This is a genomic window from Mangrovihabitans endophyticus, assembly GCF_014646155.1.
GTDB lineage: Bacteria > Actinomycetota > Actinomycetes > Mycobacteriales > Micromonosporaceae > Actinoplanes > Actinoplanes endophyticus.
The window spans coordinates 1-55,893 of the sequence record NZ_BMMX01000035.1 but is presented as its reverse complement, the minus strand read 5'-3'; the positions used below and the strand labels follow the sequence as shown (position 1 = coordinate 55,893).

Genomic DNA, 55,893 nt, shown 5'->3' with positions numbered 1-55,893 from the left:
CCGGATCCCTCGTGCGGTCGCTCGAAGCTCTCGGCGTGGAGGTGGCGTTCGGCATCCCCGGCGGGGCCATTCTGCCCGCGTACGACCCGCTCTACGACTCCAAGGTGCGGCACATCCTGGTGCGTCATGAGCAGGGCGCGGGGCACGCCGCGACCGGGTACGCGCAGGCGACCGGCAAGGTGGGCGTCTGCATCGCGACCTCCGGTCCGGGCGCGACGAACCTGGTCACGCCGATCGCCGACGCGTACATGGACTCGGTGCCGATGGTCGCGATCACCGGGCAGGTGGCCCGGCCGTCGATCGGCACGGACGCCTTCCAGGAGGCGGACATCCAGGGCATCACGCTGCCGATCACCAAGCACAACTTCCTGGTGCAGCACGCCGAGGAGATCCCGCAGGTGCTCGCCCAGGCCTTCCACCTGGCGTCCACCGGCCGACCCGGCCCGGTGCTGGTGGACATTCCCAAGGACGTGTTGCAGGCCCAGACCATCTTCACCTGGCCGACCGACCTGGACCTGCCCGGCTACCGGCCCACCCTGCACCCGCACGGCAAGCAGATCCGCGAGGCCGCCCGGCTGATCGCGCAGAGCAAGCGGCCGGTGCTGTACGTGGGCGGCGGCGTGCTCAAGGCGGGCGCCACCGACGGGCTGCGCCGGCTCGCCGAGCAGACCGGCATCCCGGTGGTCACCACCCTGATGGCCCTGGGCGCCTTCCCCGATTCGCATCCCCAGCATCTGGGCATGCCGGGCATGCACGGCACGGTTCCCGCGGTGTACGCGCTGCAGAAGGCGGATCTGCTGGTCACCCTCGGCGCCCGGTTCGACGACCGGGTCACCGGGAGGCTCGACTCGTTCGCCCCGGACGCCAAGGTGGTGCACGCGGACATCGACCCGGCCGAGATCGGCAAGAACCGGCACGCCGACGTGCCGATCGTCGGCGACGCGCGGCACGTCATCGACGAGCTGATCGCGGCGGTGTCCGGTGGCTCCGGCGGCACCGGCGCGTACGCCGCCTGGTGGGGGCAGCTTGACGATCTGCGCGAGCGCTACCCGCTGGGCTACGACGAGCCCACCGACGGAACCCTTGCCCCGCAGTACGTGATCGAGCGGATCGGCAAGCTGGCCGGGCCGGAGGCGATCTACGTGGCCGGAGTGGGCCAGCACCAGATGTGGGCGTCCCAGTTCATCTCGTACGAGAAGCCGGGCACCTGGCTCAACTCCGGTGGCGCCGGGACCATGGGCTACGCGGTGCCCGCCGCGATGGGCGCCAAGGTCGGCAAGCCGGACACCACGGTGTGGGCCATCGATGGCGACGGGTGCTTCCAGATGACCAACCAGGAGTTGGCGACCTGCGCCCTGGAAGGCATCCCGGTCAAGATCGCCGTGATCAACAACGGCAACCTGGGCATGGTGCGGCAGTGGCAGACCCTGTTCTACGAGGGTCGGTACTCGAACACCGAACTGGGCACGCACAAGCACCGGATCCCGGACTTCGTGAAGCTGGCCGAGGCGCTCGGGTGCGTGGGCCTGCGCTGCGAGACGGCGGCCGACGTGGACAAGACGATCCAGGCTGCCATGGAGATCAACGACGCGCCCGTGGTGATCGACTTCACGGTCGGCAAGGACGCCATGGTGTGGCCCATGGTGGCGGCCGGCACCAGCAACGACGAGATCATGTTCGCCCGGGACGTGCGGCCGAACTTCGACGAAGACGAACTCTGAGAAGGGGAGCCCGATGACCATGCACACGCTGTCGGTGCTGGTGGAGAACAAGCCCGGCGTCCTGGCCCGGGTGTCCGGCCTGTTCTCCCGGCGCAGCTTCAACATCGATTCGCTCGCCGTGGGCGAGACGGAGAACCCGGACGTCTCCCGCATCACGATCGTGGTCAACGCCGACTCCTCCCCGCTGGAGCAGGTGACCAAGCAGCTCAACAAGCTGGTGAACGTGCTGAAGATCGTGGAGCTGGACCCGGTGCAATCGGTCCAGCGGGAACTCCTGTTGGTCAAGGTGCGCGCCGATCGGGTGCAGCGCAGCCAGGTGATGGAGACGGTGGAGCTGTTCCGCGCCAAGGTGATCGACGTCGCTCCGGACACCCTCACCATCGAGGCCACCGGCAACCCCGACAAGCTGGACGCGTTGCTGCGCGACCTGGAGCCGTACGGGATCAAGGAAATGGTCCAGTCCGGCCTGGTGGCGATCGGTCGCGGTTCGCGGTCGATCACCACCGGACCCGCGCTGCGCGCGGCTTAGACAGCCCAAATAGCGACACCGGAAGGAAAGTCATGACCGCGGAAACGTTCTACGACGACGACGCCGACCTGTCCGTGATTCAGGGGCGCAAGGTCGCCGTCATCGGGTATGGCAGTCAGGGCCACGCCCACTCGCTGTCGCTGCGCGACTCGGGCGTCGACGTCGTGATCGGCCTGAAGGAGGGCTCGAAGAGCCGGGCCAAGGCGCAGGAGCAGGGCCTGCGCGTGCTCACGCCGGCCGAGGCGTCGGCCTGGGCCGATGTGATCATGGTGCTGGCGCCGGACACCGCGCAGCGCAAGATCTACACCGAGTCGATCGAGCCGCACCTGAGCGGCGGCAAGGCGCTGTTCTTCGGGCACGGCCTGAACATCCGCTTCGAGCTGATCAAGCCGCCGGCGGACGTCGACGTGGCGATGGTCGCTCCGAAGGGGCCCGGCCACCTGGTGCGCCGTCAGTACGTGGACGGCAAGGGCGTGCCGGCGCTGGTGGCCGTGGAGCAGGACGCCTCCGGCACCGCGCTGGCACTGGCCTTGTCGTACGCGAAGGCGATCGGCGGGACCCGCGCGGGCGTCATCCGGACCACCTTCAAGGAGGAGACCGAGACCGACCTGTTCGGCGAGCAGGCGGTGCTCTGCGGTGGCACGGCGGCGCTGGTGCAGACCGGCTTCGAGGTGCTCACCGAGGCCGGGTACGCCCCCGAGATCGCGTACTTCGAGTGCCTGCACGAGCTCAAGCTCATCGTGGACCTGATGTATGAGGGCGGCATCTCCCGGATGCGGTACAGCGTGTCCGACACCGCGGAGTTCGGCGACTACACCCGCGGCCCGCGGGTGATCGACGGGCGGGTCAAGGAGGAGATGAAGAAGATCCTCTCGGAGATCCAGTCGGGCGAGTTCACCCGCGAGTTGATCGCCGACGACGAGGCGGGCGGACCGGCCCTCGCGCAGTACCGCAAAGAAGGCGCCGAACACCCCGTCGAGGTAACCGGGAAAAAGCTGCGCGGCATGATGTCGTGGGTCGATCGGCCAATTACCGAGACGGCCTGAGTGGCGCTCCCGAAGGCACTTAGGCGGTGACCGTTTAGGGTCACTGCGGACGCCGATGGGATCCGCTGATCGTCAAACGCGATGCGCCCGGTCAACGCCCTGACCGGGCGCATCGCGTCACCGAACGATTACCTGAAACGTGCTTGTTACGTCCTGCTTACCTGTTCAACGCCGTAATCGAATTGTCGACTGATTGGGGTCTTGTCGACGGACTTCGGCAGGTAGCCTCGCCGCATGCGACTGGCTGATTCTTTCCGGAGTGAGCGCTTCGGCGCGGTCCGGATTCATGAGCTCCAGAGAGTGATCGAGCTTGACTCTGGTGCCGGGGACCACGCCGGCCTGCTGCCCGTGTCCTCGGCGGGCAGCCGTGTCGTGCCGCCCGAAGCCCTGCGGGCGGTCGAGAACGAAATGGTGATCGTCGTCCCGTGCATGAACGAGACGCGCAGCGTCATCGAGGGGGTGCTGTCCGGCGTCCCGCACGATTGTCTGATCGTTCTGGTCTCCAACAGCGATCGCCTGCCGGTCGACCGGTACGAGATCGAGGCGCAGACGGTGGAACAGTTCTGCCGCCTCGCGGGCCGGTCCGCGGTCACCGTGCATCAGAAGGACCCCGGCCTGGCCGCGGCCTTCAAGGCGGCCGGGATGGCCGAGCTGATCGCCGACGACGGCCTGGTTCGCAACGGCAAGGGCGAGGCGATGCTGATCGGCATGGCGCTGGCCGCGATGACCGGTCGCAAATATCTGGGATATGTCGACGCGGACAACTACGTGCCGGGCGCCGTGCACGAGTACTGCAAGGCGTACGCGGCCGGTCTCCATCTGGCCAACAGCCCGTTCTCGATGGTGCGCATCTCCTGGCACTCCAAGCCGAAGCTCAAGGACGGCCGCCTCTTCTTCAGCCGCAAGGGACGCAGCTCGGCGATCACCAATGATTGGCTGAACCGGTTCCTCGCCGAATACTCGGGCTTCGGCACCGAGGTGATCGCCACCGGTAACGCCGGCGAGCACGCGATGAGCATGGAACTCGGGCTCAAGCTGCGGCTGGCGGGCGGTTTCGCGGTCGAGCCGTTCGAATACATGGACCTGTTCGAGCAGTTTGGCGGCCTGTTGGAGAACCCCAACCCGGATGTCATGGCGGCGTCGGTGCCGGTTCTGCAGATCGAGACTCGCAACCCGCACTTCCACGACAACAAGGGCGAGGAACACGTCCAGGGCATGCGGATGCAGGCGCTCAACGTGCTGTATCACTCGGCGGTGACGTTGCCTTCCGTGCGGCAGGCGATCATCGAATTCATGGTCGCTCAGGGTGCGCTGGAGACCGGACAGGAACCACCCCGCGAGCGGGTCTATCCGCCGGTCGGCACCCTCGCGCTCGACCTGCTCTACGACGCCCTGGACGCGGAGGCGCAGTCGTTCCGGGAGTTCGACGGGCGCTCGATGGCCGGCCTGCCGCAGGCGCCGCCGATCGAGCGCGGCCGGATACCGGGCATGGAGGCGCCCCGCGCCGCTTGACCGATGCGTCACGAAATGTAAACGGGCGATTACCATTCTGTGACGGTGGTCACCGCGGACGGTATCCCGCGGGGCCGCCCTCCGTGCTTACGATCGCGGCAGGTCGACCAGCGCCGGTCGAAACCGCCGCGACCGGAGGGAGAGCCGATGGCTCCCGTCGTACTGATCGCCGAGGACCTCGCGCCGGCTGCCATCGACGTGCTGGCCTACGACTTCGACGTCCGTCACGTCGACGGCACCGACCGGGGCGCGCTGCTCGCCGCCGTGGCGGACGCGGAAGCGCTCGTCGTGCGCAGCGCCACCCAGGTGGATACCGCGGTGATCGCGGCGGGCGCGAGCCTGCGGGTGATCGCCCGTGCCGGGGTGGGACTGGACAACATCGACGTCGCCGGGGCCACCGGGCGGGGCGTCATGGTGGTGAACGCGCCCACCAGCAACATCGTCTCGGCCGCCGAACAGGCGGTCGCGCTGCTTCTCGCGGTCTCCCGCAACACCGCCAGCGCGTGTGCGGCGCTGAAACGCGGCGAGTGGCGCCGTTCCGCGTACACCGGGGTGGAAGTGCAGGGCAAGACCGTCGGGATCGTCGGGCTGGGCCGGATCGGGGTGCTGTTCGCCCAGCGGATGGCGGCCTTCGGCACCCGGCTGATCGCCTACGACCCGTACGTGCAACCCGCCCGCGCCGCCCAGCTCGGCATCCGGCTGGTGGGGCTGGAGGAGCTCATGCGGGAGAGCGACTTCATCTCGGTGCATCTACCGCGCACGCCGGAGACCATGGGTCTGATCGGCGAGAAGGAGCTGGCCGACGTCAAGCCTGGCGTCCGGATCGTCAACGCGGCGCGCGGCGGCTTGATCGACGAGCGGGCTCTCGCCGACGCGCTGGACCGCGGCCAGGTGGGCGGTGCCGGCATCGACGTGTTCGCCAGCGAGCCGGTCACCTCCTCACCGCTGTTCCGATTCGACAACGTGGTGGTCACTCCGCACCTGGGCGCCTCCACGGCGGAGGCGCAGGACAAGGCCGGCCTGGCCGTGGCGCGCAGCGTGAAACTGGCCCTGGAGGGCGAGTTCGTGCCCGATGCGGTAAACGTGCAGGCCGGCGGTGTGGTCGAGGAGGAGGTTCGGCCGCTGCTGGCGCTCACCGAACGGCTCGGCAAGGTGTTCACCGGCGTGGCGGGCGGCATCGCCGCCGGGGTGACCGTGGAGGTCCGCGGTGCGGTGGTCGCGCACGAACTGGGCGTGCTGAAACTCGCCGCCACCAAGGGGCTGTTCACCCCGGTGGTGGACGAACGGGTCACCTACGTCAACGCGCCGCAGCTCGCGGCGGATCGCGGCGTCGAGGTGGAGCTTGCGGTCGGCGACGAGACCACCGAACACCACAACCTGGTCACCGTCCGCGGCGCTCTGCCGGACGGCCGCGCGGTGAGCGTGGCCGGTACGGTCACCGGGGTCCGCGAGATCCGCCGGCTGACCGAGGTGGACGGTTTCACCCTGGAACTCGCCGCGGAGGGAGTGCTGCTCTTCTTCCGGTACGTGGACCGGCCGGGCGTGGTCGGCGCGATCGGCTCGATCCTGGGCGAGGCGGGCGTGAACATCGCGGCGATGCAGGTGGGCCGCCGGTCGGCGGGCGGGGAGGCGCTGATGGCGTTGACCGTGGACTCCTCCATCGACGCGGATCTGCTGGCGCGGGTGGCGGCGGCGATCGGTTCGTCCCGGGGCAGCGTGGTGGACCTGCGCGAGGGATAGTCGCGATTGCGGGTGCGGTGCGTCCTCAGCGTGCCCGCACCGGCGGCGGGTAGACCGTGCCGTCCTGCAGATCCAGCAGGTCGAGCTGCAGTTCGGCGGCGAGCCGTTCGATGGTTTCCAGCACCACGTCCGGGCAGCCCTCGTCGAGCCGCATCGTGATGTGGTCCGCGGCCGCGTGCAACGGCGCGCTGGCCCACGGCGATCCGGGCGCGGCCGCACGCGGGCCCCGATCCGGATAGTCGGCGGTCAGGGCGTCATAGAAGGCGACGACACGGGGATCGGCGGAACGCTGCGGGTGCTCGCCGCGCACGCATCGCGCGTTGGCCGCCCGCACCGAGTCCGGCGCGTCCGTCCTGTCCATCGCCCACACCACGAGGTCGAAACTCACCGGCGCATGGTGCCATACCCACGGCCACCGGAGGCGGTTCATGCTCCGACACGCGGAGATGCGTCTTGCGCGACATTAGTCCGCATCGCTAGCGTTGTCGGTGCCGCACGTGAGCGGCGGGCTCGTCTTCGGGTGACGCGTCCGTCGGCTGCGCGGGCGGCAGCACCCCCGGCGGGCGCGAGCCACGCGTTTTCGTCGCAACAGCCCCCGTGACCGTTGCCGCGGTCCGGGGGCTGTTCGCGTCCCGGGAAAGTTGCCGCTCGGGCGCCGGGCGCGGGGCCAGTCGTGCGGTGCATGCGCTTAATGCCCATTAAGTGAGACCGGCGTACCGGAGGGCGGGACGGGCGGCTAGGCTCGTGCGGGTTGCGAGCTGACAAGGGAGTTGAGCGACGTGAGCGTGGCCCGAATCGCGGTCGTGGCCGGTGACGGCATCGGCACCGAGGTGACCGCCGAGGCTCGCAAGGTGATTGAGGCCGTGCTCCCCGGCGCCGCTTATACCGAATACGACCTGGGTGCCCGTCTCTATCGCCGCACCGGCGAGGTGCTGCCCCCCTCCGTGCAGGAGGAGTTGGCCGGTCACGACGCCATTCTTCTCGGTGCCATCGGCGACCCCAGCGTGCCGCCCGGTGTGCTGGAGCGCGGCCTGCTGCTCAAGCTCCGCTTCGCCTTCGATCAGTACGTGAACCTTCGTCCCTCGAAGCTGTGGCCGGGCACCACGAGCCCGCTCGCCGGTGTGAAGCCCGGTGAAATCGACATGGTCGTGGTGCGCGAGGGCACCGAGGGTCTCTACGTCGGCGCCGGTGGCGTCCTGCACCAGGACACTCCCGCGGAGATCGCCACCGAGGAGAGCCTCAACACGCGGCACGGCGTCGAGCGCGTCGTCCGGGATGCGTTCGCCCGCGCCCAGCGCCGCGAGCGGCGTCACCTCACGCTGGTGCACAAGACCAATGTCCTGACCAAGGCCGGCAGCCTGTGGGCGCGCACCTTCGCCGCGGTGGCTGCCGAGTTCCCCGAGGTCACGACGGAATATCAGCACGTCGACGCGGCAAGCATGTTCATGGTGAGCAACCCGCAACGGTACGACGTGGTGGTGACCGACAATCTCTTCGGTGACATCCTCACCGACATCGCCGCTGCCGTGACCGGCGGCATCGGCATGGCGGCCAGCGGTTCGGTGAACCCGGAACGCGCCTACCCGTCGACGTTCGAGCCGGTGCACGGCTCGGCGCCGGACATCGCCGGCCAGGGCATCGCCGATCCGGCGGCGGCCATCCTCTCCGCGTCGTTGCTGCTCGAACACCTCGGGCGTGACGATGAGGCGCGCCGAGTATCCGAGGCGGTCGCCGCCGAGGTCGCCTCCCGCACACCGGGAACGCCGCTGCGTACCGCCGACGTCGGTGACCGTGTCGCCGGCGCGGCGGCCTGACCGGCAGAGCCGAACCCCAGGCAGAGCCGACAATCCGCGGAGGGCGAGCCCTCCTCCCGGGATCAACCCGACGACCGGGTGCGCCGGGCAGGCGCGCCCGATGCCGCGTACGCCGAACAGACGCTCGATCCGCCGTGGCCGCACCCACCACGGCGGTGCCGCACACGCCGCGAACGACATTGAACGCTCGTTCGGGGTAAATTCAAGCCCACTCCAGTCTTCGAAGAAAGCAGGTCACGTGCCATGAGCGGTGGTGACAAGATCGATTTCGAGATCCGTCCGAGCGCGGCGCCCGTGAGTGCGGCCGAACGCGCCGCGATGGTCGCCAACCCCGGATTCGGGCGCATCTTCACGGATCACATGGCCATCGTGCGATATGCCGAGGGCAAGGGGTGGTACGACGCTCGCGTCGAGGCGCGCGCGCCGTTGCCGATGGACCCCGCATCCGCGGTGTTGCATTACGCCCAGGAGATCTTCGAGGGGTTGAAGGCGTACCCCACGCCGGACGGTGGCGTGGCGATGTTCCGCCCGGACGCCAACGCGGCCCGGTTCGCTCAGTCGGCGGCGCGCATGGCCATGCCGGTGGTGCCGACGGAGCTCTTCCTGGCCTCGCTACGGGAGATCATCACGATCGACCGGGAGTGGATGCCGGACAGCGAGGACGGCAGCCTCTACCTGCGGCCGTTCGCCTTCGCCAGCGAGGTCTTCCTCGGCGTGCGCCCCGCGATGGAATACCTCTACCTGGTGATCGCCTCGCCGGTCGGCCCCTACTTCGCCGGTGGCGTGCAGCCGGTCAGCGTGTGGGTCAGCCCGGACTTCACCCGTGCCGCGCCGGGCGGAACCGGGGCCGCCAAGTGCGGCGGCAACTACGCCGCGGGCCTGTCCGCGCAGGCCGAGGCCATCGCCCACGACTGCGAACAGGTGGTCTATCTGGACGCGGTGCAACGGACGTACGTCGATGAGCTGGGCGGCATGAACGTGATGTTCGTGATGGACGACGGCTCGCTTGTCACGCCGCCGCTGAGCGGAACGATCCTGCCGGGCATCACACGGGACTCGGTGCTGCGGCTCGCCGAACGCTCCGGGCGCGCGGTGCAGGAGCGCCCGGTGGGCTTCGACGAGTGGCGCACCGGGGCCGCCTCCGGCCGCATCCGCGAGGTCTTCGCCTGCGGCACCGCCGCGGTGATCACCCCGATCGGCACGGTGCGGCACCCGGGCGGCGAGTTCACCGTCGCCGACGGCGGACCCGGCGAGGTCACCATGGGCCTGCGCCAAGAGCTGGTGGACATCCAGCGCGGACGCGCCGACGACCCCTTCGGCTGGGTCCACCGGGTGCGGTAAGGGCCGGAAACAACCGCCGGTCAGTCCGTGGGGCCGGTGAGCATGGTCGCGCGCATGGTCTGCACCTGCTCACCGGTCAGCCCGATCCGCCGCACGTACGACTCCACCGAGCCGTGCTCGGATCGCAGGTCGTCCAGGAACAGCCGCATCGCCGCGGGCGGGCACTCGAAGCGGTGCTCCACACCCTCGACGGCGGCCGGGTTGTTGTCCCGCAAGTAGGCCATCAGCGACGTCATCGGCGCCTCGGTCAGGGCGTAGTCGGCCGCGATGTCCTCGTCCGCCACGCCGAGTAGGGCGAGCGCCAGCGCGCACACCACGCCGGTGCGATCCTTGCCCGCCATGCAGTGCACGACGACCGGGGCCGCGTCCGGGTCGGCGATGACGCTCAGCGCCGTGGCGATGCCGTCGCCGCCGTCCGCGGTGAAGTTGAGGTAGCGATCAGCCAGCCAGCGTGCGCGCACCTCGTCGGCGGAATAGGGGACCTCGTCCCAGTCCACGTGCTCCACCACGGCGTTCAGGTAGGTGAGCCCGTCCGCCGGGCGTACCCGGCCGTGCTTTTCGACCTCGAAAGCGCGGCGCAGATCCACCACCGTGCGCACGCCCAGGTCGCGGAAGGCGGCCCAGCCGGCGTCGTCCAGGCGGTGCAGCGAGTCGGTGCGGAACAACCGTCGCCAGGCCACCGTGCGGCCGTCGAGTCCGGAGTATCCGCCCAGGTCGCGGAAGTTGTATGCGGTCGAGAAGGTCAGGCTCCGGGAGTACGTCACGGCTCCCACCGTAGTCCCGAAAGGTGGAACATCCCTTCCGGCGACGGCGGTAAGTGGCATGCTTCATCCCGTGACCCCGTACGTCCTCATTATTGAGATGTAGCGCGCTGGCCCGTACTTGCCGACGCGCAGACCTCCCGCGACCGCGGGGGGTCTTTTTGTTGGGTCCGCCTCCTCCCGGAAAGGAATCCCGATGGACTACCAGGTCTTCGACACCACGCTCCGCGACGGCGGCCAGCGCGAGGGCATCAGCTACTCGGTCGTCGACAAGCTCGCCGTGGCGCGGCTTCTGGACGAGTTCGGCGTGGGCTTCATCGAGGGCGGTTGGCCCGGCGCGATGCCCAAGGACACCGAATTCTTCGAACGCGCGAAGACCGAGCTGGAGCTGACGAACGCGGTGCTGGTGGCCTTCGGCGCCACCCGCCGGGCGGGCCTGGACGTCGCCGAGGATCCGCAGGTACGCGCGTTGCTGGAGGCCGGCACGCCGGTGGTCTGCGTGGTGGCAAAGTCGGACATCCGGCACGTCGAGCGGGCATTGCGTACCACCGCCGAGGAGAACCTGGCCATGGTCCGGGACACGGTGACGCACCTGGCGGGGCACGGCCGCCGCGTGTTCGTGGACTGCGAACACTTCTTCGACGGGTTCCGGCATGACCCGGACTACACCGCGTCGGTGGCGAAGGCCGCGTTCGACGCCGGCGCCGAGCGGGTCGTCATGTGCGACACGAACGGTGGCATGCTGCCTTCGATGATCACCGAGGCGGTGCGGGACGTGGTGCGCCGCACCGGCGTGAGCGTCGACCGCTTCGGCATCCACTGCCAGAACGACACCGCGTGCGCGGTGGCGAACACGGTGGCCGCCGTGGAGGCGGGCGTGAAGCACTTCCAGTGCACGGCCAACGGGTACGGCGAGCGGCCGGGCAACGCGGACCTGTTCGCCACCGTCAGCAATCTGCAGCTCAAGCTCGGGCTGAACGTCCTACCGGACGGATGCCTGGAGAACGCGACGCGGGTGTCCACCGCGCTCGCCGAGATCGCCAACATCGCCCCCGACACCCACCAGGCCTACGTCGGGGCCGCCGCCTTCGCCCACAAGGCGGGGCTGCACGCGAGCGCGATCAAGGTGGATCCGTTGCTCTACAACCACGTCGATCCGGCGGTGGTGGGCAATGACATGCGGATCCTGGTGACCGAGATGGCCGGCCGGGCCAGCATCGAGCTGAAGAGCCGCGAGCTCGGCATCGACCTGGCCGGCCACCCGGAAACGCTGTCCGCGGTCACCCGCCGGGTGAAGGACCTGGAGGCCGGAGGCTGGTCCTTCGAGGCGGCCGACGCGTCGTTCGAGTTGCTGGTGCGGCGGGAGCTGCCCGGCGGCGGTTTCGCGCCGCCGTTCGCCCTGGAGTCCTACCGGGTGCAGGTCGAGCATCGCGAGGACGGCGCGGTGATCTCGGAGGCGACCGTCAAGGTCCGGGCACGTGGTGAGCGCGTGATCGCCACCGCGGAGGGCAACGGGCCGGTCAACGCCCTGGACGAGGCGCTGCGCAAGGCGTTGTTGCCGCACTTCCCGCAGTTGAAGTCCTTCGAGCTGGCGGACTACAAGGTGCGCATCCTGGAGGGGTCACACGGCTCCGGCGCGGTCACCCGGGTGCTGCTGGAGACCTCCGACGGCGAGCGGGACTGGACCACCGTGGGCGTGCACGAGAACGTCGTCGAGGCGAGCTGGCACGCGCTGGTGGACGCGCTCACCTACGGGCTCGCGCGGGCGACCAGCCCGGCCTGAGCTCCGCGCCGGGAGGTCAGGCGCGGGGCAGCACCAGGGATGCGAGCACCGCGCGATGGTCGCTGCCGGGCAGCCCGTGCACCCGCAGATCGCGGACGCCGATCCGGCGATCCACCAGGATGTGGTCGATGGTGACCGGGGGGATCGGGTGGCCGCCGTAAGGTCCCCAGGTGCCGGCCAGCCCTTGGCCCACGGCGTCCGCGGCGTCGCGGTAACCATGCGAGATGAGCGCCCGCAGCGGCGCGTGGTCCACTGTGGAATTGAAGTCGCCGAGCAGGATGCGCGCCGGGCCGTCCGGATCGGCGCGCGGCTCGCTCGACAGGTCGGCCCGCCAGTCCGCCAGGACGCCCACCGCGTACGGGGCGACGGGATGGGCGGACTCGACCGCGAGCGGCGCGGTGCCGGGCGGTCGGACCGTCGCGTACGCCTGCAGGAAGCCGCCACCGCCGCGGTGCGAGCCCGGCGCGCTGACCGGGAAACGGGAATAGAGCGCCGATCCGGTGGTGCCCACCTCCGGTGCCTGCGAGCCGTAGGGGAGCAACGCGTCCAGCCCGGCCGCGGACAGCCGGGCGCGCGCCTGCGGCGTGTACTCCTGCAGGGCGAGCACCGCAACGTCGTGCTGCCGGATCAGGCGCACGATGGTGGCCGCGTCCGCGCCACCGGCGAGCATGTTGGCGGTCATCACGTGCAGCGGCACCCCGGCCTGCGGGCCACGGTCGCCGTCGGCCACCGCCCGCGGCAGCACACAGGCGGCCAGCGTGGCGGCCACCACCAGGCCCACCGCGGCGGTTGCCCAGCGGCGCACGAGCAGCGCCACCAGCACGGGAAGCCACGCCGCCGCGGCCGCGTACGGCGTGAAGGCGAGCACCTGCACCACCGGCCCGCGCTCCACGCCGGCCAACCGGATCGCCGCCCAGACGAGGCTGGGCAGGACGAGCAACCACACCGCTGCGGTGCCGACCGCGCGGCGTGCGGGCCGGGTCGGGGCCGGTGCGCTGGTGATCGTCATGCGGTGACGCTATCCGGTGGGAGCTCGTGCCCGGCCGGCAACGCGGTTCACGTCACAGTGCTGATCACCGGTCGTCGACGTCGCGGATCTCGCTGCTGAGACCGGCGGCGGTCAGCTCGTCGCGGATGAGCGCGGCGTCGCCCTCGACGACGATCGTCAGCTCCTGCGGACGCAGATGCGTGGCGGCGGCCGCGGACACCTGCTCGACGGTCGCCGACAGCAGGTGCTGCCGCAGGGCCGGGTAGTAGTCGTCCGGCAGCCCGTGCACCACCAGCGTGGCCAGCGCGGACACCAACGAGCCCGGCGTCTGCATCTCCACCGTGAGCTGTCCGGCGCGCCACGTGCGGGCGACCTCCAGCTCCTCGGGCGTGACGCCGGAGAGCTTCATGCGCGCGATCTCGCCCACGGTGTCGGCCAGGGCCGGTGCGGTCACCGCCGTCTGCACCGACGAACTCACCCCGAGACGTCCGAACCGGCGCGTCGTCGCGAAGTCCGCCCGGATGCCGTACGTGTATCCCTTCACCTCCCGGATGAGGTGATTGAGCCGGGACGTGAAGGCGCCTCCGAGCACGGTCGCCGCCAGCATGTTCGGCACGTAGTCCGGGTGTGCCCGGTGCGGCGACCGGTGCCCCAGGCGCAACGTCGACTGCACCGACCCCGGGCGGTCCACCAGAAGGGTGCGCCGCTGGGAGCGCTGCGGCACGTCCAGCGGAGCCTCGACGGCGAGTGCGCCGCCCTGAGTGCCGGCGAACGCCGCGGCGCCCAGCGCCGCCAGATCCAGCCGATCCAGATCGCCGGCGACCAGCAGCACCCCGGGACGGCGCAGCCACTGCTCGTGGAAGGCGAGCACGTCCTCGGCGGTCACCGCCGCGGCGGACTCCGGACTGCCGTGCATCGGCCGGCCGTACCGCTGCGCCGCGCCGAACAGATCACGCCGCAGCGCGGCGTCCGCGCGCGGCCCCGGCTGCGCCCAGTCCATGCGCAGCGCGGTCACCTCGTCGTCGCGGACCCGCGCCACGTCGTGCGCGTCCAGTTTCGGCGTGCGCGCGGCCTCGGCCATCAGGTCCACCGCGCCGGGCAGCACATCGGCGGGCACCGAGACGCCAACCCGGAAGGTGTCCCAGTCGACCGATGTGGACAGTTCCGCGCCCAGGCCCTCCAGGGCGAGCGCGTACGCCGCGGCGTTCCGCGTGCGGGTGCCCTCCTCGATCGCCTTGGCCAGCACCGTGGCGGTGCCCTCGCGGCCCGCCGTCTCGCGCGAGGCGCCCGCGTCCAGCAGCAGCGAAGCCCCGGCGATCAGGTGGCCGGGCATGTGTGCGGCGACGACCAGGCCGTCGCCGACCGGGACCCGGACCACCGATGGGAAGCGGTACGGCCGTTCCGGTCCCGGCCCGGGACGGGTGGCGATGAGCGTCATGAGTTCTCTCCGGGCAGGTAGGTCAGGGTCACGCGGGACGACGGCGTGAGCATGGTGCGGGCCACATCGGCGATGTCCTCGGCGGTCACCGCCAGGCGACCGGGCAGCCGGTACGCGGCGGCGCCGGCATCGCCGAACTGGGTCGCGTACCGGCCCAGGGTGTCCGCACGGCCGCCCACTGTGGACATCTGGTGCCACCACGATGTGGTGAGCAACGCCTTCGCGCGGGCCAGTTCGGCATCGGTCACCGGCTCGGTGATCAGCGACTCCAGCACCTCGACGACGCCCTCTTCGAGGGTCTTGCCGTCCACCCCGTCCTTGGCGGTGGCGGTGGCGATGATCGGCGCCGGCGCGTGCGCCAGATCCACCCCGTACGCGCCCACGTAGTCCGGCTGGGCGATCCGGGAGCCGTCCGCGAGGCGCTGGTAGAGCCGGCTGCCGCGGCCGTCGCCCAGCACGGTGGCGAGCACCGTGGCCGCGTCGTACCCGGCGGTGCCGAAGGGATGCGTGCGGTGCGCGATGTAGACCCGGGGTGCCGGCACGGCCGCGGTCACCGTCTCGCGCATCGGTTCTCCTGCCTGCCCGGTCAGATGGCTGCCGGGCGGCGGCGGAATCTCGGTCACCTGATCGATGCGCCCGAAGTAGCGCTCCGCCAGCTCGACCACCTGCGCCGGCACCACGTCACCGACCACCGTCAGGACGGCGTTGTTGGGCGCGTAGTACGCGCGGTGGAACGCCGTGAAGGCCTCCAGGGCGGCGGCGTTCAGGTCCTCCATCGATCCGATCGTGGAATGGTGGTACGGGTGTCCGGGTGGGTAGAGCAGTGGCAGAAGGCGCAGCCACGCATCGCCGTACGGCACGTTCTCGTACCGTTGCCGCCGCTCGTTCTTCACCACCTCGCGCTGGTTGTCCAGCGTCTCCTGGGTGAGCGCCGGGACCAGCCCGCCCATCCGGTCGGCCTCCAGCCAGAGCGCCAACTCGAGATGCTCCACCGGGAGGGTCTGGAAGTAGTTGGTCCGGTCCGGGTTGGTGGTCGCGTTCAGCGAGCCGCCGGAACCCTGCACCAGCCGCATGTGCTCGGTCTTGGCGACGTGTGTGGAGCCCTCGAACATGAGGTGCTCGAAGAGGTGCGCGAAGCCGGTCTGTCCGTCCGGCTCGTGGCGTGAACCCACGTCGTACCACAGGTTCACGCACACCACTGGGGCGCTGTGATCCTCGCTGACCACGATGCGCAACCCGTTGTCCAGGCGCGCGTTTTCGATGGGCCACGGATATCCGGTCCCGGTGACCGGTGCGGGCGAAACGGACACACGACCTCCCTCAACCGGCGTGCATGGCGATGCACGCCGATCCCCAGTATTGCGCCGGCCCCGCGGCGGCGGGCGGACACCCACGATCCTTTTCCGCTGGTCCGTCGTACGTGCAGGGTGCCATGCTGGCGATGTGCCGGACGACGTACGGGTCAACGACCGCCTGATCATTCCGGCTGCCGAGCTGTCCTGGCGGTTCTCCCGGTCGGGCGGGCCGGGCGGCCAGTCCGTGAACACCACCGATTCCCGCGTGGAGGTGTCCTGGGATCTGGCCGGGTCACAGGTGCTGCCGCGGGCGCTGCGCGAGCGCGCGACCGCCCGGCTCGGCCGCCGCCTGGTGCATGGCGTGCTCACGGTGAGCGCCGAGGAGCATCGGTCCCAGTTGCGCAACCGGGAGGCCGCCGCGGCCCGGCTCGCGGGCGTGGTGGCGGGCGCCGTCGCGCCGCCACCACGGACCCGGCGTCCCACCAAGCCGTCGCGGGGAGCGGTCGAGCGGCGGATCGCGGAGAAGAAACGGCGCGCGCAGATCAAGCAGAACCGGCGCGGCGGCCCGGCGGAGTAGGACGGGCGGTCCGCGCTCAGCGGTGGTTGTGCGGGGCCACCGTCTCCCGGTTCGCCGCCGCCGCGACCGGGCCCAGCAACTCCTCGCAGACGCGGATGAGTCGGGTCCGCAGGCCCGCCGCGCGCCGGGCGAACTCGCGCTGCCGGGCCACGTACTCCGCCTTCCCCTCCGCCGTCTCGATCTTCACCGGCGGGTAGCCGTAGGAGCTCAGGTCGTACGGTGACGCCTGCATGTCGAGCAATCTGATGTCACCGGCCAGGGCGAAGCAGTCCAGCGCCAGCGCGCCCGGCACCGCGGCGCCGAGTTTGCTGGCCCACTTGTGGCAGTCCATCGCGGCGTGCAGGCAGCCGGGCTGGTCCAGATCAACCTGGGTCGCCCGGGTCGGCTGCAGACGGTTCAGGCCGACCGCCTCCGGAGTGAAGAAACGGAACGCGTCGAAGTGTGTGCACCGGATCGGGTTCTGCTCGACGACACGGTCGGTCTCCGCCTGGCCCAGGCGCAGCGGCAGCGGATGCCGGTGCTCCGGCGAGCGATAGACCATCGCCCACTCGTGCAGGCCGAAGCAGCCGGAGAAGACCGGCCTGCTCGCGGTCGCGGTGAGCAGGCCGTGGATGTACCGCACGCTTTCGCCGCGGGCCTGCATGTATGCGTCCTCGTCCAGCGTGACCACGCCGTCCGGGTAGGTGCGGTAGAACTTCCAGGCGGCGTGCTCGGCGAGACCTCCGTGCGTCGGCGCCAGTCCGGTGCCCACGCCCGGATGCCAGCGGCGTAGCTGCGCGGGGCGGGTGCCGTAATAGTCGTACAGGAAATCCTCGATGGCGTGTTTCTCGCCGGTCGCTCGGCGGGCGCGATGGCCGGCGGTCATCGCGTCGGCGCGCTCGGCGTGTGCGCGGGCGAGCGGAATCCACGTCACCGACGGGAGCGTCGTGGTGAGCTGGCGGATTCCCATCTCACCAGCGTATCGACCAGACGCCGCCGGCACGATTACCGCGACGCGCGAATGCCGCGGTTCGCGCGCGGGCCACCTGGCGACACGCTGGCCAGCGAGTGGCCGCCCGTTTTTGCGCTATGTGACACAGCGTCCGACTTTGCCCGAGCCTGCACCTCGCGCTGCGGATCTGCGACGCGGGGCGATCGGCCGTATTCGTGCGCAGCGTAGATTTGACCCGCTCGGAATCCGTGATGGTTGGGGGAGAATGCAGTGCGCTTCGCTCGTTTTGTGCATGCCGGTGGGGTCTCGTTCGGCGTCGTCGAGGGCGAGCCCGGCTCCGGCGCCTCCGGCCTCACCGTGGCCGAGATCGGCAGCCTGCCGTTCGAGGAAGTGCGGTTCACCGGGCAACGCTGGGCGCTGGCCGACGTGCGCCTGCTCGCGCCCATCTTCTCCAGCAAGGTGATCGGCGTGGGCCGCAACTACGCCGACCACGCCGCCGAACTCGGCAACGACGTGCCGAAGGAGCCGCTGATCTTCATCAAGCCGTCGACCTCGGTGATCGGGCCGAACGACGCGATCCGCCTTCCGCCACAGTCGCAGCAGGTCGAGCACGAGGCCGAACTGGCCGTGGTGATCGGCGCGACCGGCGCACGCCGACTCGACCGTGCGGGCGCGCAGAAGGCCATCTTCGGCTACACCGTGGGCAACGACGTCACCGCCCGCGACCTGCAACGCTCGGACTCGCAATGGACCCGGGCCAAGGGCTTCGACTCGTTCTGCCCGCTCGGCCCCTGGATCACCACCGATCTCGACATCCAAGACCTTGAGGTGCGGTGCGAGGTGGGTCGCGACCCGCAGGCCATGGAGGTGCGGCAGATCGGCCGCACCAAGGACATGGTCTTCGATGTGCCGACGCTTGTCTCGTACGTGTCACACGTGATGACGCTGCTGCCGGGTGACGTCATCCTGACGGGGACACCGGCGGGCGTCAGCCCGATCCTGCCCGGCGAAACGGTGTCGGTGAGCGTTCAGGGCATCGGGGAGTTGCGCAACCCGGTGGTGGCACTGGACTGACGCGGCGTTGCCGCGCCGGGTGAATCGCCGGACGGTATCCCGATTTGGCGGGCACCATGGGCTCAGGTAGAGTTCAGCACCGGCGCGGCAAGCCGTGCCAATGGGGTATGGGGTAATTGGCAGCCCGACTGATTCTGGTTCAGTTAGTCTAGGTTCGAGTCCTGGTACCCCAGCGCTGATCGCTCCCACGAGGGAGGGCGGTGCTGGCACTCTGATAGAGTTCGGCCCGCCGTTCCGGTGTTGCGGAGCGAGAGCAGGAAAGTTCCTGGCCCCGTCGTCTAGCGGCCTAGGACGCCGCCCTCTCAAGGCGGTAGCGAGGGTTCGAATCCCTTCGGGGCTACAGCATGAGGCCCGCACTGATCGCAGTGCGGGCCTTCGTCGTGTCGGCGGTCGTGTCGCCGCGGGCACTGTCTGACAGGGACCGCCGCAGGGCTGCTACAGGCCGGACAGGCGCTGTCCCGCGCGCACCACCGCCATCGCGTGGCGTTCGCCCGGTCGGCGTCCCAGGCGTTCGATGGGTCCGCTGATCGAGACCGCCGCGATCACCCGCCCGGTGCGGTCGCGAATCGGCGCCGACACGCTTGCCACGCCCGGCTCGCGTTCCGCGACGCTCTGCGCCCAGCCGCGCCGGCGCACCTCCGCGAGGGTCCGTCCGGTGAACTTGCAGCGGGGCAGCAACGGCATCACCGCCTCGGGCGGTTCCCACGCCAGCAGGATCTGGGCCGCCGATCCGGCCACCATGGGCAGCACCGAACCGACCGGCACGGTGTCCCGCAATCCGCTGGCGCGCTCGGCCGAAGCCACGCACAGGCGCTCGTCGGCGCGGCGCAGATAGAGCTGTGTGCTCTCGCCGGTCGCGTCGCGCAGCGCCGACAGCAACGGCTCGGCAGCGGTCAGCAGGACATCCGGCGCGGCATTGGCCAGTTCGCCGAGGCGCGGCCCGGGGCGCCATCGGCCCTGGGTGTCGCGCACCAGCATGCGATGGATTTCCAGCGCCTGGGCCAGCCGGTGCGCGGTCGCTCGGGGCAGCTTCGTCCGGTCCACCAACTCGGCAAGGCTGGCACCGTCGACGCAGGCCGCGAGGATCACCACCGCCTTGTCGAGAACGCCGACACCGCTCATACTGTGTCCCACAAGCCGAAACATACCTCCCAGAATTTAGGATGTCCAGATGGTGGGAGTCACGTCAACGACGCCGCGGACCCTGGCCGAAAAGGTCTGGGACGACCATGTGGTGCGGTCGGCCGAGGGCGAGCCCGACCTGCTCTACATCGACCTGCACCTGCTGCACGAGGTGACCAGCCCGCAGGCCTTCGACGGTCTACGCATGGCGGGACGCGGCGTGCGCCGGGTCGATCTGACCCTCGCAACCGAGGATCACAACACCCCGACCGGCTATGCGGACCCGGCGTTCCACAATCGCCGCGGCGATCTTTTCACGATCGCCGACAGCACGTCGCGTACGCAGATCGAGACGTTGCGGAAGAACTGCGCCGAGTTCGGCGTCCCGATCCGCCCGCTGGGCAACGACCAGCAGGGCATCGTGCACGTCATCGGGCCGCAGCTCGGCCTCACGCAGCCCGGCATGACGGTGGTCTGCGGCGACTCGCACACCGCCACGCACGGGGCGTTCGGCGCGCTGGCGTTCGGGATCGGCACCAGCGAAGTCGAGCATGTGCTCGCCACGCAGACGCTGCCGCAGTCGCGGCCCAGGACGATGGCCGTGACGGTGACCGGCGAGCTGCGTCCCGGCGTCACCGCCAAGGATCTGATCCTGGCGCTGATCGCCCAGGTCGGCACCGGCGGCGGCGTCGGCCACATCGTGGAGTATCGCGGCGAGGCCATCCGCAAGCTCTCCATGGAGGGGCGGATGACCATCTGCAACATGTCCATCGAATGGGGCGCCAAGGCCGGCATGATCGCGCCGGACGAGACCACGTTCGCCTATCTGCGGGGCCGTGAGCACGCGCCCGAGGGCGAGGCGTGGGACGCCGCGGTGGCGCACTGGAAGACGCTGCCGACGGACGATGGCGCCCGGTACGACACCGAGGTGATCCTGGACGCGTCGGCGATCAGCCCGTTCGTCACGTGGGGCACCAACCCGGGACAGGGCGCCCCGCTGGACGGCGTGGTGCCGCACCCCGCGGACTTCACCGACGAGGTGGACCGCAACGCGGCGCAGCGCGCCCTGGACTACATGGGCCTGCAGGGCGGAACGCCGCTCAAGGAGGTGCCGGTCGACGTGGTCTTCGTGGGTTCCTGCACCAACGGGCGCCTGGAGGATCTGCGCGCGGCCGCCGACGTCATCCGGGGGCGCCGGGTGCGCGACGGCGTACGGATGATGGTGGTCCCGGGGTCCGCGGACGTCCGCACCCGCGCCGAAGCCGAAGGGCTGGACAAGGTCTTCCTCGACGCCGGTGCCGAGTGGCGGTTCGCCGGATGCTCGATGTGCCTGGGCATGAACCCGGACACCCTGGACCCCGGCCAGCGCGCCGCCTCCACGTCCAACCGCAATTTCGAGGGTCGCCAGGGTCGTGGCGGCCGCACTCACCTCGTCTCGCCGCAGGTTGCCGCGGCCACCGCGGTGGCCGGCACGCTGGCCGGGCCCGCGGATCTCTAGGAAAGGCCGGACAACTCAGCCATGGACAAGTTCACCACGCACAGCGGGACCGTGATGCCATTGCGCCGGTCCGATGTGGACACTGACCAGATCATCCCGGCGGTCTACCTGAAACGGGTCACCCGCACCGGCTTCGAGGACGGGCTGTTCAGCGCCTGGCGCGACGATCCGGACTTCGTGCTGAACAATCCGGCCTACGCCGGTGCCACGATTCTGGTGGCGGGCCCGAACTTCGGTACCGGATCATCCCGGCAGCACGCGGTCTGGGCGTTGCGCGACTGGGGATTCGCGGTGATCGTGGCCCCCCGGTTCGGCGACATCTTCCGGGGCAACGCGCTCAAGGAGGGGCTGCTGCCGGTCCAGTTGGATATGAGCGCCGTGGAACAGCTCTGGGCGCTTGCCGAGAATGAGCCGGACGCCTCGGTCACGGTTGACCTGGGCGCCCGCGAGGTGCGTGCCGGCGAGGCCGCGTGGAGCTTCCCGATCGACGACTTCAGCCGCTGGCGCCTGATGGAGGGACTGGACGACATCGGACTGACGCTGCGCCACGCCGACATCGTCACCGCATACGAGAGGGAACGACCGAACTTCAAACCGGTCACCGTCTGAGCCGGAAACCTCAGCCACATCAGCCTTTTTCGCCCCCACCAGGCAACCGGTGGGGGCGAATTCCTTGCAACACAACGGTTTTTTTCATGCAGATGTTTGTGTCCGCTGGTCAAAGGGCATACGGTGCGCGCAGAATGGCTCGCATTGGGCCAGTTCTCACGTTCGGGAGGAAAACCGTGAACAAGGCCGAGCTCATCGAGGCGCTCGCCGCCCGACTGGGGGACCGGAAATCAGCGACAGCTGCGCTGGATGCGGTCATCAGCGAGGTGGAGAGTGCCGTCACCAAGGGCGACCGCGTAGCCATCACCGGTTTCGGCGTCTTCGAGAAGCGGGCGCGCGGCGCGCGCACTGCACGCAATCCGCGTACCGGCGAACCGGTCAAGGTGAAGAAGACTAACGTGCCGGCCTTCAAGCCGGGCACGGCATTCCGCGAGATGGTTGCCAGCGGCAAGGTCGCCAAGGCTGCCAAGAAGACCACTGCCGCGAAGTCCGCCGGCAAGGCGGCTCCGGCCAAGTCGACCAGCCGCACCGCGGCGGCCAAGTCGACGGCGGCGAAGAAGACCACCGCCAAGGCCGCGACGGCCAAGGCGGCGCCGGCGCGCAAGACCGCGGCCAAGACCACCGCGGCGAAGTCGGCCACGTCCCGGCCGACCACGGCCAAGGCGACCACGGCCAAGGCGGCACCGGCCAAGAAGGCGACCACCCGGTCGACCGCGCGCAAGACCACCGCCAGCAAGGCGGCGCCGGCCAAGTCGTCGGCCACCAAGGCCACGGCGGCGAAGAAGACGGCCGCCAAGGCCGCGGCGGCGAAGTCCACGGCGGCCAAGTCGACCGCGGCCAAGTCCACGGCCGCCAAGTCGACCGCGGCGAAGTCCACGGCGGCCAAGTCGACGGCGGCGAAGAAGACCACCGCGAAGTCCACGGCGGCCAAGAAGACCACCGCCAAGAAGACCACCGCGGCGGCACGCACCACCCCGTCGACGCGCGCCACCACGGCACGCACCGGCACGGCCCGCAAGACCCGCTGAGGAACGCCCTCAGTCTTCTGCTGACGCGCGAACGGCATCCACTCGTATGGTGGATGCCGTTCGCGTATTCCGGCGGTGACGGGGGCACTGAGCCTATTTTCCCCGCATGGACCGGATTTCGACGTCGCCGCGGGGCCTGGCGGCCCGGTCGGTGGTCGCGGTGGCGGTGTTCGCCGCGGCCATCGTGCCCGGATGGACGCTGGGCGACCTGGTCGAGCGGTGGACCGGCAACGGCCTCCTGGACTGGTTGCTGACATGTTGCTGTGCCGCGCTGGCGATGCTGGTGCTCGCGCCGCACGCGTCGTACCGGCGCAGGGACGCCTGGCTCGCTCTGGTGCCGCTGTTCGGCTGGTACCTGTGTGCCCTGATGGCATGGCGGGTGGCGCTCCTGCCGTATCGGGACTGGGAGCCGCGCGCCGATGAACTGTCGCGGGCACGCTGGCTGACCGGCGATCTGATCGGCTACTGGCGCGCCGACAGCCCGGTCCGCGCCCGGCGGCGCACCCCGGCCACCTCCGGCGTCGCGGCCCGACGGTGATGCCCGCGCCCCGGTCCGCGCATCAGATCCGCGACGAGGCCACCAACTGATCGCCGGACCAGGCCAGAATCCAGCCGGCGCCCTTAGGCGTCTTGTACGGCTGCGGGTCGTCCTCGTCATGCAGCGACGCCAGCAACGGCGGAATCACCTTGCCCTGGCTGCAGATCGCCGTCCGGTCGGCGTCGCGCACCTCGGACAACCGCGCGGCAGCCGCCTTCACCCTCGCCGGCGCCTCGTCCGGGGTGGACGGCTCGGCGAACGCGGAATCCGCCACGATCGGCAGGTCCAGCCGGCCGGCCAGCGGCTCCAAAGTCTGCTTGCACCGCAGCGGCGGGGCGGCGAACAGCCGCGTCGGCGCGATCAGCTCGACCACCGCGCCGATCCGCTCGGCCTGTGCCAGGCCACGGGCGTCGATCGGGCGCAGGGCGTCGTTGCCGACCCATTTCTTCCGCTCGCCGGCGTGCGCGTGGCGCACCAGCGCGGTGACCGCGGTGACCGGCGGCAGCGTCACCGCGTGCTCCAGGACGGCCCGGTCGGTGGGGTAGCTGAGCCGCAGGGCGGCCTCCGCCGGTGGCAGCCAGGCCACGTCGTCGACCTCGGCCGGGTCGGCGGGGCCGGGCGTCTGGTCGGCGGCGGCGCGCATCAACCAGAAGTCCACCGTCTTGCCGCGTCCGTCCGGCAGGTCATAGGCAACCGACGGTAGCCGCACCTCGGGACGGCCGCGCCAACCCGTCTCCTCCAGCACCTCGCGCACCCCGGCGGCCAGCGGATGCTCGTCCTCGTCCAGCTTGCCCTTGGGCAGGCTCCAATCCTGCCGCAGCGGGCGGTGCACCAGGCAGACCTCGATGCCACCGGACGAAGCCGGCCGCCACAGCACCCCGCCCGCGGCACGCACCGGATCGGCCATCAGTTCGACCTGCCGATGATGCGGCGCAGCAGGGCCTCCTGCAGGTGCAGATGCGGCACGGTGGGGGAGGCGGGCCGGCGGTGCCAGGCACCGTCGCCGGACAGGTCCCAGCCCTCGCTCTCCTCCGCCATGGACAGCTCCAGCACGTTGCGCAGATCCTCCTGGGCGGACGGCAGCGTCACCCGCACCAGCGCCTCCACGCGACGGTCCAGGTTGCGGTGCATCAGGTCGGCCGAGCCGATCCAGTACTCCGCGTCGTCGCCGGAGCCGAAGCGGAACACCCGAGAGTGCTCCAGGAAACGGCCGACGATCGAGCGCACCCGGATGTTGTCCGACAGGCCGGGAACGCCCGGTCGCAGGGCGCACATCCCGCGGATGACCAGATCCACTCGCACACCGGCGCGGGAGGCGCGGTACAGCGCGTCGATGGTGTCCTCGTCCACGAGCGAGTTCACCTTGAACTGCACCAGCGCGTCACCGCCGGCGCGGGCCACGCGGACCTGGCCCTCGATCCGCTCGATCAGCCCGTTGCGCACCCCGTGCGGAGCGACCAGCAGGCGCCGGAACGTGGTCTGCCGGCTGTATCCGGTGAGCACGTTGAACAGATCGGTGACGTCCGCGCCCACCTCGGGATCGGCGGTGAGCATGCCGAAGTCCTCGTACAGCCGTGCGGTCTTGGGGTGGTAGTTGCCGGTGCCGATGTGGCAGTAGCGCTTGATCTGGTTGCCTTCCTGGCGCACCACCAACGCGGTCTTGCAGTGCGTCTTCAGGCCCACCAGGCCGTAGACCACGTGGCAGCCGGCCCGCTCCAGGGTGCGCGCCCAGCCGATGTTGGCCACCTCGTCGAAGCGCGCCTTCACCTCGACCAGCACGACCACCTGCTTGCCGGCGGCGGCCGCGTCCACCAGCGCGTCGACGATCGGGGAGTCACCGCTGGTGCGGTACAGCGTCTGCTTGATGGCCAGCACGTTCGGGTCGGCCGCCGCCTGCTCGATGAACCGCTGCACGCTGGTGGAGAACGAGTGGTACGGGTGATGCACCAGCATGTCGCACTCGCGCAGCCGGTTGAAGACGCTGCGCGGCACCTCGCCGTCGGACATCTGCGGGTGCGTGGCCGGGACGAACGGCCGGTCCTTCAAATCGTCGCGGTCGCACTCGCCGAACACCTGCCACAGCGCGGACAGATCCAGCAGTCCGGGCACGCGCAGCACGTCGTCGTCGTGCATGTCCAGCTCGCGGGTGAGCAGATCGAGCACGTGATCACTGATCGACGCGGCCACCTCCAGCCGCACCGGCGGACCGAAGCGGCGCTGCGCCAGCTCCCGCTCCAGCGCCTGCAGGAGATCCTCGTCGCGGTCCTCGTCGACCTCCACCTCGGCGTTGCGGGTCACCCGGAACAGGTGCCACTCGGTCACCCGCATGCCGGAGAAGAGCTGATCGAGATGCACCGCGATGAGTTCCTCGACGGGCAGGAAGCGTGCGCCGCGGCTGTCGTTCTGCACGGTGACGAACCGGGGCACGTTGTTGGGCACCTTGACCCGGGCGAACAGCTCGGCGCTGTCGCCGGCCGGATCGCGCAGCACCACCGCGAGATTCAAGGACCGGCTGGAGATGTACGGGAAGGGGTGCGCCGGGTCGACCGCCAGCGGCGTCAGCACCGGGAAGACCTGTTCCCGGAAGTACGTCCGCAGACGCTCACGCTCCGGGGCGTCCAGCTCGCTCCAGCGGACGAGCTCGATGCCCTCCGCGGACAACTTGGGACGCACCTCCTCGCCGAAGCACGCGGCGTGCCGGGAGACCAGGTCGGCCGCCCGCTCGGTGATCATCTCTAGCTGGCCGCGCAGGGACACCCGATCGCCACCGCGCATCGGCAGGCCCGCGTTCAGCCGGCGCTTCAAGCCGGCGACCCGAACCATGTAGAACTCGTCCAGGTTGCTGGCGAAGATGGCCAGGAACTTGGCGCGCTCCAGCAGCGGCGTCTCGGGATCCTCGGCCAGCGCCAGCACCCGGGCGTTGAAGTCGAGCCAGGAGAGCTCGCGGTTGAGGAAGCGATCGTCCGGCAGCGGAGCGTCGTCGTCCGTGTCCGGCGCGGGCGTCTCGACCGGGCGGGCGAGATCCGGGGTGAACGCGGGCGGGTCGCTGCCCGGCCGGAGCGCGTCGGCATCCTCGGTGCGTGGCAGAAAGCGGCCGTTGGAACCCCGTCGGCGAGTCGGCTCGGCCGAGGGGGTCACGGTCGTGTCGGGAGTGCGGGGCGTGCTGCTCATCGCTCCATCATTGCCCGTCCGGGTGAAGCCGAAATTACCAGCGGTTAAGGTCAACTTAGTCGATTCCCGGGAGCCGCACACTGGTGACGGCGCCATCGGATCCGGTCTCCATCGACACACGTTGGCCCGGCCGCAGCAACCGCAGCCCGGATCGTGCGAAGGCATCCGGCGGGAAGGCCAGCTCAGTGCCGTCGTCCAGGAGCACCGTGCCGGACCTGGTGCGCGTGTCGAAGGTCGCCACCGTCGCTTGCATCCCCCGAGGTTATCGGCGTCAGGCGGCCGGGCGGCGGGCGGAGCCGCGACCGCCGGTGCGACCCAGATCACGCAGCAGTGCGGCGGTCCGGGGCCCGGGGCCCAGCGCCAGCACCGCGCGCAGGTCCGCCGCGGTGTCCACATCTTGGCGCAACCGCGGCCAGTCACCGGGCCACGCGCGCGCCCCGCTGCGCGCGTGCGCCGCCGCGGACCCCGGCCCGAAGCGCGGATCCAGCCGCGCGCCCGCCGCGGCGGCAAGCAGCACGGTCCCGGTGCCCGCGGCGTCCGGCACGAACCAGCGGCCGGGCGCGGCGCCGCTGGCGGACCCGGCCTCCAGCGCGGCGGACAGGTCCGCGTCGCGCAGCGCCGGCAGGTCGGCGGTCAGCGTGAACCGGTTTGCCGCCGGGCCGGCCAGCTCGTCGGCGCCGTACCGCATCGCGGCGTTCAGCCCGCCGTCCGGCGCATCCGGAGCGGTCCGGGCGCCCAGCGCGCCGGCCGCGGCGGACACCGCCGGATCGTCGGTGATCACCAGCGTCTCGCGCACCGCCGGGCAGGCCCGCACCGCGGCGAGAGTGTCCTGCACCATCGCCAGCACCAGCTCCTCGTGCCGGTCCGGCGCAACGGCGCCGCGCAGCCGGCTCTTGGCCACGGGTAGCCGCTTGACCGGGATCACCGCCGTCCATGTCATTGCCACTCCGCCATCCTGCCAGCACCCCCAGCCTGGCCCTGCCGGGTCGGAGCAGGCATGATTTTCACCGCAGGGATGACAAGACCGCGGTGGATCTGATGCCCGCGGACGATGCTGGGAGGGACCGTGGCGCAGCGCAGACTCGGGTTCTGGCGGCGTGCAGCGGTCGCCTTCGTGGTGCCGGTGCTGCAGGTCTGGACCAAGCGCACCTGGACCGGGCAGGAGAATCTGCCGCCCGAGGGCGGGGTGATCGTGGTGCCCAACCACATCTCGCAATTCGACCCGCTGGTGGTGGCGCACTTCGTCTACGGCTCCGGCCGCTGGCCCCGGTTCCTGGCCAAGGGCAGCCTGTGGCGGGTTCCGGTGCTTGGGCCGCTGCTGCGCAAGACCCTGCAGATCCCGGTGGAGCGCGGCAGCGTGGAGGCGGTGAGATCGATCGACGTGCTCGTCGATGCGGTGCACCAGGGCGGCGCGATAATCGTGTATCCGGAGGGCACCACCACGCGGGAGCCCGACCTGTGGCCGATGCGCGGCAAGACCGGGGCGGCCCGGCTCGCGCTCGCCACCGGCGCTCCGGTGGTGCCGGTGGCGAGCTGGGGCGCGCAGCAGGTGTTCCATCCGCAGACCAAGAAGTTCTCGGTGCGGCCACGCGTGCCGGTCACGGTGACCGCGGGCAAACCGGTGGACTTGAGCCGCTGGGCGGGCGCGACCCCGACCAAGGCGGTGCTGGACCAGATGACCGAGGTGATCATGCTTTCCGTTCGCGAGCTCGTCGGCGATCTGCGCGGCGGCACGCCGCCACCGCTGTACGCGCGCCCGCCGCGTCCGTCCGGGCGGCCGGAATGATCCGGGCGGCCGTGCTCGGGGCGGGCGCCTGGGGCACCGCCTTCGCGAAGGTGCTCGCCGAGGCGGGCGCGGAGGTGACGATCCTCGCCCGCCGCGCGTCGGTGGCGGAGGCGATCCGCACCACGCGCGTCAACGAGGTGGCGCTGCCCGGCGTCCGCCTGCCCGAGCGGGTCACCGCGACCGATGCGCTGGACGAGGCGATCGACGGCGCGCAACTGGTCGCCGTCGCGGTGCCGTCCCAGACGCTGCGCGGCAACCTCGGCGACTGGGCCGGCAGCTTCGCGCCGGACTGCACGCTGGTGTCGCTGATGAAGGGCATCGAGCTGGGCACCACGAAGCGGATGAGCCAGGTCATCGTGGAGACCGCGCACATCGACCCGTCCCGCGTGGTGGTGGTCTCCGGACCCAACCTGGCGCCCGAGATCGCCGGGGAGCAGCCGGCCGCCACGGTGGTCGCGGGCATCGACGCCGACCGCGCGCAGTTCGTGCAACGTGCCATCGCCCTGCCCTACCTGCGCCCCTACACCAGCGAGGACGTGGTGGGCTGCGAGATGGGCGGTGCGGTGAAGAACGTCATCGCCCTGGCGTACGGGATGGCCAGCGCGATGGGCATGGGGGACAACACCAAGGCCTCGTTGATCACCCGCGGCCTGGCCGAAACCGCGCGCCTGGGCGCCGCCCTGGGCGCCGATCCGCTGACCTTCGCCGGGCTGGCCGGACTCGGCGACCTCGTCGCCACGTGCTCGTCGCCGCTGTCGCGCAACCGCACGTTCGGCGAGCACCTCGGCCGCGGCGAGAGTCTGGAGTCCGCGCAGGCGTCCACCCGGCAGACCGCCGAGGGTGTGAAGAGCTGCCTGGCAATCCGCGATCTGGCTCGCGCGCACGGCGTCGAGATGCCGATCACCGAACAGGTGGAACGGGTGTGTCACGAGGGCATCGACCCGCGGGTCGCGGTGAAGCTGCTGATGCAACGGGAGATGAAGCCCGAATGACCGGAGACGGCACCCGATCCGTACACGCGGGCCTGCCCGCGGCGCAGCCCGGCGAACCGTTCCTGCCGGGACCGGTGTTCGCCGCCCCTTACCACCTGGATCCCCGCACCGGCGCGGTGGGCAACGAGTACGGCCGGCCGGACAACCCGACGCGGCGCTCGCTGGAGGCGGCGATCGGGGAGCTGGAGGGCGGCACGGTCCGCACGTTCGCCAGCGGACAGGCGGCGATCACCGGCTTCCTGCTGTCCGTGCTGCGCCCCGGCGACACGGTCGCGTTGCCGTCGGACGGCTACTTCGCGGTTCGCGCGTTCGCCGACGAGACGCTGCGCGACCTGGGGGTGAAGACGGTTCTGGTGCCGACCGCCGGGCCGTACCCGTCGTTTGCGGGCATGCGGCTGGTGCTGCTGGAGACCCCGGCCAACCCCGGACTCGACGTGTGCGATCTGCGGACGGTGTGCGCCGCCGCGCACGCCGACGGCGCGATGGTGGCGGTGGACAACACCACCGCCACGCCGCTCGGTCAGACGCCGCTCGCGCTCGGCGCCGACGCGGTGGTGGCCTCCGGCACCAAGGCGCTCACCGGGCATTCGGACGTGCTCCTCGGATATGTGGCCGGCAACGACCGGGCGCTGATGGACCGGATCACCCGGTGGCGCACCCTGACCGGGGCCACGCCGGGCCCCTTCGACGCCTGGCTGGCGCACCGATCGATGGCGACGCTGGACCTGCGGCTGGCGCGGCAGAGCGCCAACGCCGCCGCGATCGCGGAGCTGCTCGCCGACCGGCCGGGCGTGACCTCGGTGCGCTGGCCCGGCCGTCGCGACGATCCGTCGTACCCGGTGGCGGCGGCTCAGATGCGGCGCTTCCCCGGCATCGTGTCGTTCGACCTGGGCGACGCCGAGCGGGTGGCGCGCTTCCTGGAGGCGTCCGCGCTGGTGTACGCCGCCACCTCGTTCGGCGGGTTGCACACCAGCGCGGACCGGCGGGCCCAGTGGGGGGACGACACCGCGCCCGGATTCGTTCGGCTGTCCTGTGGCATCGAGGACCCCGCCGACCTGCTGGCCGACCTCACTCGTTCGCTGGACGCGGCGCTCGGCGCCGGATAGGCCGGACGCCGCCAGAAGCCGGACGCCGCCGGAAATGCCGGGCAGATCCGGTTCTACCCTGCTCGGCATGGCGTGGAACAGCTTCAGCGCGGATCAGGTGGCGGCACTCACCCAGGGGGTCAGCTTCTTCGTCGAGCCGGGGGAGCGGGACTGCCCGGCGTGCGGCGAGCGGCGGCTTCGAACGTACGTGCATGCGCCGCCGAACGCCCGCCGCCCGACGCTGGTCAGCTACGTGTGGTGCGGGTCCTGTCGGCGTTTCGTGGGCACCCGCGCCAAGCATCCGGACGGCGTGGTCTTCTCCGATCCGCTCGCCGCGCTGTCCCCGGGGCAGCGGCGGGACCTGGAGCGCAGCCTGGCGGGGTTCCTGGCGCACCTGGACCGGCTCTGGGACGACGGCGTGCTGCCACAGTCGTTCGCCGCCGCCTGAGCGGCGCTCAGCCCGTCGTGCCGGCCACGAGGGGACGCACCTGCCCCAGACCCTTGCCCTTGGCCGAGCAGACGGTCTGTGGCTTCTCGACGAAGATCGAGGCGGTCTCGTCCGGCGGGTAGACGCGGTACCCGCGCACCTTCGCCGGCTTGCAGTCGTCCGCGCCGAAGTTGCCCGCGCGCACCAGCACCAGGGTGGCGTGCGCGTGCTCGCCCGGCTCCAGACGGAGCGTGGCGCGGTCGCCGCCGCTGCGCTGGAAGGGATCGTTGACCCGGGTGCCGTCGTCGCCGGCCACCCAGGAGACGCCGGGGTAGCCGTACAGCGTGCACGCGTCGGCGGACTTGTTGGTGAACACCAGGAGCTCGCCGTAGGACCCCGCCGCTCCGCCGTTCGGGTCGGGGGCGTCGGCGATGCTCAGGTCGCTCGTGTGGCAGCGGCCGGGGTCCCCGGAGCCGCTGCCGCCCTGCGAACCGCCGCCGCTGGATCCGTCGTCGCCGTTCGCGTCGTCGCCGTTCGTCCCGCCTCCGTTCGTCCCGCCTCCGTTCGAACCGGTGGCGCTTGCCGCCGGGGACGGCCCGGTGCCGGTGTTCGCGGATGCGGTGGCGCCGGGACCGGCCGTGCCGGGCGCGGGTGCCGCCGCGCCGTCGTCGTCATCCCCGCCGCAACCCGCCAGCAGCAGCGTCAGCGGGACGGTGATCAGCAGAGCAGTTCGTATGCGTCGCACGTTCGTCTCCCTTGATCCGTTGCGGTACTTGCCCGGTGGGCGGGCAACGCGAACGTCCGACTCCAGGGAAACCGGGCGGCGGGCGAGGCGGCCTCCCGAAAACGTGTCAACGCGGCGAGCACTGACAGTGCAGTCCTGCTGTACACACTGTCTCGTTGTGATGCCGGTGACCGGTCGAGATCCCCTTAGTTGTCTACGGAGAGTAGGGTCAGCCCCGCCATGACCCGCAATCGGGATCCGATGCACACGAGAGGCCAGGACGACATGACGACCCCTCGGAAGACCCGCGTCGCCGTGGTGTTCGGCGGGCGCAGCACCGAGCACGCCATTTCCTGCGTGAGCGCGGGCAGCGTGCTGGGCGCGCTGGACCCGGACGCCTACGAGGTCGTGCCGGTCGGCATCACCCGGGAGGGTGCATGGGTGCTGCCCACCGCCGATCCGAGCCGGCTGTCCATCGCGGACGGCAGGCTGCCCGAGATCACCGGTCAGTCCGGCGCCGCGGTGGTGCTGCCCGCCGACCCGACGTCCAACGGTCTGATGGTGGTCGACCCGGCCGACGGCGTCAGCTCACTGGCCGGTGTGGACGTGGTCTTCCCGGTCCTGCACGGCGCGTACGGTGAGGACGGGACCATCCAGGGCATGCTGGAGATGGCCGGCGTCCCGTATGTCGGGGCCAACGTCTTCGCCTCCGCGGCCGGGATGGACAAGGAATTCACCAAGAAGCTGGCCGCCGCGGAGGGCATCCCGGTCGGGCCGTACGCGGTGCTGCGCGCCGGCTGCTCGCTCAGCGAAGCCGACAAGGAGCGGCTCGGGCTTCCGGTGTTCGTGAAGCCGTCGCGCGCCGGATCCTCGTACGGGATCAACAAGGTGAGCGATTGGGCGGAGCTGGACGCGGCCGTCGCCGAGGCCCGGCAGATCGACCCGAAGGTGTTGGTGGAGGCCGCGATCGTGGGCCGGGAGATCGAATGCGGCGTGCTGGAAGGCGAAGCGGGCGGCGCGCCGGAGGCGTCGCTGCTAGCCGAGATCGTGGTGTCCGGTCATGAGTTCTACGACTTTGAAGCGAAATATCTGGAGGACGGCGACGCCTACCGGCTGCCGGCCGACCTGCCCGCGGAGGTGACCCGGCAGGTCCAGGAGTACGCGCGGCGCACCTTCACCGCGCTGGACTGCGCTGGCCTGGCCCGGGTCGACTTCTTCGTCACCGACGATCAGCAGGTGCTGCTGAACGAAATCAACACCATGCCCGGCTTCACCCCCAGGTCCATGTTCCCGCTCATGTGGGCGGCGACCGGCCTGGAATACCCGAAGATGATCGACCGGCTGATCCGCACTGCGCTGAGCCGGGGCACCGGGCTGCACTGACAAAGGTTCACTGATCCCGGGGCTCGGCCGGCGGGCGGTCACACGCAGCCGGACGGCACGCCCTCGGTCACGGACTTGTCGGTCTGCACCACGATGTCGGAGAACTCGTTCGCCCATTGGGCCGCCTGCTGGTACGACTTCGGGACGGTGACCCGCACCGGCACCTCCCGGTCGAGCGTGGTGAACGCGGTGCCGCCGGCGACCTGCTCGGGATACCAGCAGACCCGGTTCATGTTCAGCAGCTCGGCGTCCAGGGGCACGCAGTCGCCGGTGCGCTCCGGCGACGCGCACATCGTCGGGCGGGTGACCCCGCAGGCCACGGTCAGCGGGGGAGTGCCGTACGCGGCGTTCTGTTCCGGCCCGGCGGACACCTTCCGGGCCGGCAGGTTGCGCACGGTGGCCGGGAGCTGCGACGTGACCGCCAGGCAGACCTGCTGGTCGCGGTCGGACAACGTCGGCGCATCCATCGGGACCGCCGGCCCGGTGCCGCCGGTCCCGTCGTCGCCCGCTCCCGCAGCGCCGGGCGACGCGCTCGGCGCGCCGAGCGACGCGGAAGGCTCGGCGGAACTGTCCGCGTGCGGCACGATCCTGGTGAGAATCAGAAAACCCACGAGCACGGCCACCGGAACGGCGATGACGGTGGCCCAGATCGCCGCCCCGCGGGTGTGATCGGCGGGCGGGCGGGTTTTCTGATCGACCATGTCAGAGATTTACCACGGAACAGGTGAGCGTCCGCGTGATGCCCGGCACGTACTGGACTTTGCTCACAATGAGTCGGCCCATCTCGTCCACTGTGTGCGCCTCGGTCAGCACCACCACGTCATACGGTCCGGTGACCGCGTCAACCCGGACCACTCCGTCGATTTTGCCGATCGCTGCGGCCACGTCACGGGCCTTCCCGACCTCGGTCTGGATCAGGATGTATGCCTGGACCACAATCCGACTCCAATCCGCCGTCACCCATGACCTGAACGTGAAACTACCGTACGCATCGAGGGGAATTCAGGGCGTCCCTCGACCAGCGGAGCGGTGGTCGAGATTGCGCCGAACAATCCTCATTGAGAGAAAGGGGCTGCCGTGAGCATCGCGGAGACGGGGGAGTTCGGGTTGATAGCCCGGATCGTCGCGCGGCTCGATTCCGGTCAGGGAGCACTGCTCGGACCGGGTGACGACGCCGCCGTGGTGGCCGCGCCGGACGGCCGGATGGTGGCGAGCACCGACATGTTGGTGGAAGGCCGGCACTTCCGCCGGGACTGGTCCGGCGCCGCCGACGTGGGACACCGCGCTGCCGCGGCGAACCTGGCCGACATCGTGGCCATGGGCGCACAGCCCACCGCGCTGCTGGTCGGCCTCTGCGTGCCGACCGACCTGGACGTCTCCTGGGCCGAGGAACTGGCCGGCGGGCTGTCCGCGGAAGCCGGGCTGGTCGGCGCCAGCGTGGTGGGCGGGGACATGTCGGCCAGCGCGACGCTGACCGTCGCGGTGACCGCCCTGGGAGACCTGCGCGGGGCCGCTCCGGTGCTGCGCAGCGGCGCGCAACCGGGCGACGTGGTGGCCCTCGCCGGGCGCACCGGGCACGCGGCGGCCGGATACGCCGTGCTGTCCCGCGGCTTCCGCACGCCCAAGGCGTTCGTCGAGGCGTACCGGCGTCCGCAGGTGCCCTACGCGGCGGGCACGGCGGCGGCCCGGCTCGGCGCCACCGCGATGATCGACGTGTCGGACGGGCTGTTGCAGGATCTCGGGCACGTGGCGACCGCCAGCGTGGTGGGCATCGACGTGCGCCGGGAGGCCTTCACCGTGCCGGAACAGATGCGCGACGCGGCGAGCGCGCTGGGCGTGGACCCGTACGTCTGGGTGCTGACCGGCGGCGACGACCACGCGTTGGTGGCGACGTTCCCGCCGAGCGTGACGCTGCCGGAGAACTGGCGCATCATCGGGGCGGTGCACGAGGGCACCGGCGTCACCGTGGACCGCCGGGAGTGGCAGGGTGGTATGGGCTGGGACCACTTCCGGTGATTACCGTTTGCGGACGTGAGTGACATCGAGATACGCCCTGCCCGGTTCGAGTCGCCGGAAGTGCAGAAGGTGGTCGCGGAGGCGCTGGCCGACCTGTCACAACGCTACGGCGGCAGCGGCGACGACACGCCCGTGACGATGAGCGACTTCGACCCGCCCGACGGCGCTTTCTTCGTGGCGGTGCGCGACGGCACGCTCGTCGGCTCGGGAGGCTGGCGCAGGCACGGCTCGGACGCCGAGCTCAAGCGGATGTTCACCACGCCAGCGGCCCGCGGCCTCGGGGTGGCGCGACGCATGCTGGCGACGATCGAAGAATCGGCGCGGGTGGCCGGCTGCGGCCGGATGATCCTGGAGACGGGCTACCTGCAGCCGGAGGCGATCGCGCTGTACGAGTCCGCGGGCTATCGACGGATCGCGGACTTCGGGCATTACGCGGGGGAGGACGGAGTCCGCTCCTACGCCCGGGACCTCTGACGCCCCCGCCCCCCCCGGCCCGACCCCGCCCCCCACGCCCGACCCCGCGTCGACGCGGTCGTGCCCACAGTGCGTCGATCTTGGACTTTTGGGTCCGATATGTCGGACTCGTCGGGGCGTTTCGGGCCCGCTAAGTTCAAGATCGACGCGCCTTGGGTGGGGGTGGACGCGCGGGGCCTGGTGGGGGGGGCCTGGTGGGGGTAACGGGTGGGGGTGGACACACGAAAGCGCCCCTGGGCCGCGGCCCAGGGGCGTTGATCAAGCCAGGTCAGGCGCGAACGACCTTGCCGGCCTTGATGCACGAGGTGCAGACCTTCAGCTTCTTGGTGGTGCCGCCGCCGGCCGGGGTGCGCACCGACTGAATGTTCGGGTTCCAGCGGCGGTTGGTCCGCCGGTGCGAGTGGGACACGTTGTGGCCGAAGCCCGGTCCCTTGCCACAGACGTCGCACACGCTAGCCACGGGGTACTCCTGAGATTGATTCGATCGCGGGCGCCTCGCGGCTCGGCCGCAGGCAACCCGACCAGGGTACCCGATGCCGTGCTGACCCGGCGAATCCCCCTGGCGAAGCGGCTTGCCGAGAGGAATGTCGGTGCTCGTTAGTACGATTTTGCCGTGCTCGACGCCCTCGACGTTCCCGCGGTACGCCGCTGGTGCCGTCGTGGGCTCGCATCGCTGCGGGCGCATCAGCGCGAGATCGACGAGCTGAACGTCTATCCGGTTCCGGACGGTGACACCGGCACCAACCTGGTGCTGACGCTCACCTCGGCCTCCGAGGCGTTGTCCGACCCGGAGCCGTCCGACGTCGATGCGTCCGGGCCGCAGCCCACCCCGCTCGGCCGGGCGATGCGGCGGATGGCCAGGGGTGCGCTGCTCGGTGCCAGGGGCAACAGCGGTGTGATCGTTTCGCAGATTCTGCGCGGCATGGCCGACACCTTGGCCACGCCGGCCGCCGTCCGCGGCGGTGAGCTCGCGGTTGCGTTGCGGACCGCGAGCGAGGCGGCCTACGCGGCCGTGGCCCGGCCGGTTGAGGGCACGGTGCTGTCCGTGGTCGCCGCCGCCGCGGACGCCGCCGTGCAGGTCAGTTCGAACGATCTGATCGTCACGGCGCGGGCCGCGGCACGGGCGGCGGCGGACGCCTTGGCGCGCACCCCGCAGCAGCTACCGGACCTGGCACGGGCCGGCGTGGTGGACGCCGGTGGGCGAGGCTTGGTGCTGCTGCTGGACGCTCTGGTCGAGGCGCTCAAGGACGAGCCCGAGCAAGACGGCGGGGCGGCGGCCGAGCGGAAACGATCCACGGGGCAGCCGCACGCCACCCGGCCCGCGGACAACGACCGGCCCGCGGACGACGCGCTCTGCGGACCGGGCGCCGTCGCCGATTTCGGGTACGAAGTGCAATACCTCTTGGACGCCACCCCGCCCGCGGTCGCGCTGCTTCGAGAGGAGCTGGACCGGATCGGCGATTCGGTGGTCGTGGTCGGCACCGGCGAGGGTTCCGTTCCGACCTGGAACGTGCACGTCCACACCCCCGACGTGGGCGCCGCCGTGGAGGCCGGCGTGGAGGCTGGCCGCCCGCACCGCATCGTGGTGACACGTCTGGAGGATGGCCGGCACCCGCCGGACGACGACCCGTTGGACGACGCCCCGTCGGACGACGTCCCACCGGACCACGCCCCACCGGACCACGCCCCACCGGACGACACCCCGTCGGACGACGCTTCATCGGACGACGCTTCATCGGACGGTGCCCCCGCTCGCGCCGCGGTCGTGGTCGCCGCCGGGGACGGGCTGACCGCTCTGTTCGCGGCCGAGGGCGCCACCGTCGTCGACCGGAACCCGTCACCCGCCGATCTGCTGGAGGCGGTGCGCGCCACCGGCGCCGTCCAGATCGTGCTGCTGCCCAACGACGCCAACACGCTCGCCGTGGCCACGGTCGCCGCCCGGGAGGCGAGCGAGGGTGGCACGCCGGTGAGCGTGGTGCCCACCCGGTCTCCGGTGCAGGCGCTCGCCGCCCTGGCCGTCCGTGACGCGCAACGCCCGTTCGCCGAGGACGTGATCGCGATGGCCGAGGCCGCCGGTGCGTGCCGGTACGGCGAGGTCTGCACCGCCCACCGGGAAGCGCTCACGATGGCCGGGCGGTGCCGCCCCGGCGATCTCCTCGGCCTGCTCGACGGCGAGGTGCATGTGATCGGCCGTGACATGGCCGACGTCTGCCGCAGCCTGCTGGACCGGATGCTCGGCGGCGGTGGCGAGCTGGTCACGCTGGTGCTGGGCGCGGACGCCCCGTCCGATCTGGAACAGACGCTGCGCACGCACGTGTCCTCGGCGTGGCCGTTCGCGGAGATCCAGTGCTACACCGGCGGACAACCGCGATATCACCTATTGGTAGGAGTCGAGTGACCGAGACGACGACCGCCACGACGATGGACACGCCCCTGCGCAAGGCGCTGGGGGAGCGTACGGCCAAGGCGCTCACCAGCCACCTCGACCTGCACACGGTCGGCGATCTGATCTATCACTTCCCACGGCGGTACGACGAACGCGGCGAACCCACCGACATGCGCCGCCTCCAGGTCGGCGAACAGGTCACCCTGCTCGCGCAGGTGCGGTCGACCACCGTACGGCCGATGCGCGCGCGCCGCGGCAACATGCTGGAGATCACCATCGGTGACGGCTCCGGGGCCACGCTGACCTGCACGTTTTTCAACCAGGCGTGGCGGGAGCGGGAGTTGCGTACCGGGCGGTGGGGCCTGTTCGCCGGCAAGGTCACCGACTTCCGCGGCAAGCGCCAGCTCAACGGCCCCGCATACCAGCTCCTTCGTGCCGACGCCACACAGGACGAGGCCGCGGAGGAGATCGAGGAGTTCGCCGGGGCGATGATCCCGGTCTACCCGGCGGCGCAGGCGGTGCCGACGTGGGTGATCGCCAAGAGCGTGCGTACCGTCCTGGACGTCTTCCGGCCGCCGGACGATCCGCTGCCCGGCGCGGTCCGCGCGAACCGCAACCTGGTCGGCATCGCCACCGCACTGCGGGAGATCCACCGTCCCACGTCCACAGAGGACCTGTTCCGGGCGAAGTTCCGCCTGAAATGGGACGAGGCGTTCGCGGTGCAGTTGACGCTGGCGCAACGGCGCGCGCGGTCGAGCGGATCGCCGGCGGTGGCCCGCCCGCTCCGGTCCGAGGGGCTGTTGTCGCGGTTCGACGCCGTCCTGCCGTACGAACTGACCGACGGCCAGCGCACGGTGGGTGAGGAGATCGCCGCGGATCTGGCCCGCCCGCATCCGATGCACCGGCTGTTGCAGGGTGAGGTCGGCTCCGGAAAGACCCTGGTCTCGGTGCGCGCCATGCTGCAGGTGGTGGATGCCGGCGGCCAGGCGGCGTTGCTGGCGCCCACCGAGGTGCTTGCCACGCAGCACTATCGCGGCATCGGTGCGCTGCTCGGCGCGCTGGGCCGCGCGGGGGAGCTGGACGGCGATCCGTCCGGCACCTCCTTGACGCTTGTCACCGGATCGCTGGGGGCCGCCGCCCGGCGGGCCGCGCTGGCGAAGATCTCCGATGGCAGCGCCGGCATCGTGGTCGGTACGCATGCCCTGCTGTACGAGGGTGTCGAGTTCGCCGACCTGGGCCTGGTGGTGGTCGACGAGCAGCACCGGTTCGGCGTCGAGCAGCGGGACGCGTTGCGGGCGAAGGCCGCGCAGCCGCCGCATGTGCTGGTCATGACGGCGACGCCCATTCCGCGTACGGTCGCGATGACCGTCTACGGCGATCTGGAGACGTCCACGTTGTCCCAGTTGCCGCGCGGACGTTCGCCGATCGCCTCGCATGTGGTGCCCCCGGAGCGGCCGGCCTTCCTGGACCGGGCCTGGCGGCGCCTGGTCGAGGAGGTGCGGGCCGGTCATCAGGCGTACGTGGTGTGCCCGCGCATCGGCGAATCCGACGGGGAGGAGGAACCGCCGTCGGACGACGAGTCCGCGCGACGGCCGCCGCTGGCGGTCACCGACGTCGCGCCCGCGCTCGCCGAGGGCCCGCTGCACGGCTTGCGGATCGGTGTCCTGCACGGGAGGTTGCCCGCCGAGGAGAAGGACGCGGTGATGCGCCGCTTCGCCGCCGGTGACCTGGACGTCCTGGTCGCCACGACGGTGATCGAGGTGGGTGTGGACGTGCCGAACGCCACCGTCATGATCATCATGGACGCGGACCGGTTCGGGGTTTCGCAGTTGCATCAGCTCCGTGGCCGGGTCGGCCGGGGCGCGGCACCGGGCATCTGCCTACTCGTCACCGAGGCGGCGGAGGGCACGCCGGCGCGGGAGCGCCTGGACGCGGTAGCTTCGACCACGGACGGGTTCAAACTGTCCGAGATCGACCTGGAACAGCGGCGCGAGGGCGACGTGCTGGGCGCCTCCCAGTCCGGGCGGCATTCCCATCTGCGGCTGCTGTCGCTGCTGCGCGACGCCAAGCTGATCACCGATGCGCGGGCCGAGGCCGCCGAGCTGGTGGCCGGGGACCCCGACCTGGTCCGGCATCCGGCGCTGGCGGCATCGGTCGCCGCGCTTGTCGACGAGGAACGCGCCGAGTATTTGGAGAAGGGATGATCTACCACTTCTGCCCGCGCGCCGACTGGGAGGCGGCCGGCGAGGTGTACGCCGCGCCGTCGCTCGCGCGGCAGGGCTTCGTGCACTGCTCGCCCCGCGACCACGTGCACGTGCCCGCCACGGCGCTGGCCGCCGGGCGCACCGACCTGGTGGTGCTGGAGATCGACGAGTCTCGCCTGTCCGCGCCCGCGGTCTGGGAGGAAGGCGATCCCCCGCATCCGGACGGGCGCCTCTTCCCACACGTCTACGGCCCGATTCCGGTGTCCGCGGTGGTGTCCGTGGTGGATCTGCCGCCGCGGCTGGACGGCACGTTCGCCCCGCTTCCCTGAACCCGTCGGCCGGACGGCTTCCCGCGTACCGGTCGGCGGGCCGGAACCGGCCGGGGCGATGGCCGTACTCCTCCAAGGCGAAGATCATCCGGCCGGCGGCGGCTCACCCGCCACGGGGGAGGGCGAGCCGCGCGTCAGCAATCAGGCGGTGAACGTGATCCTGCGGCGCCGGGCCAGCACGAACGCCACCACGCCGGCGATCAGCAGCACGGCCGCGCCGCCCGCGATGGTGCCGGCCGCGGCGCCGGTGACCGGCAGCCCACCACCGGAACCGCCCTCGTCAACCGGCGGGGTGGTCGGCGACGAGATGCCGGGCGACGGCGAGCCACCGTTCGATCCGCCCCCGTTCGATCCGCCCGGAGTGTCGCAGTCGGACGGCGCCTCGACGGTCGCGGTCAGCGGCGGGATGTCCAGGCCCGGGAAGGTCACCGACGCCGTGCTCTCCGACGCGGTGCTCAGCGGGAAGGAGACCGTGCCGGACGCGCCCGGCTTGACGGGCAGGGTCTTTTCCTCGCCCGCGTAGCTGATCCGGGCGTCGGTCGGCATGCTGTCCTCGGGCAGCGTCACCGTGACGGTGACCGTGTCGCAGTCCGCCGCCACGGTGGCGGCGGGCGGCGTGCAGTCCTCCGGACGCTCCCAGGAGAAGGTCCGCGTCGGCATGCCCTCCGCGGACACCGTGACCGATCCCACGCCGGCCGGCACGGTCACCGTGTCACCCTCGCCCGGCGCGACCGTGACGGCACGGGACGTGCCGCCCGCCTCCACGGTGAACTCCACCGGGTAGCGCGACAGTTCGCCGTCGTTGCTCAGGTTCACCGCGATGCTTCCGTCGCATGCGGACACCGGCTGCACCTGCGGCTGACGGCAGCCCTTGTCGCCGCCGTTGTACCAGCCGTCCGGGCCGCTGGACCGGCTGCCCGGACCGCTGCCGCTGCCCAGCTTGCGGTCGCCGTAGCGCGGGCCGTTCTCGGTGATCTCGGAGATCACGTCGTCCGCGCCGCCGAAGAACATGTCCACCTGCGTGTTGCAGTCGGGCACCGCGATCTGCAGGTCGGCCGTCGGGTGGTCGTTGTCGACGGTGACCGTGGTCTGGTCGAAGACGTACTGCGGAACGGAGAACTGCGGCCGCGGCGCGAAGTAGGACACCAGCGTGACCGGCTGGGGGTGGCACAGCGTGACGCCCTCGTCGAGGGTGACGGTGGCGGTGGCGCGCCCTTCGGTGACCTGGAACGTGTGGTGGAACGCACCCGCCGTACACGGCTGCTGGTCCGGCTTGCAGCCGCCGCTGAGGTCGACGCTGCCCCGGACGTTCTTGTCCCGGAAGGTCTTGCCCAGCACGTTGAAGCTGACCGAGGCGGAGGTCGCGGTGCCGGGAAGGACCGTCATGAAGATCATCCGGCTGGGTGCGCCGCTGCTCAGCCGCCGGTAGAGCACCGTGCCGTCGGCGAGTACGGTCTCCGGGTCGGCGTCCGGGACGGCCTGCGGTTCCGGGTCCATGGCGAGCTTGTCCACGGTGCCGGAGTCGGGGTGCGGGTTGGCGACCGTCCACTGGACGACCCACGTCCCGTCGGTGCTGTCGCAGTGGGCCGCGCCGGAGACCGAGACGGTGTCGGTGGCGGCCATGGCCGGTGTTGCGGTGACGCCCAACCCCAACCCGGCGAGGGCCAGCGTCATGGCAGAGAGCAGAGACTTCAGCACGGTCGGAGCCTGTCTGTGCGAGCAAGCAAGCGGGGCGAAGGGGATAAGGCGAAGGGCGCGCCGACAGCGAGGTCGACGCGCCCTCCATCAGGCCTTCGTGGTGTGTCAGGCGGTGAACTTCACCTTGCGGCGACGGGCCATGAAGAACAGCACGCCACCGGCGATCAGCAGGACGGCTGCCCCGCCGGCGATGCTGCTGGCCGCGGCGCCGGTCAGCGGCAGGCCGCCGCCGCCACCGGTGCCACCGGAGGCGCAATCCGCGGGCTGCTCGTACGCGATGGTCTCCGGGGTCTCGTCCAGACCCACGGCGGTCACGGTGACGGAGAAGCCTTCCTTGGCGCTGAACTTCTCGGTCTTCTTCTCGCCCGGCGCGATGACGGTGGTCCGCTCCTCGCCCTTGCTGGTCTTGAACTCCAGCGTGATCTCGTTGCCCTCGGCCGGGTTGTCCAGGCCGATCACCATCGAGTCGCAGTCCATCTCAAGGATGGGGGTGGCGTCGGTCGGCGCGGGCGACTCGGTGGTGGGCGGCGTCGTCGGCTCGGTGGTCGGCGGCGTCGTCGGCTCAGTCGTCGGCGGGGTGGTCGGCTCGGTGGTGGGCGGCGTCGTCGGCTCGGTGGTCGGCGGCGTCGTCGGCGGCGTGGTCGGCGGGGTGCAGTTCTCCGGCAGGTGCGCCACCGCGACCCCGTCGTGCTCGACCCCGTCCCGCCAGTGGAGCTTGACCTGCAGCTTCACCGCGGCGATGTCAACGCTCACGGTGGACTTGCCGGTGAGCTTCTGCCGCGCGTTGATCTGGCCGTCGAAGGACAGCTTGGTGACGGTGGCGCCGACCTTGAGGTTGCCGCCGACGTTGATGACCTGGGCGGCACCGTTGCCGTCCTTGAGCTCGAACGCGGTGAGCTTCTTGACCGTGGCGTCGGACCAGTAGTCGTTGCCGACCTTCCAGTCGATCGTCCACTGGCCGTTGTCGGCGCAGGAGACGTCGGCCGTGGCCATGGCACTGTGTGCGCTGGCGGGCGCGGCGAAGACCGCGGCTCCTGCCAGACCGATGAACGCACCGGCGGCGATGGCGGCCGTGCGGCGCAGCGGGTACTTCAAGTTCACGCCTACTCCTGTGAGCGGTGGACCGAGGGGGGTACGACACACAGGAGGTGGCGGCAGCCGACCCGGGGGTTGGGGCGGTTGCTGACGACGACACCTCCCCGCATCGTCGTGTCGACGGCGTACCGACGACTGCAAGCCGGTCGACCATAGCGACTTCGCTGGATTTCAGTAACACCACAAGCGAGCAAAAGAGCGATGATGCGCATCTGTGATCTTCGCTATACCGTGTGCATTCATTTACATGCGCTAGGTATAAATGAGCGTCGAAAATTGCGACGGAGAGTTCACTCTCCGGTGGTTTGCCGCAACTGGTGCAGTAGCGTCTACCCGTGCTAAGTGAGGCAACGTGACCAGGATTATTGCGGGTGTCCACGGTGGACGGAGGCTGTCCGCGCCGACGGGGTCGCAGACTCGTCCGACCGCGGATCGTGTCCGCGAGGCCCTGTTCAGCGCGCTGTCCAGCATGACGGACATGTCCGGTGCGCGATTCGCCGATTTCTATGCCGGTTCCGGTGCGGTCGGTTTGGAGGCGCTGTCCCGGGGTGCCGCCTTCGCCCTGCTCGTCGAGTCGGATGCGCGGGCCGCGCGGACGGTTCGGGACAACATCCGCGTGCTGCGCGCCGACGCGGCCGCCCGCCTGCTCACCGGACGAGTCGAGCAGGTGCTGGGGGCGCCGCCCGGCGGTGAGCCGTTCGACGTGGTGTTCGCCGATCCGCCGTACGCGCTGGCGGAGGACCGGCTGACCGCGGTGCAGCATGCCCTGGTGGCGGGCGGTTGGCTGGCCGACGACGCCGTCGTGGTGATCGAACGTGCCACCCGCGCGTCCCCGCTGACCTGGGTGGACGGTCTCACTGCCGACCGCAGCCGACGTTATGGCGAGACCACTCTTTGGTACGGTCGCCGATCATGAGACGTGCGGTCTGCCCCGGCTCCTTCGACCCGGTCACCAACGGCCATCTGGACATCGTCGGACGGGCCAGCCGGCTCTTCGACGAGGTGATCATCGGCGTACTGATCAATCAGAACAAGACCGGCCTGTTCACCATCGACGAGCGCATCGCCATCCTGCGCGAGGTGACCGCGGCGTACGGCAACGTCCGTGTCGAATCGTTCCGTGGCCTGCTGGTCGACTTCTGTCGCGACCAGCAGGCCGCCGTCGTGGTCAAGGGGCTGCGGGCGGTGAGCGACTTCGACTACGAATTGCAGATGGCGCAGATGAACATCGGCCTGTCCGGCGTGGAGACGCTGTTCATGCCAACCAATCCGTTGTATTCCTTTCTGTCCTCCAGTCTCGTCAAAGAGGTGGCAAAGTGGGGTGGCGACGTCTCGCCGCACGTGCCCGATCTGGTCGGCGAGCGGCTGATGGCGAGGCTCCGGCAAAACTGACGGGCGTGCCCTCGGGGTCTCAACGTTGCCGACGGCAGTAACGTGATCGCACCACGCTGCGTGGGTGTGAGATGACAGGAGTGAGGCGCCGGTGGATCCGCTCGACCGCATCGACGAGATCATCGCGACGGTGGAGGCCGCTCGGGCCGTGCCGATGTCGCGGACGAACTTCATGTACGACCGTGCCGAGATGATCGCGTTGCTGGACGAACTGCGCTCCGAGCTGCCCGGTGATCTGCGCCGCGCGTCGGCCCTGCTGGAGGAGCGCGACAAGATCATCGATGCGGGGCGGAGGGAGGCCGACCGGATCATCAACGAAGGCGAGACCGAGCACGCCCGGCTGGTGTCGGTCAACGAGATCACCGTCTCGGCCGAACACGAGGGCGCCCGCATCATCGCCGAGGCCCGCACGGAGGCGCAGCGGCTGCGCGACGAGGTCGACGACTACGTCGACACGGCCCTGGCGAACTTCGAACAGTTCCTCACCCGGGCGCTGGCGTCGATAGAGCGTGGTCGCGACAAGATGCACGCGCTCCGCGAGATCGGCACCTTCCAGGGTGAGGAGACCGAGCGTCCGCTGCCCTTCTGAGGGGAACGGATGCCCGCCCGGGGCGGGGCGATTGGCCGACGGCGGCCCGGCTCGGGTAACGTTTCTGATCGGCCTGACCACCGGCCGGAGTTCACTATGCCCAAGCATCCGCAGAATCACCTCGATCCCCGGCAGCCGCTGGTCGTCGACACGACGAAGCTCCCGCGCCAGCCGGGGGCGACGCGTGCCCTGCAACGGGTGATACCGGCACCGGCCGATCTCGGCCTGGAGTTGATCTCCGTGCCCGAGGGTTCCGACGTCGAGCTCGATCTGACGCTCACATCGGTCTCCGAGGGTGTCTACGTCAGTGGCAACGTCCGCGGTTCGCTGTTCGGCGAGTGCGGACGCTGTCTGGACGAGATCGTCGAGTCGTTCGACGTGCCACTCGCCGAGTTGTTCGCCTACGCGGACAGCACGACCGAGGAGACGACGGACGCCGACGAGGTCGGCCGGATGCAGGGCGACCTGCTTGACCTGGAGCCGGCGGTGCGGGACGCGGTGGTGCTGACACTGCCTGCCAACCCGGTCTGCCGGCCGGACTGCCCGGGGCTGTGTTCCGAGTGCGGGGCGCGGCTCGCCGACCTTCCGGCGGACCACCGCCATGAGGCCGTCGACCCGAGGTGGGCCGCTTTGCGTAACCTGTCGAGTTCTGAGGAGTAGGAACCGTGGCCGTCCCCAAGCGCAAGATGTCGCGCAGCAACACTCGGTCCCGCCGGGCCAACTGGAAGGCGACCGCGGTGGCGACCGTCGCGTGCCCCCAGTGCAAGTCGCCGAAGATGCCGCACACCGCGTGTTCGGTCTGTGGCACCTACAACGGCCGTCAGGTCCTCGAAGTCTGAGCTTCCGAGGAAGTGACCCGGCCGATCACCGGGCGGGTCGGACCCGGGTTACGGCGTACCGCGGGTGCCCCCGCGCCGAGGCGGGAGACCGCCGCGGAGCCGGGCACCGTGCGGATCGCCGTCGACCTCCTCGGCGGGGACCATGCTCCCGCCGTCGTGGTTGACGGCGCTCTGCGCGCCTGCCGGGCCGATCCCGCCCTTCATCTCCTGCTCGTCGGCCCCGCCGAGGACGCCGACGCGGTACTCGACGCCCTCACACCGGGCGACCGGTGCCGGGTACGCACCCGGTCCGCGTCCGTCCCGCCGACGCGGCGTGCGCAGACCGCGGGGCCAACCGAGTCCGGCGTACGCTCTGCCGTCCTCGCCGTGGCCGAGAGGGAGGCGGACGCCGCCGTCTCCGCGGGATCCACCGGCGCGACCGTCACCTCGGCTGCGCTCGGTCTGGGCCGCTGGCCGGGGGTACGCCGTCCCGCGCTCGCCGCGGTGCTGCCCACCGCCGCGGGCCGGGTGGTCCTGCTCGACGTCGGCGCCACCGTCGATCCCGACGCACAGACCCTCGCCGCCCATGCCCGGCTGGGCAGCGCGTACGCCCACGCGGTGCACGGTGTGGCCGCGCCCCGGGTCGGCCTGCTCACCATCGGCAGCGAGCGAGGCAAGGGTGACCGGCTACGCCGCGCCGTCCCGGCCCTGCTGGCCGGTGCCGACCTGCCCGGCGGCGGGCGATACGCCGGACTGATCGAGGGCGTCGACGTGGTGCGCGGCGGCGCCGCCGACGTCGCGGTGACCGACGGATTCACCGGAAACGTGCTGCTCAAGGGCCTGGAGACGGCGTACGCGCTGGTCGGCCCGCCCGGCGCGGAGGGCGACCGCCTGCCGCGCGCTGCGGTCCTGCTCGGGGTGGCCGGGACCGTGGTGGTCTGTCACGGCGCGGCGACCGGCGAGGACCTCGCAGCGGGCATCGCGCACGCCGCCGACCTGCATCGCCGCCGTGCCGTGCCGGCCATCGCCGAACTGGCGAACCGCACATCTTCCGATCGCCGCAGTTCCGACGAGGTGAGATATGAGCAGTGACAAGAAGCGCCGCCCGCCGACTCGCCCGCTTGAGGAGGCGTTCGGCGTGCCATTCGAGCCCGGACTGCTGGAGCGCGCCCTCACCCACCGCTCGTACGCGTACGAGAACGGCGGCCTGCCGACCAATGAGCGCCTGGAGTTCCTGGGCGACTCGGTGCTCGGCGTGGTGATCACGTCGGCGCTGTTCCACAACCATCCGGACCTGCCCGAGGGACAGCTCGCCAAGCTGCGTGCCAGCGTGGTCAACATGCACGCGCTGGCCGACGTCGCGCGTTCGCTCGGGCCGCAGGGGCTGGGCCCGCACCTGCTGCTGGGCAAGGGCGAGGAGACCACCGGCGGCCGGGACAAGGCCAGCATCCTGGCCGACACGCTGGAGGCGCTGCTCGGCGCGATCTATCTCCAGCACGGCCTGGAGACCGCCGGCGACGTGATCCACCGCCTGTTCGACCCGCTGATGGCCGAATCCGCCGGCCGCGGCGCCGCTCTGGACTGGAAGACCAGCCTCCAGGAGCTGACCGCGGCGCTCGGGCTGGGCGTGCCGGACTATGTCATCGAGGACGCCGGACCGGACCACGCCAAGACCTTCACCGCCTGGGTGGTGGTGGCCGGCCAGCGGTACGGCGGGTCCGAGGGCCGCAGCAAGAAACAGGCCGAACAGCGCGCCGCAGCGGCCGCCTGGCGGACGTTGAACGAGCGCACCGAGGAGGGGACCAAGCCGCCGCCTCCGGCGGTCGCCGGAGGCGGCCACACCGACCTCGCCGACGCGAACCCGTGACGCTCACCGCGGCGCCGCCGACCACCGCGTCGCTGTGGACCAAGGCGGGCGCGTGGCGGGGGATCGCGACCGCGGCCGGCATCCTGGCGCTGACCCGCGTCGGCCAGATCGTGATGCTGCTCTGGCTGAACGCCGCCGTGCACGACGGCACCGGCCTGCGCGCACGACTGCTGGTGTGGGACGCCGGATGGTTCCTGCGCGTCGCGGTCGACGGATATCCGCACGGGTACACCTACCAGGCCGACGGCTCGATGTCCGGCAACGAGCTGGCCTTCTTCCCGCTGTACCCGATGCTGATCCGCGGGGTGGCCGCGCTGGGCGTGGATCCGGGCAGTGCCGCGCTCGCGGTCAGTTGGCTCGCCTCGATCGGCGCCGCCGTCGCCCTGCACCTGCTGGGCACCAGCCTGTACGGCAAGCGGGTGGGCTGGGCGCTGGTGGCTGTGTGCTGCTCCGCCCCGGTGTCCGTGGTGCTGTCCATGGGGTACTCGGAGAGCCTGTTCCTGGCGCTCGTGGCGGCGATGTTCGTGGCCGCGCACCGGGGCGTGTGGTGGGCGGCCGGGCCGCTCGGCCTGGCCGCTGCGCTCACCAGGCCGACCGGCGCAGCCGCCGCGGTCGGCCTGGCGGTCGCCGCGGTGCTGGCCGTCCGCGCTCAGCCGGACGACTCGCCGGGCCGTGCGATGTGGCATCGGTGGACGCCGCTCGCCGCCGCCGCCATGGCCCTGGCCGGCGTTCCGCTGTACCTCGCCTGGGTGGCCTGGCGGGTGGGCGACCCGGCCGCTTGGTTCCGGATCCAGACCGCCGGGTGGGGCAGTTCCTTCGACTTCGGCGCGAGCACGCTGAACTTCCTGCGCCAGACGCTGTCCACCGGCGACGGCTGGATCCCGATGAGCGTGGCGTTGATCCTGCTCGCGGCGCTCGCCGCCGCCGGTGTCGCGCTGACCGGGCGGCCCTGGCCGCCGCTCGCCGTGTACGGGGTGATCGCCATGGTGCTCGTCTATGGTCAGGCCGGCTTCTACCACTCCAAGCCGCGGCTGCTGCTGCCCGTACTGTTGACGCTGCTGCCCGCCGTCTGCGCCGCGGCCCGTGCCCGTCCCCCGGTCGCGGTGCTGTCGATCGTGGCGTGGGCGCTCTTCGGCCTGTGGTACGGCGCCTATCTGGTGGTCGTCTGGCCGTACACGCTCTAGCGCCGCAAGGAGCCAGGATGCCCGAGCTACCCGAAGTGGAGACGGTCCGGCAGGGCCTGGCCAAGTGGGTCACCGGCCGCACCGTCGACGAGGCCGAGGTGCGCCATCCCCGCGCCATCCGCCGGCATCTGCCCGGCGACGACCATTTCGCCGCGGTGCTGCGCGGCCGGACGATCACCGACGTCGCCCGCCGGGGCAAATACCTGTGGCTGCCGCTGGACTCCGGCGACGCCATCCTCGGTCATCTCGGCATGAGCGGGCAGTTGCTGATCGAACCGGCGGACAAACCCGACGGGCCGCATCTGCGCGTGCGCTTCAGGTTCACCGACGGCGGTCCGCAGCTACGGTTCGTCGATCAGCGTACGTTCGGTGGCCTTTCCGTCTCCGACGGCGGCGCGGAACTTCCCGCCGAGATCGCCCACATCGCCCGTGACCCGATGGATCCGTTGTTCGACGACACGGCTTTCGTGGCCGCTTTTCGCAAGCGCCGCACCGAGGTCAAGCGCGCCCTGCTGGACCAGAGCCTGATCTCGGGCGTCGGCAACATCTATGCCGACGAAGCGCTGTGGCGTGCCCGGCTGCACGGCACGCGCGCGACGGACCGGCTGACCGGGCCCGCGGTGCGCCGGCTGCTCGACCACGTCCGGGATGTGCTGGGCGAGGCGATCGTGGCCGGCGGGACGAGCTTCGACGCGCTGTACGTCAACGTGAACGGCCAGAGCGGCTACTTCGACCGGGAACTCAACGCGTACGGGCGGGAGGGCCTGCCGTGCCACCGGTGCGGCACGGCGATGCGCCGGGAGCAGTTCATGAACCGGTCGTCCTACACCTGCCCGCGCTGTCAGCCGCGTCCGCGCCGGTCGCCTCGCTGACCTCCGGCACGGCGTCGGTGGCCAGACCGAATCCGGCGCCGCGCCGGCCCATCAGCCGGCGGGCGGCGGTGAGCATCTCGGTCGGCACGCTGTGCACGAGATGCCCGTCGCCGGGGCGGATGCCGTTGCCGTCCCACCCCTGATAGGCCGACCACGACCCGTCGAACGTGCAGATCCGCACGCCCAGGTCGCGGTACAGCGGATGGGTCGGCACGCCCGGGTTCAACACCACCCGGTGCAGCCCGCGCCGGGCGGCAAGCCGGACGGTCAGCGCCACCGGCCCGACCCCACCGGAACCGGCCGGCGCGCGGTCGAGGAACAGCCCCTCGACTCCGGCGGCGCGCCAGGTGTCCAGGTCGGCCAGCACGTCGGCCAGTGAACGGCCGCCCCAGTCCAGGTCGACGCGGCCGAGCACCTGATGGAAGCGGCGCGGTTGTCCGGGGTGCTGCTGCACCACCCAGGTGTCCGGGTCGTCGGCCAGCTCGGGCAGCGGGTGTGTGTAGGTCGGGAACAGGGTTCTCACGATGTCCTCCGGTGATCGGCGACGGTGTTGGCGACGGTGGGCAGGCCCAGCAGGTGAATCGCGGCCAGCACGGCGACCACCGCGGGCAGGAACGGCGGAGTCGGACCGGGCAGCAGCGGGAGCGCCAGGATCGCGGCCGGGGCGGCGCCCGCGGACACCACCGCGACGATCAGGCGACCGCGGGCGGCGAGCACGACGGTGGCGGCGAGAATTCCGCTGAGGAGAATCCCGGCGCTGGTGGCGAGCAGTGCGGTGCGCGCAGCGGGCACCTGAGCGGCGCCGAGCACCAGCGGCGCGGCCACCACGACCGGCAACAGCAACGCCCCGACCGTCCGGGTGGCGACGGTGCGGGCGTGCCCGGCGACCAGGGCCTCCACCAGTGGCACGGCGACCAGCAACGGGATCCGGGCCGCGTTCGGGCCGGTCACGCACAACACCGCGACCGCGCCGGCCTGGGCGGCGCCGAGCGCCAGGAAGCCGGCGCCGCGACGCACGGCGGGCGCGCCCAGCGGCGGCCGGTTCGGCACCGTACGCCCGATGACCGGCCGGTACGCGCGGACCGCCGCCACCACGATGGCCGCCGGGAGCAGCGTCTCCGCGGAGACCGCCGAGGCACCCGAGCCCCCGGCCAGGGTGATCACGGCCAGCACCCAGCACGGCACGCTCCACCGCACGACGGCCACCTCGGACCGCGTGACCAGGGCAGCGGTGACGGTGGCCAGCGAGGTCAAAGCGCCGATGCCGACCACGCCGGCCATGATCCGGCTCGGCCCCAGCCAGGCGCCGGGGGCCACCCAGACGTACGCGCTCCACAGCACACCGGCGATGGCGAATCCGCCGGCCACCAGGCGCGCGGCGGCGGCCCGCCCGGCCGTACCGGCGACCGCGACGCCGAGGCTGGTCAGCGCCTGCGCGGCGCTCCAGCCGAGCACCAGAACCGGCAGCAGCACCGGTGCGCCGACCAGATCCAGCGGCCCGGCGGCGGCGATCGCCACGCTCAGCGGGCCGAGGTACAGGGCACAGCGCATCGCCACGGAGAGCAGGCCTTCCCTGCGCAGCGGCATGGCATGCGCCCCGCAGGTGTGTTCCCGCCGGTACGGCGTGCGCCGGGACAGGGATACGGTCATCGTCCCTCCGGAACCAGATGACGGATGGTCGGCGCTCCCGCGCTGCGCGGCGCCGGCAGGGCGAGCTCGAACTCCACGCGACCGGCGGGCGGCGCCCCGGCCAGGTCGGTGTACAGCGCCTGGTACACCCGCACCATCCGGTCACTGGTGTATCGCTGCATCGCCCGGCACCGCGCGGCGTCGGCCAGCGCGCGTCGCCGGTCCGGCGACCGCAGCAGGGCGATGCACGCGTCGGTCAGCGCGGCGACATCGCCCGGCGGCACCAGCACGCCGGCGTCGCCGACGACCTCGCCGGCCGCCCCGCTGCCGAACCCGGCGATCGCGCGGCCGGACATCATGGCCTCGACCGGCCCGTGCGCCGGATCGGCCGGGCCGGTGACGTGCACCACCACGTGCCCGGCGGCATACCGCTCGCCGGGATCCAGCGGCAGCGGGTACTGCCGGACGGCGCGGCCGAGGCCGGTGCGGTCCACCCGCTCGGCGCAGTGGTCCTCGTCGTCGGCGGTGACGCCGACCAGGTGCAGGACCGCGTCCGGCAGCACCGTGACGACCCCGGCGAAGGCGTCCAGCACCGGGCCCAGGCCGCTGCCCGGCCCGCCGTTTCCGGCCCAGACCAGCGCGGGCGGCTCCGGGGCGGGTTCCGGCAGTGCGGGCCACCGGGCGGGGTCGACCCCGGCGGGCACGGTGATCGCGCGGTGGGTCGGCGTGCCGCGGTCCACCGCGTGGGCGCGATGGACGTCGCTCGTCGACGCGACCAGGTCCGCGGTGGCGTACCCGGCGTCGCCGACCGCCCGGCGCAGCAGCCGCAGCAGCGTGTCCATGGCCGGCGACTGGCGCAGGGACGCCGGGGGTGCCCCGGGCGGGTCGGCACACCCGTCGGTGAGCAGCAGCGGTGCGCCGTCGCGCCAGTGCGCGGCCAGCGCCGCCAGCAGCGGCGTGGTGCCTCCGGCGCAGTGCAGCAGATCGGTCGGCGGCAGCTCCGCGGCGAGCGCTCGCCCGGTGTCGCGCAGCAGCCTGGCCCCCGCACGGGCATCCCGTCCGCCGAGCCGGGGCAGCGGCGCGGACTCGGCCGGTCCGCCGTCGCGCCAGGCCGCGGCCAGCATCCGGGCCAGCGGCACGCCGTGCAGCGCGGCGCCGTCCGGGCCCGCGTGCAGGGCGAGGTGGCGCAGGCCGTCGCGAAACCGCGAGCCGCCGTGGATCAGGCCCCGGCACAGCGCTTCGGCGGCCTCGGTGAGCTCCCGCGATGCGTGTCCGCGCCGTGCGTCGTGGTCGAGGATCGGCCGCGACAGGGTCACGGTGCGGGTGGAGGCGACCCGTGGGGGACACGCCGGGGTGGTGGCAGGCGGGTCCCATCCGACGTCGACCAGATCGACGGTGTGGGAGCCGAGGCCGTCGACGAGGGGGCGGCACCATTCGCCGTACGCGTCCCGGCGGTGCGGGCCGTCCCCGGTGAGCAGACAGATGCGCATGGCGGGGTCAGCCGTGCCGGTGCGGCGGACAGAAAATCACGGTGGGCGCAACGAGCAAGCGCGGCCTCGTCACCGGTCATTGTCGGGTTCGCGACAGCTCTTTAAAGGTTTTTGTCCGACTTATCCGTATATCGAGCACTCAAGTCGTCATGAGCGACCGAACAACTGCCCCCAGACGAGCGTGCCGTCGACCCCCTTCGCGACGCCTGCCCCGATCGCCGTGAAGTCGCAGTTCAGGATGTTGGCCCGATGCCCCTCGCTGTTCATCCAGCTTGTCATCACGTCCGCGGCGTTCCGCTGGCCGCGCGCCACGTTCTCGCCGCCCGGATCGTCGTAGCCCTGCTCCTTGGCCCGGTCCACGAAGGTCCGGCCGTCGTCGCTGACGTGGCTGATGTAGAGGTCGCCGTGCGAGCCGAGTTCCTCGACGTGCAGGCGTATCGCCGTACGCAAACGGGTGTCCAGGGTGACCGCGCCGCAGCCGGCCTGATCCCGCTCCTCGTTGACCAGCCGGATGACCTCGGTCTCCTGAGCGGCCAGCCCTTTCCCGGCGCTCCCGTCCGCGGGGCTCGGGGCGGATTTCGCGGCGACCGTGCGCGTGGGCTTGGCGCTCGCGGACCGCGACCGCTTCGCCTTGGCCGACGTGCTCTTCGACGGCGACGGGGCCGGCGACGATGCCGCCGGGGTGGCCGGCGAGGGCGCCGCGCCGGCGGTTGTCGGAGCGCCGCTCGGCGCGGTGCCGTCGTGGGGCAAGCCTGCGCCGGGCACCCCGCCACCGGCGCCCGGCGCCAGCTCGTCGATCACGGACGCGCTGTCCTCCGCCGGGCTACCCGGACCGGTGAGGCTGGCGGGCAGCATGGTCGCACCCGCCCCCAGCGCGGTGAGCAGGCCGAGGACCGTCAGGCCCAGAGCCACCGGCGTGGGCGCCGTCCGGCGGTGCCGCCCCGGACGGTGCGCCCGTCGGCCGGGACGCTCGGCTGGCTCGGCTGGCCGGTACACGTACTGCCTCCGCGATCGTCGCGGCCGAGGGGATCCCGGCCCGAAGGACCGTAAGCGGGGTTTTCAGACAGCGCCAAACCGGCTAAGGAAGGTTTTAGGTCCCGCAGCACTTCCGGACAGATTCCGGTCGGCCGGACGGCGCACCACGACCCCGATCATCGCGCGGACCGGACCGTACGGCGGAGGCCGCAGCGACAGCACCCGGCCCGTGTCGGGCATCCCGGCGACCCGGAGGCGGCCCGCCTTCGTGCGGCCGGGCGACCGGCCGATGCCGCGCTGACGCGCCGCCCGCCACCATCGAAGGATCTTTACAGAAGCGGCGGCCCCGGCCCTGTGTGGCGCACGCGCCGGGACCACCGCGAACCACCACCCAGCACAGGGGAGTGATCAGCACATGACCGTACCCACCCGACCGGCCACCGTCGACCTCATCGCCGAATACGCCCAGTATCTGCGCGACGAACTCGGCCGGGCCCCGTCGACCGTCGACACCTACACCGGCGTGCTGCGCCACGCCGACCGCGAGCTCCCCGAGGGGCTGCCCTTCGCCCTCCACGACGAGCTGCGAGCGTGGATCACCGCCGGCGGGCGCCGCGCCGCCACCCGATCGCTGTACACCGCGGCGATCAAAGGCTTCTTCACGTGGGCCACCGACCCCCGCCGGCCCCGGCTCACCGAGAACAGCGCCACGTGGCTGCCCCGGGTGCCCAAGCCGGTCCGCGGCGCCCGGCCGCTGCCGGCCGAGGACCTGCAGCAGATCCTGCTGCGCGCCGCCCAGCCCTACCTCACCTGGTTCACCCTCGCGCTCTACGCCGGCGCCCGATGCATCGAGCTCGCCGCCCTCCAGCGGCGGCACATCACCGCCCAGCGGCTGCTGCTGCAGGGCAAAGGCGACGTCGAACGGTACGTGGCCACCCACCCCGCGATCTGGCGGCTCGTGCGGGACCTGCCCGACGGACCAGTGTGCGTCGGCGCCCACGGCGAGCGCCTCACCCGCCGGCAGATCTCGCGCCGCGGCCGCGACTACCTGCACGCGATCGGCGCGGACGCCAGCATGCACCGGTTCCGGCACAGCTTCGGGACGATGATCAACGACGAGGTGGGGGACCTGCGCGTGGTGCAGACCCTGATGGGCCACCGCCACCCGTCCACCACCGCCACCTACGTGCAGGCCAGCACCGCACGGATGCAGGCCGCCGTCGCCGGGCTGCCCGACCTGGCCTAGATCAGACGCGGACGCCGGCGGCGCGGATCCCGCCCGCCGGCGTCCCCAGCCGCCGGCGGCCAGGCGCCGCGCACCTGCCCGGCCGAGGCCACCTCCACCCGCGGCACACCGTCCGGCGGCACATGCTCCGGCCGCGCCACCACGACCACCGTCACGCCGCCCTCGCGCAGCAGCCGATCCACCTCGCGCCAGTCCGCGACGACGATCCCGGCGAGCTCATAGCCGCGCGCGGCGCAATGCAGCACGCACGCCGGACTCGCATCGACCAGATCAGGGCTCGGGATAAACACGACAGCGGTGGGCATGATCCGCAACCGTAACGGCGTGTTCACACAGCGCCCATGGTCCACATCGGTCGACTGTCCACGATCGCACCCGACCCGCCGATCGGATGATCGGCCTAAAGTCCGACCGAAAAGACAAGGCCGCCACCAGCACGTATCATCAATCATCGTCCACAAAGGACGATAGGTGGGCATCCTCGCCACCACCGCCCCGTGACGGGGACGGCGGCCGGGCGTCCGCAGACTCCCCGGCCGCCGGCTCGTACCACGTCCACGCCAGGAACCGCACATACAGCCGCCGCGGGTCCACGTCGGCCAGGTCGCCGACCGCCTCATACAGTCGGCCCGCCATGTGCCGGGCGCGCTCCGGGCCGTCCAGGTCACGCGAGATGCGCCGCTTGCCCGACTCGCACGGCCACGGCTCGCCGCACA

General features: G+C 71.4%; 57 protein-coding genes and 2 tRNA genes (1 of these 59 only partly in view). 36 read left to right on the top strand and 23 right to left on the bottom strand.

Features of this window, described 5'->3' with window-relative positions; translation table 11 throughout:
• From IEY73_RS26125 to serA, 5 genes are all read left to right on the top strand, one after another.
• A protein-coding gene (locus tag IEY73_RS26125) for an acetolactate synthase large subunit (RefSeq protein WP_189081971.1) crosses the window boundary here: on the top strand, window positions 1-1,721 show its 3' portion. Its footprint begins 112 nt before the window's first position; 1,721 of the gene's 1,833 nt are visible here — the last part of the coding sequence; its start codon lies off the left edge, out of view; it ends in the stop codon at window positions 1,719-1,721.
• Between the two features lie 13 nt (window positions 1,722-1,734).
• On the top strand, window positions 1,735-2,250 hold the full coding sequence (gene ilvN, locus IEY73_RS26120) for an acetolactate synthase small subunit (RefSeq protein ID WP_189081970.1): 516 nt from the start codon (window positions 1,735-1,737) through the stop codon (window positions 2,248-2,250).
• Between the two features lie 32 nt (window positions 2,251-2,282).
• Window positions 2,283-3,296 (top strand): ketol-acid reductoisomerase, encoded by a 1,014-nt coding sequence (gene ilvC / locus IEY73_RS26115; protein ID WP_189081969.1) that lies wholly within the window; start codon window positions 2,283-2,285, stop codon window positions 3,294-3,296.
• 234 nt (window positions 3,297-3,530) lie between these two features.
• The gene (gene mpgS, locus IEY73_RS26110) at window positions 3,531-4,808 is read left to right on the top strand and encodes a mannosyl-3-phosphoglycerate synthase (protein ID WP_189081968.1); all 1,278 of its coding nucleotides are present in this window, start codon (window positions 3,531-3,533) and stop codon (window positions 4,806-4,808) included.
• 147 nt (window positions 4,809-4,955) lie between these two features.
• Window positions 4,956-6,548 carry a phosphoglycerate dehydrogenase gene (serA, locus tag IEY73_RS26105; RefSeq protein ID WP_189081967.1) on the top strand — a complete coding sequence of 531 codons (1,593 nt, stop codon included), beginning with the start codon at window positions 4,956-4,958 and terminating at the stop codon, window positions 6,546-6,548.
• 25 nt (window positions 6,549-6,573) lie between these two features.
• Here the strand turns inward: serA and IEY73_RS26100 are convergent, their stop codons facing one another.
• Entirely contained in the window at window positions 6,574-6,909 is a 336-nt protein-coding gene (locus IEY73_RS26100) for a hypothetical protein (protein WP_373292878.1), read from the bottom strand.
• A 418-nt stretch (window positions 6,910-7,327) separates the two neighbouring features.
• Between IEY73_RS26100 and IEY73_RS26095 the strand changes: the two genes are divergently transcribed.
• Both IEY73_RS26095 and IEY73_RS26090 read left to right on the top strand, forming a co-directional pair.
• Window positions 7,328-8,362: a 3-isopropylmalate dehydrogenase gene (locus tag IEY73_RS26095; RefSeq protein ID WP_189081965.1), complete on the top strand. Its 1,035-nt coding sequence runs from the start codon at window positions 7,328-7,330 to the stop codon at window positions 8,360-8,362.
• Between the two features lie 243 nt (window positions 8,363-8,605).
• Entirely contained in the window at window positions 8,606-9,703 is a 1,098-nt protein-coding gene (locus IEY73_RS26090; protein WP_189081964.1) for a branched-chain amino acid aminotransferase, read from the top strand.
• Window positions 9,704-9,723: 20 nt separating this feature from the next.
• On the opposite strand, the gene IEY73_RS26085 is transcribed toward IEY73_RS26090, so the two are convergent.
• Entirely contained in the window at window positions 9,724-10,467 is a 744-nt protein-coding gene (locus tag IEY73_RS26085) for a tyrosine-protein phosphatase (protein ID WP_306661540.1), read from the bottom strand.
• 193 nt (window positions 10,468-10,660) lie between these two features.
• Here IEY73_RS26085 and cimA point away from each other — a divergent pair, with 193 nt between their 5' ends.
• A complete protein-coding gene (gene cimA, locus IEY73_RS26080) occupies window positions 10,661-12,247 on the top strand; it encodes a citramalate synthase (protein WP_189081962.1) in 1,587 nt (528 codons plus the stop codon).
• 16 nt (window positions 12,248-12,263) lie between these two features.
• Here the strand turns inward: cimA and IEY73_RS26075 are convergent, their stop codons facing one another.
• The 3 genes from IEY73_RS26075 to IEY73_RS26065 all read right to left on the bottom strand — a co-directional run bounded on the left by IEY73_RS26075 (window position 12,264) and on the right by IEY73_RS26065 (window position 15,983).
• The gene (locus tag IEY73_RS26075) at window positions 12,264-13,256 is read right to left on the bottom strand and encodes an endonuclease/exonuclease/phosphatase family protein (protein WP_189081961.1); all 993 of its coding nucleotides are present in this window, start codon (window positions 13,254-13,256) and stop codon (window positions 12,264-12,266) included.
• A 64-nt stretch (window positions 13,257-13,320) separates the two neighbouring features.
• Window positions 13,321-14,673: a M16 family metallopeptidase gene (locus IEY73_RS26070; protein WP_189081960.1), complete on the bottom strand. Its 1,353-nt coding sequence runs from the start codon at window positions 14,671-14,673 to the stop codon at window positions 13,321-13,323.
• The gene (locus IEY73_RS26065) at window positions 14,670-15,983 is read right to left on the bottom strand and encodes a M16 family metallopeptidase (protein WP_189081959.1); all 1,314 of its coding nucleotides are present in this window, start codon (window positions 15,981-15,983) and stop codon (window positions 14,670-14,672) included. Before IEY73_RS26065 ends, IEY73_RS26070 begins: the two co-directional genes overlap by 4 nt.
• Before the next feature lie 133 nt (window positions 15,984-16,116).
• Here IEY73_RS26065 and arfB point away from each other — a divergent pair, with 133 nt between their 5' ends.
• Entirely contained in the window at window positions 16,117-16,545 is a 429-nt protein-coding gene (gene arfB / locus IEY73_RS26060; RefSeq protein ID WP_189081958.1) for an alternative ribosome rescue aminoacyl-tRNA hydrolase ArfB, read from the top strand.
• A 16-nt stretch (window positions 16,546-16,561) separates the two neighbouring features.
• On the opposite strand, the gene IEY73_RS26055 is transcribed toward arfB, so the two are convergent.
• A complete protein-coding gene (locus IEY73_RS26055) occupies window positions 16,562-17,494 on the bottom strand; it encodes a 3-methyladenine DNA glycosylase (RefSeq protein WP_189081957.1) in 933 nt (310 codons plus the stop codon).
• 252 nt (window positions 17,495-17,746) lie between these two features.
• Here IEY73_RS26055 and IEY73_RS26050 point away from each other — a divergent pair, with 252 nt between their 5' ends.
• The 3 genes from IEY73_RS26050 (at window position 17,747) to IEY73_RS26040 (ending at window position 18,890) form a co-directional block, all read left to right on the top strand.
• Window positions 17,747-18,550, top strand: coding sequence for a fumarylacetoacetate hydrolase family protein (locus tag IEY73_RS26050; RefSeq protein WP_189081956.1), 804 nt, complete (start codon window positions 17,747-17,749; stop codon window positions 18,548-18,550).
• A 101-nt stretch (window positions 18,551-18,651) separates the two neighbouring features.
• A tRNA-Gln gene (locus tag IEY73_RS26045) sits at window positions 18,652-18,723 on the top strand.
• 94 nt (window positions 18,724-18,817) lie between these two features.
• Window positions 18,818-18,890 (top strand) — tRNA-Glu (locus IEY73_RS26040).
• Window positions 18,891-18,985: 95 nt separating this feature from the next.
• Here the strand turns inward: IEY73_RS26040 and IEY73_RS26035 are convergent.
• Window positions 18,986-19,672 (bottom strand): IclR family transcriptional regulator, encoded by a 687-nt coding sequence (locus IEY73_RS26035; protein WP_189081955.1) that lies wholly within the window; start codon window positions 19,670-19,672, stop codon window positions 18,986-18,988.
• A 49-nt stretch (window positions 19,673-19,721) separates the two neighbouring features.
• Between IEY73_RS26035 and leuC the strand changes: the two genes are divergently transcribed.
• From leuC to IEY73_RS26015, 4 genes are all read left to right on the top strand, one after another.
• The gene (leuC, locus tag IEY73_RS26030) at window positions 19,722-21,170 is read left to right on the top strand and encodes a 3-isopropylmalate dehydratase large subunit (protein ID WP_189081954.1); all 1,449 of its coding nucleotides are present in this window, start codon (window positions 19,722-19,724) and stop codon (window positions 21,168-21,170) included.
• 21 nt (window positions 21,171-21,191) lie between these two features.
• Entirely contained in the window at window positions 21,192-21,779 is a 588-nt protein-coding gene (gene leuD / locus IEY73_RS26025; RefSeq protein ID WP_189081953.1) for a 3-isopropylmalate dehydratase small subunit, read from the top strand.
• 176 nt (window positions 21,780-21,955) lie between these two features.
• Entirely contained in the window at window positions 21,956-22,807 is an 852-nt protein-coding gene (locus IEY73_RS26020; protein ID WP_189081952.1) for an HU family DNA-binding protein, read from the top strand.
• A 106-nt stretch (window positions 22,808-22,913) separates the two neighbouring features.
• The gene (locus IEY73_RS26015) at window positions 22,914-23,345 is read left to right on the top strand and encodes a hypothetical protein (protein ID WP_189081951.1); all 432 of its coding nucleotides are present in this window, start codon (window positions 22,914-22,916) and stop codon (window positions 23,343-23,345) included.
• 22 nt (window positions 23,346-23,367) lie between these two features.
• Here IEY73_RS26015 and IEY73_RS26010 read toward each other — a convergent pair whose 3' ends face one another.
• Genes IEY73_RS26010 through cofC form a run of 4 tightly spaced genes read right to left on the bottom strand, consistent with a single transcriptional unit; the run spans window position 23,368 to window position 27,462 of the window.
• Window positions 23,368-24,252: an NUDIX hydrolase gene (locus IEY73_RS26010; protein ID WP_189081950.1), complete on the bottom strand. Its 885-nt coding sequence runs from the start codon at window positions 24,250-24,252 to the stop codon at window positions 23,368-23,370.
• Window positions 24,252-26,516 (bottom strand): RNA degradosome polyphosphate kinase, encoded by a 2,265-nt coding sequence (locus tag IEY73_RS26005; protein ID WP_189081949.1) that lies wholly within the window; start codon window positions 26,514-26,516, stop codon window positions 24,252-24,254. Before IEY73_RS26005 ends, IEY73_RS26010 begins: the two co-directional genes overlap by 1 nt.
• 55 nt (window positions 26,517-26,571) lie before the next feature.
• On the bottom strand, window positions 26,572-26,769 hold the full coding sequence (locus IEY73_RS26000) for a cold-shock protein (RefSeq protein WP_189081948.1): 198 nt from the start codon (window positions 26,767-26,769) through the stop codon (window positions 26,572-26,574).
• 18 nt (window positions 26,770-26,787) lie between these two features.
• Window positions 26,788-27,462: a 2-phospho-L-lactate guanylyltransferase gene (gene cofC, locus IEY73_RS25995; protein ID WP_189081947.1), complete on the bottom strand. Its 675-nt coding sequence runs from the start codon at window positions 27,460-27,462 to the stop codon at window positions 26,788-26,790.
• Window positions 27,463-27,582: 120 nt separating this feature from the next.
• Here cofC and IEY73_RS25990 point away from each other — a divergent pair, with 120 nt between their 5' ends.
• From IEY73_RS25990 to IEY73_RS25975, 4 genes are all read left to right on the top strand, one after another.
• A complete protein-coding gene (locus IEY73_RS25990) occupies window positions 27,583-28,302 on the top strand; it encodes a lysophospholipid acyltransferase family protein (RefSeq protein ID WP_189081946.1) in 720 nt (239 codons plus the stop codon).
• On the top strand, window positions 28,299-29,294 hold the full coding sequence (locus IEY73_RS25985) for an NAD(P)H-dependent glycerol-3-phosphate dehydrogenase (RefSeq protein ID WP_189081945.1): 996 nt from the start codon (window positions 28,299-28,301) through the stop codon (window positions 29,292-29,294). The genes IEY73_RS25990 and IEY73_RS25985 overlap by 4 nt, the downstream gene beginning before the upstream one ends.
• Window positions 29,291-30,400, top strand: a complete 1,110-nt coding sequence (locus IEY73_RS25980) for a cystathionine gamma-lyase (protein WP_189081944.1) — start codon at window positions 29,291-29,293, stop codon at window positions 30,398-30,400. Before IEY73_RS25985 ends, IEY73_RS25980 begins: the two co-directional genes overlap by 4 nt.
• 67 nt (window positions 30,401-30,467) lie before the next feature.
• Entirely contained in the window at window positions 30,468-30,827 is a 360-nt protein-coding gene (locus IEY73_RS25975; protein ID WP_189081943.1) for a hypothetical protein, read from the top strand.
• A 7-nt stretch (window positions 30,828-30,834) separates the two neighbouring features.
• On the opposite strand, the gene IEY73_RS25970 is transcribed toward IEY73_RS25975, so the two are convergent.
• Window positions 30,835-31,551 carry a DUF4232 domain-containing protein gene (locus tag IEY73_RS25970; protein ID WP_189081942.1) on the bottom strand — a complete coding sequence of 239 codons (717 nt, stop codon included), beginning with the start codon at window positions 31,549-31,551 and terminating at the stop codon, window positions 30,835-30,837.
• Between the two features lie 264 nt (window positions 31,552-31,815).
• Here IEY73_RS25970 and IEY73_RS25965 point away from each other — a divergent pair, with 264 nt between their 5' ends.
• Window positions 31,816-32,913: a D-alanine--D-alanine ligase family protein gene (locus tag IEY73_RS25965; RefSeq protein WP_189081941.1), complete on the top strand. Its 1,098-nt coding sequence runs from the start codon at window positions 31,816-31,818 to the stop codon at window positions 32,911-32,913.
• Between the two features lie 38 nt (window positions 32,914-32,951).
• Here the strand turns inward: IEY73_RS25965 and IEY73_RS25960 are convergent, their stop codons facing one another.
• Both IEY73_RS25960 and IEY73_RS25955 read right to left on the bottom strand, forming a co-directional pair.
• Window positions 32,952-33,614 (bottom strand): DUF3515 family protein, encoded by a 663-nt coding sequence (locus tag IEY73_RS25960; protein ID WP_189081940.1) that lies wholly within the window; start codon window positions 33,612-33,614, stop codon window positions 32,952-32,954.
• A 1-nt stretch (window position 33,615) separates the two neighbouring features.
• On the bottom strand, window positions 33,616-33,849 hold the full coding sequence (locus IEY73_RS25955) for an Lrp/AsnC ligand binding domain-containing protein (protein WP_189081974.1): 234 nt from the start codon (window positions 33,847-33,849) through the stop codon (window positions 33,616-33,618).
• Window positions 33,850-33,990: 141 nt separating this feature from the next.
• Between IEY73_RS25955 and IEY73_RS25950 the strand changes: the two genes are divergently transcribed.
• Together IEY73_RS25950 and IEY73_RS25945 are read left to right on the top strand one after the other, a co-directional pair.
• Window positions 33,991-34,929, top strand: coding sequence for a thiamine-phosphate kinase (locus IEY73_RS25950; RefSeq protein ID WP_189081939.1), 939 nt, complete (start codon window positions 33,991-33,993; stop codon window positions 34,927-34,929).
• A 15-nt stretch (window positions 34,930-34,944) separates the two neighbouring features.
• Window positions 34,945-35,403 (top strand): GNAT family N-acetyltransferase, encoded by a 459-nt coding sequence (locus tag IEY73_RS25945; protein WP_189081938.1) that lies wholly within the window; start codon window positions 34,945-34,947, stop codon window positions 35,401-35,403.
• Between the two features lie 268 nt (window positions 35,404-35,671).
• On the opposite strand, the gene rpmB is transcribed toward IEY73_RS25945, so the two are convergent.
• The gene (gene rpmB / locus IEY73_RS25940) at window positions 35,672-35,863 is read right to left on the bottom strand and encodes a 50S ribosomal protein L28 (protein WP_026207002.1); all 192 of its coding nucleotides are present in this window, start codon (window positions 35,861-35,863) and stop codon (window positions 35,672-35,674) included.
• Window positions 35,864-36,016: 153 nt separating this feature from the next.
• Between rpmB and fakA the strand changes: the two genes are divergently transcribed.
• From fakA to IEY73_RS25925, 3 genes are read left to right on the top strand one after another with little or no spacing between them, the layout of a single operon-like run.
• The gene (gene fakA, locus IEY73_RS25935) at window positions 36,017-37,801 is read left to right on the top strand and encodes a DAK2 domain-containing protein (protein WP_189081937.1); all 1,785 of its coding nucleotides are present in this window, start codon (window positions 36,017-36,019) and stop codon (window positions 37,799-37,801) included.
• A gap of 23 nt (window positions 37,802-37,824) precedes the next feature.
• Window positions 37,825-39,993, top strand: coding sequence for an ATP-dependent DNA helicase RecG (recG, locus tag IEY73_RS25930; RefSeq protein WP_189081973.1), 2,169 nt, complete (start codon window positions 37,825-37,827; stop codon window positions 39,991-39,993).
• The gene (locus tag IEY73_RS25925) at window positions 39,990-40,322 is read left to right on the top strand and encodes a DUF952 domain-containing protein (RefSeq protein WP_189081936.1); all 333 of its coding nucleotides are present in this window, start codon (window positions 39,990-39,992) and stop codon (window positions 40,320-40,322) included. The genes recG and IEY73_RS25925 overlap by 4 nt, the downstream gene beginning before the upstream one ends.
• 141 nt (window positions 40,323-40,463) lie before the next feature.
• On the opposite strand, the gene IEY73_RS25920 is transcribed toward IEY73_RS25925, so the two are convergent.
• Together IEY73_RS25920 and IEY73_RS25915 are read right to left on the bottom strand one after the other, a co-directional pair.
• Entirely contained in the window at window positions 40,464-42,020 is a 1,557-nt protein-coding gene (locus IEY73_RS25920) for a cell wall anchor protein (protein WP_189081935.1), read from the bottom strand.
• A gap of 105 nt (window positions 42,021-42,125) precedes the next feature.
• Complete coding sequence (locus tag IEY73_RS25915) at window positions 42,126-43,121, bottom strand: LPXTG cell wall anchor domain-containing protein (protein ID WP_189081934.1); 996 nt, start codon at window positions 43,119-43,121, stop codon at window positions 42,126-42,128.
• A gap of 346 nt (window positions 43,122-43,467) precedes the next feature.
• Between IEY73_RS25915 and rsmD the strand changes: the two genes are divergently transcribed.
• The 9 genes from rsmD to mutM all read left to right on the top strand — a co-directional run bounded on the left by rsmD (window position 43,468) and on the right by mutM (window position 49,837).
• On the top strand, window positions 43,468-44,031 hold the full coding sequence (gene rsmD, locus IEY73_RS25910; RefSeq protein WP_189081933.1) for a 16S rRNA (guanine(966)-N(2))-methyltransferase RsmD: 564 nt from the start codon (window positions 43,468-43,470) through the stop codon (window positions 44,029-44,031).
• Complete coding sequence (coaD, locus tag IEY73_RS25905; RefSeq protein WP_189081932.1) at window positions 44,028-44,507, top strand: pantetheine-phosphate adenylyltransferase; 480 nt, start codon at window positions 44,028-44,030, stop codon at window positions 44,505-44,507. The genes rsmD and coaD overlap by 4 nt, the downstream gene beginning before the upstream one ends.
• 91 nt (window positions 44,508-44,598) lie before the next feature.
• A complete protein-coding gene (locus tag IEY73_RS25900) occupies window positions 44,599-45,096 on the top strand; it encodes an ATP synthase subunit B family protein (RefSeq protein WP_189081931.1) in 498 nt (165 codons plus the stop codon).
• Window positions 45,097-45,192: 96 nt separating this feature from the next.
• The gene (locus IEY73_RS25895) at window positions 45,193-45,756 is read left to right on the top strand and encodes a YceD family protein (RefSeq protein WP_189081930.1); all 564 of its coding nucleotides are present in this window, start codon (window positions 45,193-45,195) and stop codon (window positions 45,754-45,756) included.
• 5 nt (window positions 45,757-45,761) lie between these two features.
• A complete protein-coding gene (rpmF, locus tag IEY73_RS25890) occupies window positions 45,762-45,935 on the top strand; it encodes a 50S ribosomal protein L32 (protein WP_189081929.1) in 174 nt (57 codons plus the stop codon).
• A gap of 108 nt (window positions 45,936-46,043) precedes the next feature.
• Window positions 46,044-47,006 carry a phosphate acyltransferase PlsX gene (locus tag IEY73_RS25885; RefSeq protein ID WP_229716165.1) on the top strand — a complete coding sequence of 321 codons (963 nt, stop codon included), beginning with the start codon at window positions 46,044-46,046 and terminating at the stop codon, window positions 47,004-47,006.
• Window positions 46,996-47,781, top strand: a complete 786-nt coding sequence (rnc, locus tag IEY73_RS25880; RefSeq protein WP_189081927.1) for a ribonuclease III — start codon at window positions 46,996-46,998, stop codon at window positions 47,779-47,781. The genes IEY73_RS25885 and rnc overlap by 11 nt, the downstream gene beginning before the upstream one ends.
• Entirely contained in the window at window positions 47,778-48,965 is a 1,188-nt protein-coding gene (locus IEY73_RS25875) for a putative hexosyltransferase (protein WP_189081926.1), read from the top strand. Before rnc ends, IEY73_RS25875 begins: the two co-directional genes overlap by 4 nt.
• 17 nt (window positions 48,966-48,982) lie before the next feature.
• Window positions 48,983-49,837, top strand: coding sequence for a bifunctional DNA-formamidopyrimidine glycosylase/DNA-(apurinic or apyrimidinic site) lyase (mutM, locus tag IEY73_RS25870; RefSeq protein WP_189081925.1), 855 nt, complete (start codon window positions 48,983-48,985; stop codon window positions 49,835-49,837).
• Here the strand turns inward: mutM and IEY73_RS25865 are convergent.
• From IEY73_RS25865 to IEY73_RS25850, 4 genes are all read right to left on the bottom strand, one after another.
• Window positions 49,773-50,360 (bottom strand): spherulation-specific family 4 protein, encoded by a 588-nt coding sequence (locus IEY73_RS25865; protein ID WP_189081924.1) that lies wholly within the window; start codon window positions 50,358-50,360, stop codon window positions 49,773-49,775. The genes mutM and IEY73_RS25865 overlap by 65 nt on opposite strands.
• A complete protein-coding gene (locus IEY73_RS25860; RefSeq protein WP_229716164.1) occupies window positions 50,357-51,487 on the bottom strand; it encodes a hypothetical protein in 1,131 nt (376 codons plus the stop codon). The genes IEY73_RS25865 and IEY73_RS25860 overlap by 4 nt, the downstream gene beginning before the upstream one ends.
• Entirely contained in the window at window positions 51,484-52,956 is a 1,473-nt protein-coding gene (locus IEY73_RS25855; protein ID WP_189081923.1) for a glycosyltransferase, read from the bottom strand. The genes IEY73_RS25860 and IEY73_RS25855 overlap by 4 nt, the downstream gene beginning before the upstream one ends.
• A gap of 147 nt (window positions 52,957-53,103) precedes the next feature.
• On the bottom strand, window positions 53,104-53,868 hold the full coding sequence (locus IEY73_RS25850; protein WP_189081922.1) for a CAP domain-containing protein: 765 nt from the start codon (window positions 53,866-53,868) through the stop codon (window positions 53,104-53,106).
• Window positions 53,869-54,346: 478 nt separating this feature from the next.
• On the opposite strand from IEY73_RS25850, the gene IEY73_RS25845 reads away from it, so the two are divergent.
• On the top strand, window positions 54,347-55,177 hold the full coding sequence (locus IEY73_RS25845; RefSeq protein ID WP_189081921.1) for a tyrosine-type recombinase/integrase: 831 nt from the start codon (window positions 54,347-54,349) through the stop codon (window positions 55,175-55,177).
• On the opposite strand, the gene IEY73_RS25840 is transcribed toward IEY73_RS25845, so the two are convergent.
• A complete protein-coding gene (locus IEY73_RS25840; RefSeq protein WP_189081920.1) occupies window positions 55,174-55,482 on the bottom strand; it encodes a hypothetical protein in 309 nt (102 codons plus the stop codon). The genes IEY73_RS25845 and IEY73_RS25840 overlap by 4 nt on opposite strands.
• A gap of 139 nt (window positions 55,483-55,621) precedes the next feature.
• On the bottom strand, window positions 55,622-55,893 hold a 272-nt coding region (locus IEY73_RS25835), incomplete at its 5' end, for a hypothetical protein (RefSeq protein ID WP_373292876.1).

Bases quoted from the DNA above. Each gene is read 5' to 3' on its own strand.
- IEY73_RS26005 (WP_189081949.1), bottom strand. From the start codon at position 26,516: ATGAGCAGCACGCCCCGCACTCCCGACACGACCGTGACCCCCTCGGCC.
- cimA (WP_189081962.1), top strand. From the start codon at position 10,661: ATGGACTACCAGGTCTTCGACACCACGCTCCGCGACGGCGGCCAGCGC.
- IEY73_RS26100 (WP_373292878.1), bottom strand. From the start codon at position 6,909: ATGGACAGGACGGACGCGCCGGACTCGGTGCGGGCGGCCAACGCGCGA.
- IEY73_RS25960 (WP_189081940.1), bottom strand. From the start codon at position 33,614: ATGGTCGATCAGAAAACCCGCCCGCCCGCCGATCACACCCGCGGGGCG.
- rnc (WP_189081927.1), top strand. From the start codon at position 46,996: ATGAGCAGTGACAAGAAGCGCCGCCCGCCGACTCGCCCGCTTGAGGAG.
- IEY73_RS25840 (WP_189081920.1), bottom strand. From the start codon at position 55,482: ATGCCCACCGCTGTCGTGTTTATCCCGAGCCCTGATCTGGTCGATGCG.
- IEY73_RS26090 (WP_189081964.1), top strand. From the start codon at position 8,606: ATGAGCGGTGGTGACAAGATCGATTTCGAGATCCGTCCGAGCGCGGCG.
- IEY73_RS26015 (WP_189081951.1), top strand. From the start codon at position 22,914: ATGGACCGGATTTCGACGTCGCCGCGGGGCCTGGCGGCCCGGTCGGTG.
- IEY73_RS25985 (WP_189081945.1), top strand. From the start codon at position 28,299: ATGATCCGGGCGGCCGTGCTCGGGGCGGGCGCCTGGGGCACCGCCTTC.
- IEY73_RS25980 (WP_189081944.1), top strand. From the start codon at position 29,291: ATGACCGGAGACGGCACCCGATCCGTACACGCGGGCCTGCCCGCGGCG.
- IEY73_RS26055 (WP_189081957.1), bottom strand. From the start codon at position 17,494: ATGGGAATCCGCCAGCTCACCACGACGCTCCCGTCGGTGACGTGGATT.
- IEY73_RS25965 (WP_189081941.1), top strand. From the start codon at position 31,816: ATGACGACCCCTCGGAAGACCCGCGTCGCCGTGGTGTTCGGCGGGCGC.
- IEY73_RS25975 (WP_189081943.1), top strand. From the start codon at position 30,468: ATGGCGTGGAACAGCTTCAGCGCGGATCAGGTGGCGGCACTCACCCAG.
- serA (WP_189081967.1), top strand. From the start codon at position 4,956: ATGGCTCCCGTCGTACTGATCGCCGAGGACCTCGCGCCGGCTGCCATC.
- IEY73_RS26035 (WP_189081955.1), bottom strand. From the start codon at position 19,672: ATGAGCGGTGTCGGCGTTCTCGACAAGGCGGTGGTGATCCTCGCGGCC.
- IEY73_RS25845 (WP_189081921.1), top strand. From the start codon at position 54,347: ATGACCGTACCCACCCGACCGGCCACCGTCGACCTCATCGCCGAATAC.
- ilvC (WP_189081969.1), top strand. From the start codon at position 2,283: ATGACCGCGGAAACGTTCTACGACGACGACGCCGACCTGTCCGTGATT.
- IEY73_RS26075 (WP_189081961.1), bottom strand. From the start codon at position 13,256: ATGACGATCACCAGCGCACCGGCCCCGACCCGGCCCGCACGCCGCGCG.
- leuC (WP_189081954.1), top strand. From the start codon at position 19,722: ATGGTGGGAGTCACGTCAACGACGCCGCGGACCCTGGCCGAAAAGGTC.
- recG (WP_189081973.1), top strand. From the start codon at position 37,825: ATGGACACGCCCCTGCGCAAGGCGCTGGGGGAGCGTACGGCCAAGGCG.
- IEY73_RS26010 (WP_189081950.1), bottom strand. From the start codon at position 24,252: ATGGCCGATCCGGTGCGTGCCGCGGGCGGGGTGCTGTGGCGGCCGGCT.
- mutM (WP_189081925.1), top strand. From the start codon at position 48,983: ATGCCCGAGCTACCCGAAGTGGAGACGGTCCGGCAGGGCCTGGCCAAG.
- coaD (WP_189081932.1), top strand. From the start codon at position 44,028: ATGAGACGTGCGGTCTGCCCCGGCTCCTTCGACCCGGTCACCAACGGC.
- mpgS (WP_189081968.1), top strand. From the start codon at position 3,531: ATGCGACTGGCTGATTCTTTCCGGAGTGAGCGCTTCGGCGCGGTCCGG.
- IEY73_RS25855 (WP_189081923.1), bottom strand. From the start codon at position 52,956: ATGCGCATCTGTCTGCTCACCGGGGACGGCCCGCACCGCCGGGACGCG.
- IEY73_RS26070 (WP_189081960.1), bottom strand. From the start codon at position 14,673: ATGACGCTCATCGCCACCCGTCCCGGGCCGGGACCGGAACGGCCGTAC.
- IEY73_RS26000 (WP_189081948.1), bottom strand. From the start codon at position 26,769: ATGCAAGCGACGGTGGCGACCTTCGACACGCGCACCAGGTCCGGCACG.
- leuD (WP_189081953.1), top strand. From the start codon at position 21,192: ATGGACAAGTTCACCACGCACAGCGGGACCGTGATGCCATTGCGCCGG.
- IEY73_RS25925 (WP_189081936.1), top strand. From the start codon at position 39,990: ATGATCTACCACTTCTGCCCGCGCGCCGACTGGGAGGCGGCCGGCGAG.
- ilvN (WP_189081970.1), top strand. From the start codon at position 1,735: ATGACCATGCACACGCTGTCGGTGCTGGTGGAGAACAAGCCCGGCGTC.
- IEY73_RS25860 (WP_229716164.1), bottom strand. From the start codon at position 51,487: ATGACCGTATCCCTGTCCCGGCGCACGCCGTACCGGCGGGAACACACC.
- IEY73_RS25895 (WP_189081930.1), top strand. From the start codon at position 45,193: ATGCCCAAGCATCCGCAGAATCACCTCGATCCCCGGCAGCCGCTGGTC.